This window comes from Sphingobium sp. RSMS (assembly GCF_005406185.4).
Taxonomy (GTDB): Bacteria; Pseudomonadota; Alphaproteobacteria; order Sphingomonadales; family Sphingomonadaceae; genus Sphingobium; species Sphingobium fuliginis.
Genome location: NZ_RPFK02000003.1, coordinates 1 through 56900, shown reverse-complemented (window position 1 = coordinate 56900; position 56900 = coordinate 1). Strand labels below are relative to the sequence as shown.

Sequence of the window (56900 nt, the reverse complement as noted above, 5' to 3'; positions counted from 1 at the left end):
TGCGGTAAATCAGCACGAGGTCGGGCTTTATGTGGCAATCGCGATGGTCGCGCCAGTCGCCGGTCAGCGCATGGTCGCGGTGGCGCGGTTCAAGCGGCTCGTCGGATGCCAGCGCCTCGATGATCGGGATCAGGTCAGCGTCCAGCGTCTTGGCGTGCTGCCCCTTCTTCTCCCGCTTGTAGTCGCGCTTGAACCGCCCGAAGCGTTCAATCGTCCGCATTGAGGTCGGCCATCAGGTCGACCACCGTGGCGAACCGCTTGCCCTTTCCCTCGCGCGCTTCCTTCATGGCCTCGATCGTCTCGGCATTGGGCACCAGCGGTTCAAACGGCAAGGCCTTGTCGCGGGCAACGCGGGTCAGCATCAGGCGCACGGCATCGGAGACGGTCAGCCCCATAGCAGCCAGCACGGTCGCGGCTTCCTCCTTCACCGCTCCGTCGATCCGGGTCTGCACAAGAGCGTTTGCGGCCATGTCGATTTCCTTTCTGCATGACGATGTAATGCAAGCGAACGCAAAGTGCAATCAGGCAAAGCCCCGGCTATCGACATGGCGACCGGGCTTCGCGTTTTTCACCTTCAATGCTGTGAGTGCCATCGGTTCGGGGCCCTGATCGGGAATGTTGGGGCCGTTCTCACACTTTCGGTGGGCAAACGGTCCCACAATCGTTCCACATTTTGGGCCAAATTCAGGCAAATCAGGGAGACGACCGCGAACAACTTACAAGACAAATCGTTGCTTTTTCAGTGTAGGTAGGGGTAGGGACGCCATCAGCTCGCTTGACACAAGGTTCTACACTCGACAGCGGGGTCCTCTACCACCGGGCAATTCTGCAGGATGCTGCAAACCGCGCGATATCAATGGCGGGCGAAAATTCGCTGACCGGCGCTGCCGAAGGCCACCACCGTATAGGGTTGGCGGGCAGCGCCTGCCACTTCCATGCCCTCCGAACCGATCGGCATCCCCGCAACCGCAATGCCTTTGACGCCCGCAGGACGGGTCGCCAGCAAGCGCTTGACGTCGGATATCGGGACATGGCCCTCGATCATATAGCCATCGACGATCGCGCTGTGGCAAGATGCCAGCGTCCGGGGCATGCCGGCCTTGCGCTGAAGCTCGCTGCGCGACGCATCGTCACGCATGACGACCTTGCGTCCCAGCTTCGCGCGCACGGCCTGCGCCCACTTCTCGCAACATCCACATCCCGGATCCCGGTGGACGACGATATCACTGGCCGCAAGCGCTACGCCGGGCATGGCGAGGAACAGCAAGGCGACGAATAGGCGGGTCTTCATGAAATGACTCCCGGAAGAACGATAAGCATGGGGCAGAGGCCCCTTCTTTTCTATACGCATCAATGCGCCCCTCCCCTCATCACGCAGATGATTTTACGATGGCGGGCGGCCTCCAGGCTAGCGGCAGGGACACAAGCAGCGCTAGCGATAGACCACCAATCCCCCACAGAACGAGCGGCTGCGCCCCGGGAGCGACGATGGCTATCGCCAGCGGCGCGAGCGCCTGCCCGATGCTGGCGGCGGAATGCTGGAAACCGAGCTTCACGCCTGAAGGGGCCCCGCCGCCGCTGATCCAGAAGCTGGTGACCAATCGAAGGGTTGCCGAGCTCCAGCCGGCAGCAACGATGATCCCACTGAGCTCGGCCATACTCGCGGCGACAGGAAACATGAAAAGTGCCACAGCCAGCAGGCCCAGCGTCAATCCGGCAAGCCGCCTCGGCACAGTGACCAGCCAATCCAGCTTTGCATGGAAGATCTGTGCCGCCAGCATGCCCAATCCGCAGAGACTGAGCATCCAGGCGATCTCTTCGCGGCTCAGCGAAATGGCGCTCCGCGTCACCAGGAGATTGACATGCATCGCCGCCAGCCCGCCGCCCGCGACGATCGTGATAAAAAGCAGGATCAACGTCGCGCCGAGCGTAGGCGCGGGCAGGTCTCCGCCATCGATGCAAGGTGCACACCAGCGCGGCAGACGCACGGCGCAAAGCGCCGCCCCGACGGCACCGATGCCGAGAGCGAGGATCATGAGGGGAGCGCGGGGCAGGATCGCGGCCGAGACCTCCGCCACCAGCGGACCGGCGAGATCGCCCAGAAACACGAAGGCGGTCAGCCAGGTGAAGCGGCGCGCCTGGTCCGCGCGCCCGCTTGCGGCAAAGCTCGCGCAGAGCAAGCCCAACGGTATGATGGCGGCCGACGCCATCCCCGCCACCAGACGCAATGCATAAAGCTCAGGCAACCCGACGAGGCCGATCGGCGCGGTCACCAGCGCGAGGATGACCAGCGCTGCGCGCAACATCGCCCGATAGTCGACCCGGTCCGCGATCCAGCCCCAGAGCGGCGCCGCCAGCAAGGCTGCCAGGGGATGGACCGCGGTCAGGCTCGCGACGTGAAAATCATGAGCGCTTGACGATAGCGCGCCACGAGCCGGGTCGACCAGTGCCGGAAGGAAGGCGAGAATGGCCGTCTGTCCCGCCGACGCCGCAGCCGCCGCGAGTAACAAGACGAAAAAGGAGGCCGGCCAGCGACCGTTGGCTTGCGATCCAGCCTTGTCACGCGGCGCGTTCGCGGTCGATCCCTCGAGTGGCCATCCGCGGATCACCACCAGGCGCGCAAGCCGATCACCAGCCTGTGTTCGGAAGGCCCTTCCCTGCGCAGGCGACGGAAATCGGCCGTGCCGTCAAATGCGCGCTCCCAGACGAAGCCGATATAGGGCGCGAACTTGCGCGACACCTCGTAGCGCAACCGTCCGCTCAGCTCGACATTGCTGAAGCCGCTGCCGAGCTGCCGATCGCTCGACCGCTTCGAATAGATATTGGTTTCCACCTGCGGCGTAAGGATCAACCGATTGGTGAACAGGACCTCATAGGAGGCCTTGGCGCGCGCCGCGAGACGCCCATCGGTCCCTACATAGCCGGTGAGCTGGACGTCGAACCAATAAGGCGCCAGTCCCTCGACGCCGGCGGCCAGCCATGTCGTCGCGCCCTTGCCGAGATCCTGCCTGACCCCGAGCAGCGTGCCCCAGAACGGGTTCTTGCTGTGCCACCACAGCGCCTCGACGCTGCTCTCCGGATCGAGACGTTGGTCGCGGGAGTTCTTGAGGCCCTGGCTGCGCAGCCAGAGCTTGTCATTGTCCTGACCCTTGGTGACGAGCACGGTCCAACCCACGCCCTGACCCTCGTTGCCGCTGGCGAATTCGAGCTCATCGACAAGTATCTTGGGGATCGAGAGCTTGTCGGCCATCTCATAGCCCGGCAGCGTCGAGTTGCGATAGCCGTCGGCATAATCGTCCGAGTTGCGCGCGTCCGGCGGGGCCTTGCCACCCTGCATCGAGCCCATGTCCATCGTGGCGCCGTTACCGGACGCCTTCGTGTCGGTCATATCCATGCCCGGCATGTCCATGCCCGCATGGTCCTGAGAGCCTTGCGCGGAAGGGGTGTGCTGAGCGGGAGTGGCCGTTTGGGCAGGGGTGGCGGCGGGCGACGGGGGCGAGGCATCCTGCGCGAGGGCGGGAGCCGTGATCGCCGGCGCCAGGAAGAGGGCAGCGCCAAGAGCGATGCCGCGCGAGGGGAAAATCCGGATCATGCGACCACCACCTCCCGGAACATGCCGGCCGCCATGTGATAGAGCAGATGGCAGTGGAAGGCCCATCGGCCCATGGCGTCGGCGGTGACGCGGAAGCTCACCCGCTGGGCGGGCTGGACCACGACCGTATGCTTGCGGACCTGGAAGGCGCCGTCCGGGCCTTCGACATCGCTCCACATGCCGTGCAGATGCATCGGATGCGCCATCATCGTGTCGTTGACGAAGGTGACGCGCAGCCGCTCGTTTGGCTTGAAATGAAGCGGCCTGGAATCGTTGAGCTTGATGCCGTCGAGCGACCAGATGAACCGTTCCATATTGCCCGTCAGATGCAGCTCGATGTCGCGCTCGGGCTCGCGCGGGTCGGGATCGCCGCCCGGCGTGCGCAGATCGGCCAGCGTCAGCACGCGCCAGCCGCGCCCGCGCAGCCCGGCGCCGGGATCGTCGAGATTGGTGCGCGGATAGTCGACGCGCATGTCGGTATTGGCGCCATATTCGGTGCGGGCGTGCCGTGCCCTGGCCGGCATCTCGGTCATGCCGTGCCCGGCATGCGCGTCGCCTCCCATTGCGCCCATCGTCGCCATCGCGCCCATCATGTCGACCGGCTCGAGCCAGGTCCGGGCATCGAGCGGCGGCACGGCTGCCGCCATGCCCGGGGCCGGTGCGATCGTGCCACGCGCATAGCCGCTCCGATCGATCGCCTGCGCGAAGATGGTGCGGGCGCCGCCCTCGGGCATGGTGAACTCGACGTCGTAGGTCTCGCCCGGGCCGATCCGGAATTCCTCGACCGTGACCGGCTCGACCGGCTGCCCGTCGGTCGATACGACCGTCAGCTCGACCCCGGGGATCCGCACGTCGAAGAACGTCGCCGTCCCCGCGCCGACGAAGCGCAGGCGCACGCGCTCGCCGGGCGCGGCGATACCGGTCCAGTTGCCGGCGGGCGGCGCGCCGTTCATCAGATAGGTGTAGGTCGCGGCAGAGACATCGCTGTAGTCGGTCGGGTTCATCCGCGAGCTGTTCCACATCCGCCGCCGCTCGAGCGCCTTGCCCAAGCCCATGGTGCCGACATCCTTGAGGAAATCGCCGGCGGTCGGCTGCGCAAAATTATAGTAGCTGCTCTGCTTCTTGAGATTGAGGAAGATCTGCAGCGGCGGCTCGTCCGACCAGTCGCTGAGCACGATGCAATAGTCGCGATCGGGCGCCCGCGCCGCCGGCGCCTGTTTCGGCTCCACGATGATCGCTCCATAGAGTCCCGTCTGCTCGGCGAGCGTGTGAGCGTGATACCAGTAGGTTCCGCTCTGGCGGACCTCGAAGCGATAGGTGAAGGTCTCGCCCGGCGCGATGCCGGCAAAGCTGATGCCGGGCACGCCGTCCATCTCCGCCGGCACGATGATGCCGTGCCAATGGATGCTCGACATCTCCTTGAGGCCGTTGCGCACACGGAGCGTGACCGTGTCGCCTTCGCGCAGGCGCAGGACCGGCGCGGGCACGCTGCCGTTCACGGCGGTCGCGATACGGCGTTTGCCGGTGAAGTTGACTGGCAGCTCGGCGATCTCGAGGTCGAACTCGGTCCCGCTAAGCTCGGCGGGCGAGACTGGGGCGGATCGCGCGAGAAGCGCCGGGGCGAAGCCGGCAACCGCGCCGCCGATCGCCAGCCCCTGGACGAAACGGCGCCGTGCGATCGGCCGGATATGTAAGGGAGACATGAACTGTACTTTCGCGAAGTCGGGTTCAGGCGAGGTCGAGGACGATCCGGCCCTCGATGTCGCCATGGTGCATGCGGGAGAAGACGTCGTTGATGTTCTCCAGCTTGTCTGCATGGACCGTGGCCTTGACCTTGCCGTCGCCGGCGAACGCCAGTGCCTCGAGCAGATCGAGCCGCGTGCCGACGATCGAGCCTCGCACGGTAATGCCGTTCAGCACGGTGTCGAAGATCGACAGCGGGAAGTCGCCCGGCGGCAGACCATTGAGCGCGACCGTGCCGCCGCGCCGGACCATGCCGAGCGCCTGCTGGAACGCCTTGGGCGAAACGGCGGTGACGAGCGCTCCGTGCGCGCCGCCTATCGCCTTCTTGAGCGCTGCCGAAGGGTCCTCGCTGTGCGCGTTGACCGTCAGTGTGGCGCCAAGGCGTGTAGCGAGGTCGAGCTTGCTATCGTCGATGTCGACCGCGGCCACATTGAGACCCATGGCACGGGCATATTGCACCGCCATGTGGCCGAGCCCGCCGATCCCTGAGACGACCACCCACTCGCCGGGTCGGGCCTCGGTGGCCTTCAATCCCTTGTAGACGGTGACGCCCGCGCAGAGGATCGGCGCAATGTCGAGGAAGTCGACATTGTCGGGAAGGTGACCAACATAGTTGGGATCGGCGAGGACATATTCGGCAAAGCTGCCATTGACCGAATAGCCGGTGTTCTGCTGTTCGTGGCAAAGCGTCTCCCAGCCACCCAGGCAATGCACGCAATGCCCGCAGGCGGTGTAGAGCCAGGGCACACCGACCCGGTCGCCTTCCTTCACATGGGTGACGCCCGCACCGACGGCGGCGACATGCCCGACGCCTTCATGGCCAGGAATGAAGGGCGGGTTGGGTTTGACCGGCCAGTCCCCTTCTGCCGCGTGCAGGTCGGTATGGCACACGCCGGTTGCCGCAATCTTGACCAGGATCTGCCCGGGGCCGACCGTCGGGATCGGCGCGTCCTCGATGACCAGGGGCTTGCCGAATTCGCGGACGACCGCCGCCTTCATGGTTTTCGCCATGTCCGTTTCTCCTTTTGAGCGAGGGGTCAGAACAGGCCGAGCGCGTGCTCGTCATAGGAGACGAGCAGGTTCTTGGTCTGCTGATAATGGTCGAGCATCATCCGGTGATTTTCACGCCCGAAGCCCGACGCCTTGTATCCGCCGAAGGCGGCATGGGCGGGGTACTGGTGATAGCAGTTGGTCCAGACCCGCCCGGCCTCGATCGCGCGGCCGAGCCGGTAGGCGGTGTTGCCGCTCCGGGTCCAGACGCCCGCGCCAAGACCGTAGGCGGTGTCGTTGGCAAGTGCGATCGCCTCCTCGACCGTCTTGAAGGTGGTGACCGCCAGGACGGGACCGAAGATCTCCTCCTGGAAGATGCGCATGTGGTTCTGACCCACGAACACGGTCGGCTGTACGAAATAGCCCTGGTCGAGCGCACCGCCCGGCAGCGCCCTGGCGCCACCGACCAGACACTGCGCGCCCTCGGCCTTGCCGATATCGATATAGCCCAGGATCTTGTGGAGCTGGTCCTCCGACGCCTGCGCGCCGACCTGGACCGACGGGTCGAGCGGATCGCCCTGGCGGATCGCGGCGACGCGCGCCACGGCGCGCTCGATGAAGCGGTCGAAGATCGACTCATGGATCAGGGCGCGCGACGGGCAGGTACAGACCTCGCCCTTGTTGAAGGCGAACAAAGTAAAGCCTTCGAGCGCCTTGTCGAAGAAGGCATCGTCCTCGTCGAGCACGTCCGCCATGAAGATGTTGGGCGACTTGCCGCCAAGCTCCATCGTCTGGGGGATCAGATGGTCCGCCGCGGCGTGCATGATCTGCTTGCCGGTGACGGTCTCGCCGGTGAACGAGACCTTGGCGATGCGCGGATTGGCGGCGATCGCCTGGCCGACGGTCCGTCCCGGGCCGGTGACGACATTGAGCACGCCGGGCGGCAGGATGTCGGCGGTGAGCTCGGCGAACATCAGCAAGGTGAGCGGCGTCTGGGATGCGGGCTTGATGACGGTGCAGTTGCCCGCCGCCAGCGCCGGGGCGATCTTCCACGCCGCCATCAGCAGCGGGAAGTTCCACGGGATGATCTGGCCGACGACGCCGAGCGGCTCGCGGAAATGATAGGCGATGGTGTCGGCATCGATCGTCGAGATGCCGCCTTCCTCCGCCCGGATGCAGCCGGCGAAGTAGCGGAAATGGTCGATTGCAAGCGGCACGTCGGCAGCGCGGGTCTCGCGGATCGGCTTGCCATTGTCGATCGTCTCGGCAAGCGCCAGCAGCTCCAGATTATCCTCGAGCCGGTCGGCGACGCGATTGAGAATCCTGGCGCGCTCGGCGGGCGCGATCCTTGCCCATTGATCCTTGGCGGCGTGCGCCGCATCGAGCGCGCGCTCGACATCTTCCGGCGTCGACAGCGCGAACTCGGCGATCTGGGCGCCATTGATCGGGCTCTTGTCGGCGAAATACTCGCCGCTCGCAGGAGCGCTCCAGCGGCCTCCGATGAAATTATCATAGCGGTGTCGGAAGGAGGCCGCCGCGTTAATGGTCCCGATCGCCTTCTCGAACATAACCTGACTCCATCTCTATCGATGGCCTGACGGAGTAGTCTCTTTGCCCGGGCGGCCTATAAGTAAGTTCCGCAGAAGGTAGTCTGGTATCGGTGTCGCGGGCTTTAAGGGTCGGACACGCCAACGGAGCCGATGAATATTCATCGACTCCTGAACCTATTCGCGCACGCCTGATCGGAATTATGCCGAGACAGGCGTTACTCGGCCGAGTCTTCTTTTGGCGAGGGCGGCGCTTGGCATTCCAATTCTGGCGTTACGCCCGGGCGCGCTTTAGGCTCACCCAATCGCCTTTCTGAAACGTCCCGTCCCTCACGCGGAAATGAGCGTAATGGTCGTCGAAAATCTGGTCGACTTCGACATGACCGACAAGGCGGCGGTGGCGCGGCGTTGCGTGATAGACTTCGAGTATCTGCCCGATGTGCGCGCCATCGGCCTTGCCCAGGCAGGCCACTGTGCCGCCCGCATCCATACGGACGATCTTGCCGCGCATGAACAAGCTATGGCCGATACCCTGTGCGAGGAGCGGCGTGCTGCCAAAGAGCAGAAAGCCAATAGCAGCACCGACGCCAAGATGATTTCGCATCGCTGTTTCCTCTGTCACGTCAGACGCTCGGACCCGGTTTTGAAGGCCGGGAGCACGGGCGACGCTGGGCATCGTCAAAGAACTGGCCCGCCGCGGGGGCGGCGGCGGGCCCTCAGCCCCGGGGGGTGTTTTATCGGGGCTGGAAACTTCACATGTCGCTCATCGGCTTGTCGGCCATGGGCTTGGCGGTCTTCTTCTTCGCCGCCGGCTTGGCCTTCTTCATCGGCATCTTGCAGCAGCCACTCTTCGCCTTACCGGCCATGCCCGAGCCGTTCGATGCAGGCGAGCCGCCGGACATGCCGGCCATCCCCGACATGCCCTGTTGATCCTGCTGGGCCGGTTGCCCCTGCTGCTTCTGCGCGCCGGCCTGATGATCCTTCATCATCTGATCGTGCATCTGCTGCCCGCCATGATCCATGCCCTGCTGGTGGGCATGGGCCGGCGCAGCCTGCGCGGGCGCGGGCGTCGACTGGGCGAGAGCGGTGCCGGCGGCGAAGGTTAGCGTCGCGAAGAGGCTGACGGGCGCCGCGAGAAATGTCGTCTGTCGCATTGAGGGTCTCCGAGTGTTCTTCCTGTTGCCCGATCGACGTTCCGATCCCGGCAATTCCGAAGCTTCAATGCTGCTAGCGAGACGCTGTCTGTATACGTAAGTTACGAATCGAAATCCGATCGGCCGTGTGCCTGCTGGAGCAGGCGCGTAAAATGATGATCCGGGATCGATCAAAAATGTGACCCGGCCTGGTTTTCTCGTCCTGAGACCGGCCAGAAAAGCGATTGGCCCGCCGTGGGAACGGCGGACCAAGGCTTCGGTTGAAAGCGGCCATGATCTTGTCCGTCAACCTTGTCGTCTGATGGAATGATGGCAGGGTCAGCAACCACCGTCCGACCTGTGTGACATGCCGGAGGCGCCGTCCTGGTCCTGCGAATCCCGCATCGCCATTCGATGGCCCTGCATCATCTGGCCGTGCATCTGCTCCTTACCGTGAGCCATGCCCTGCATGTGGGCAGGATCGGGCTGGGCAGGCGCCGGCCTGGCCTTGAGGGTCTCCTCAAGATCGGGCATGCCCGGCGGCATCCCGTCCGCCAGCACCGGTCCGGCACTGACGGCGAGGAAGCCGAGAGCTGCGAGCGAAGCGATCATTGCCGTCTTCTTGCGCAAGTATCCATTCCTTCAAGTCTGGGTTTCCCGTTCGATCGAGCATATGCCCGGTCGATTGTCGCCCCTTCCGGAGCTTGCCCGTGAAATGGTGTCACCTTCCGCCTTGCTGTATACGTAATGTGCGAAGTCCGTCTCTGAGATGGCCATAAATTATCGCACTGGCATCGTTGTTGTGCCGATGTGTAACTATGGTTCGGACTCGAGAGCAGGACAGGTCGGCAACAGTGACTAATCCATGGCGGCCAGCAGACGCTCGAGAGGAATAGTGGCAAAAGTGGTGAAGCTGTCAGCAATGGCATAAGGCAGTACCAGCACCCGATTATGTACCATCGCGCCGCAGCTGTAGGCTACGTTTGGCACATAACCTTCGCGCTCATCCATGTCCGACCGCAAAAGCGGTAGCTTCGTCCGCGCCAGCAGCTTCGAGGGATCGTCACGGTCCAGCAGGCACGCCCCGATGCAATAGTTCCGAACGGCGCCGACTCCATGAGTTACGACCAGCCAGCCTTCGTCGATCTCGATCGGCGATCCGCAATTACCGATCTGGACAAACTCCCAAGGCCAGCGAGGTTCGATGGCTTTCGCTCCGCCACTCCAGTCGTGAATGTCCGCGGACGTCAGGAACCAGATATTTTCGTTATCCTCGCGCCCAAGCATGGCAAAGTGCCCGGCAATGCGTCGGGGGAAAAGCGCCATGCCCTTGCTACCGGTGGCATCCCCACGCAGCGGTCTGAGTTCGAATGTCCGGAAGTCCGGCGTGGACAACAACTCCTGCCGGACGGACTGGCCGCTAAATGCCGTATATGTACCGAAATAGGTGGCTCGGCCATCGTCGTCCAGGAAGCGGACCAAGCGAAGGTCTTCGATGCCACCACGCTGGCTGGGGGTTGTCGGAAAGATCACGATCTCCGAGAGATCGTGGCTGCCATCGCACTTGATCCGAATGCCCGCGTCCGGCCCGTCCTCGCCGGAGATGTTTTCAGTCTCCAGCACGAGCGGCATGGGGCTCGGAGGATTGATTGCTATGGTTCCGTCCGCGGCGCAAAACCCGGTGCGAAAGGTGACGGAGGAGATATGCCCCTCGCCCACGCCTCGCAGGGAAAGAATGAATCGGAGAGAGTTTTCAGGTACAGCAGACTGATCAGGATGCAGGACGATGCTCGGATTGAAAAGCGCTGCTGCCTCATAGGAATATTCGTTGCAAAAATGGGCACCGATCAAGAGCGCCTGTTCATGGGTGACCTCGCAATCACAGACGATGATGCCATCAACCTCGTGGAACCGCCGCAAAAACAGGGACGGAACCTCACGATGCCTTCCCGAGAAATCATCAAGAATGCGTTGCAACTCATCGTGGAGCGATGCTGGGTCGAGCGCCAGGACGCGGTCGGCGATGCGCTGCGCACGTGGCTGATCCGGTACCGCATATTTATAGGTTTCCGTCGACGGCATATAGGGTCTGATCACTACCCTTGCTGGATTGGGGCGGAGCAATTCGGGTAGCCGGTTGACAAATTCGGCGGTTGACACTGACTTCTCCAATACAGATCGACCGTGGAGCGTTCACGCAATCGTAAAGATGGTGCTCGGCATTACCCGACTATCGGGTGGCGGCACGGAAGGCTCCGGCGATGGCGGGTGCGATGATTTCCGCCGTTGCCGGATACTCGGACTTTGTGCCACGTGCCATGATCGCTGTCCTGGCGTAGTTGTCGGACACACAAGCTGTGACCGGGGGCTCTGGCCTGAACGTGACTATGTGGGGCACGTGCGAAGCGCGCCGCTCAGCTCGACATGTCCGCCATCGTTCGGCAGCTCGCCGCGCATTTCTTGCAGGTGGCCGAGCAACGCGCGATCCGCTGGTCCGCGCTATGGCGTCCGCATTCCTCGGCGCAGCGCTCGCAAGCGTCGGCGCAGGCGCGGCAGACGATGCGGTGCAGGGCAGATTCCCGCAGCATCGAGTTGGCAGTCGCCTGGCACAGTTCCGCACAGTCGTTCAGCATGGCGATCAGCGACGCCGTAGCTGACGCGCCGCCTTGCTTCGTCAGCCAAGCGGCGGTTTCCAGGCACATGCGGTGCGAAGCCACGCAATCGTCGATGCAGTCCGTCATCGACATCGCCATCCCTTCCATTCGATGCTGCTGCGCCGCCGCCGGCACAGCCAGCGTTCCGGCGGCGGCAAGGCCGGCGCCGGCCATCAGCAATTCGCGTCTCTCGATCATCATGCACCTCCCATCTGCTATCCCTTGAGCGCTGTGCCGCATCCGGCGGCCTCAGCCGTCGCAGGCGACCCATCCGACGCCGCACGCGCCTTCTCCCGCGCCATCCGGGTTTCCTCCCAGGGCCAGTGGCCGTTGATCTCGACCCCGAGCGAGATGCTCAGGAAGGTCCGCACCAGCACCAGCCCGGCCAGAACGATGAGATCGTCGAGCGTTGGGTTGATCACCAGCGACTTGACGATGTCGCCGGCGACCAGAAATTCCAGGCCGAGCAGGATGCTGCGGCCGAGCGCCGAGCGGAACGCGCTATAGGCCTCGGTTCGGTCGCCCGCCCTCGCCCGCCGCGCAAACAGAAAGGTTGCGAGCCCCGCGCCGACCAGGATGGTCAGCGTGCCCGCCAGTTCCAGGCCGATCACCGCGAGCCGGAAGAAGGCGCTCAGCCAGTCGGCCTCAATGGTGATCATACCAGCCTCGCTTGCGGATATTGTTGAAGCTGTCGGTGGCGTGACAGGCATAGCATTGGTCGACGCGCGCCTTCGATCCGGCTGCGCGCTGCGAGACCATGCTGAAATGCTCCATGAAGTGACTCGGCGGCGCCTTGTGGCACTCGGCGCACTGCGTCGAATTGACCGATGGATGGCGGTAATTGGCGATCTTCCAGCTGTCGGTCTTGTGGCAGCTCGCGCAGTCGGTGCCGAACAGGCCCTGGTGCGGATCGCGGAACGCATGGCAGCTCGCGCAATTGAGCGCGGTCTCGGGGGTCAGGCTTCGAGTGTTTGTCGACATGCCCGCCAAAGGCTGCCGCCACTTCGCCATGTCGAGCAACGCGGCGTGATCCATGCGGATGATGCCGCGCTCTCCCTCATGTTCGACGTGGCAGGAGGTGCACTGCGTCGCTTTCGCGTGGAACTGCGTCGACTGCTTCGTCCCGAAATCGGTGCCCGCATGGCAGGTGAGACAGGTCCGGGTTTCGACGCCCTTGCCCGGCGTGTGGCAGGCCGTGCATTGGCCGGCAAAGGACTGGTGCGCGCTCGAGAGCGGGCCGGGCGAGACGAGCTGCGCCACCAGGCCGGCATCCCTCGGCGCGTCCGATCGCATCCGGATCGCGACCGCGGCGACCATCACCAGCAGGGCTGCGATGAAGACGGCGTAGGAAAGACGCTGCCAGCTCATAGCCAGCGCAGCCCGTAATAGATCGCCGCGCCGACGTGGAGCGCGAGCAGCGCGAAGATGAGACAGCCCAGCAGGATGTGCAGGAACCGCCACCGCGCGAACAGGGTGTTGGTTGCCTCTTCGGCACGGATCGCGAATTCGGTATCGGCCAGCGCTGCGGCGATCCCCGCCTTGTCCTGGGGGCGCTGGCCCGCGGACGCATCCCCGGCGACGAACAGATAGCGCTTCCAGCCCGACAGCGGCGGGGCTGCGGTATCGGCCTGCGTCGGCGCCGCCGGCTCCTCGAGGAAGGCGGCGCGAAGCGAGGCCAGTTCTGACCTGCGTCCGCGCAGCGCCCGACCAAGCTGGGCAAGCAGGTAGCGGCCGATGAAGCCGGTGATGACCGTCATCAGCAGGAGGACGGTCAGAAGCAGGCCGACCGGGCTTTCGAGCTTGTGCGCGGCGTGGACCAGACCCAGGATCGGCGCCAGCACGCCGGCATAGATGTGGATGGCGAGCAGGGTTGGCTTGCTGACGACCCGGGAGAGCGCCTTGTCGACCCAGGCGATGTGCTTGGCCGCGACATAAGGAAGCGTCAGCAGCATCAGCACGAGCGCTGCGATCCCGATGATCCCGCCGGCCAGGCTACCCGGAAAGCGGGGCGACACATGCACGAGATAGCCGAACGGGAACAGCAGCAGGAACGCGACCAGCAGGCCCACGGCAATGTCGCTGCGTTCGCGCATCAGGCTTCGACCACGAGCGGCGTGCCCGTCCCCTTCGCCTGGCACGCGAGCACATAGCCTTGCGCCTTGTCGGCGGGCGCAAGGCCGGATTCGACCTCCATCGTCACTTCGCCCTGCAGCAGCTTGACCACGCAGGCGCCGCATGTGCCCGCACGGCATGCATAGGGGATCTCGACGCCCGCGCCCTCGGCCGCCTCCAGCACGGTCTCGTCCGCGGGCAAGGCCGCCGACACCCCCGACACGGAGAAGGTCACCGTGCTCGGCGCCACCTCGGCGCTCGGGGCCGGCTTATCCGCTGGCGGGGGCGCGGGCTTGACCTCGAGATCCTCGTGGTCGGCCGGCAGCGAGGCCGGACCGAACGCCTCGGTGTGCAGCTGCGCTTCGGGGACGCCGAGTTCCGCCAGCACGCCGCGCATCGCGCCCATCATCGCCGGCGGGCCGCACATATGGATGCGCCGGCTCGCGATCTCCGGCACCGCGGCCAGGATCATCTCGCGCGTGATCGGCCCTTCGGGGCCCATCCAGACGGTGCCGGGCGCGCGCTGCATCGCGGCGACGACATGGAGGTTGGGAAAACGGCGTTCGAGCCGTTCGAGCTCGTCGCGGAACACGAATTCCTCGGTCGACCGTGCGCCGTAGAAGAAGAAGATATCACCCTTCCACGCGGTGTCGGTGAGATAGCGCAGCACCGACATCATCGGGGTGATGCCGACCCCGCCCGCGATCAGCACGATGCTCTGGGCATCCGTTCCCGTGAAGGTGAAGGCGCCGAACGGTCCGCTGACCTTCAGCAGATCGTCGGCGACGACCTTGTCGTGCAGGTATCGCGAGACCACGCCCTGCTCCTCGCGCTTGACCGTCAGTTCGACATAGGCCCGCTGGGTCGGCGAAGAGGCGATCGTGTAGGAACGGCGCGCGGTCTTGCCCGCTTCGGGCTCTACCTCGACCTGCAGGAACTGGCCCGGCAGGAAGTCGAACGGCAGCCGGTCGGCGGTCGGGTCCGCGAGCCGGAAGGTCAGCACGCTCGGCGTCTCTCGCACGATCTGGACCACGCGCAGCTGCCCCGCCCAGCTTTTGGGCTTGCGCAGCGACGCCCCAGCGGGTGCGGCCGCATTGCTCGGCGCGAGCCCGGCGCTGTCGGCAACGGGTGCAGGCGCGGGCGCAACCCTGGTAGCGGGAGGGGCAGCCTTCGGCTCCGGCTTTGCTGGAACCTTGGCGGTGGCGACACCGCCGGCGATCGCCCCGATCCGCCGCAGGCGGAAGATCTGCAGCGCGATAAGCGTGGCGCTCACCAGCCCCAGGAACAGCATGAGAAGGAGGTGCGAGGGCGAGATGCCGAACCAGTGATCGGCATGGCCGGGCGCGGCCTGGTCGATGTCGAGCTGATCGCGCAGCCAGGCAAGCCCGACCTCCCGGGGCGGCTGCAAGCCTCCGATCGCGCCCTGCGCGGCGGTACCGGAGCGGAACAGGTCGGTCCCTTCGCGCATCCGGCGCGCCGCATCGAGCCGGGCCGAGACCGTTGTCGCACGCGCGCCGTCGGCCGAGGCGGCGTTGACCATCGACAGGCCCGTGCTTACCCGTTCCCCGGCCTGCGCAGCGACCCGCTGCCGGGCCGCTTCGTCGAGCGCGGGAAAGGCGAGCAACTGCGAAAAAAATGCGGTGCGGCGGGAATCGTGCCCATGTTCATTCTCGCCTTCGCCGTTGATCATGCGCTCCATCATAGAGTTCATCATCGAGGCCATATCGGAGGTGCCGACCTCGGGCTTTGCGGACATTGCGCCATCGGCCATCCCCGCACCGCCCGAAGTATCCCCATGATGTGCCGAATGGTCTTCGCCCTCCTGAGCGTGCACGCTCGCAGAGGGAAGGCTGAAAGCGAGCAACAACCCCAGACCCGAAAGGCGAAGGCTGGTCCAAACGCACATGTCGACCCCCTTCGCGCCCTTACATGTCCTTCATCGGCATCGCCGAATCCGCAGGCGCAGGCTCGGTCTTCGGAGCGCTGCTGTTCATGCCTCCCTGGCGCATCGCATCATGGTCCATGGCCTGCTGGTGATGCCGCTCCATCTCCTGTTCATTGGCCATGGCGTCCGAATGATCCATGCCGGCGGGATTTACGCTATCAGCGCCAGCCGCGGGTGCGGCGCTGTTGGCCGCAGCCGGCACCGTCTGATCGGTCTTGCGCTCACAGCCCGAAAGCGCCGCCATCGAGAGCAGGCTAACGCTGATTAGCGACAGTATGACTTTTCGATTTCCGACCATTGCTTCTTCCTTTCGTACTGGAGGAATCTCCGGGTGGGCCCGAGCCACCCGGAGCAGGAATCATTGTGCTTGGCGAAGAATCTTGCGGCACTGATCGTGCGACAGGTTCATGGGATTACGACCCTGCTGTTTCATCTCGCCATGGTCATGACGTGTCTGGAGACCCATATCGCCCTCCATGGCCCTACAGCTTTCGACCTGTGCGGAGGTAGGCGGCGTCGTCGCACAGGCGCCCAGAAGCAATGCTGGAACAATCCCAGCCACTATATGCATTCGTGTCATGATAAATCCCCTTTTAATAATGGTGTTTGTTCTTCCTGCGAGGCTTGCTCTTATATCTTTCGGTGATCAGATCTCCGCCTTTCCGTGAGGAACGTGAGAATAGGGCAATCGGAAACAGGAACTTCGCCCGGGCACTCATCGGCAAGCAATCGAAGCATGTCGCGAATATCGGACAGGCGCTTGAGCCGGACTTCGGCGTCCGTGATCTTGGCGAGCGTGATATCGAGCACGGCCTGCGCATGCGCGGTGTCCGATGCCCTGAGCGCCAGCAGCTGCCGGGCCTGATCGAGGGTGAAGCCAAGCTCCTGCGCCGAGCGGATGAAGTTGACGCGCTCGAGGTCCGTCGCGTCGTAGAGCCTGTAGCCCGCTGCCGTGCGCGCGGGCTCGCGCAGCAGGCCCATCCGCTCATAATAGCGGATCGTATCGCGGCCCACGCCTGCGGCCGCGGCCAGTTCGCCGATCTTGAAATTGCCCATGTCATCCGCTCGATCATGCCGGTTGGACCATGGTCCAGGGTCAAGCGGTTTCGCTTTGACCCCGAACGGTCTCCTCGTCGCCGGCGGCCCGCTGCCCCGACGCGTCGCATCAGGGCAGCCCGTGCCGCCGGGCCACCGGCTTGTCAGTTCTTGCGAAGCTCGACGATGTCGTGCTTGGCAGGCGTGCCGTCGGCGACGGACACGTGCGCGAAGTGATCGTCAAAGATATGGTCGATTGTCACATGGCCGACGAGCTGGCGGTGATAGGTCGGCGCCACGCCCTTGGACGGACCCGGATGGGTCACGACGCGATAGACCTCGAGCTTCTGGCCGACCTCGGCGCCATCGGCCTTGCCGATGCAGACGACCGTGCCGTTGCTGCCCGTGTCGACGATCGAGCCGCGCATGAACAGGCTGTGCCCGATGCCCTGGGCCATAGCGGGGACGGCAGCAAGCATCGAAATGCCGGCAAGCGCGACCATGAGAGTTTTTCTGACCATATTCACCTCCTTGGATGGTAAGCCACCGCCCGGACTTTGCCGAGGGGAAGAGCGTCTCTTCAGGCTTGGGACTACGGTCCCGGGTCCAGCCTCGATATACGTAGAGGCCGCAGCCGATCTTCTTCCCCGGGCCGGATCTTTATTGACGCGGAGTTGACGGAATCAGCCGTCAGCACTTCAAAATCCGCGCGGCGCGAGACTTTGGTTGGCTGCGCCCGCGAAACCCGCTAGATATCGAGGCCCGTGAAACGCCTGCTCGCCCTCCTGCTCGTCATCGGAGCGCTGTCCGGTCTCTTCGGAGCCCAGATGGCGGCCGCGCACAGCGTGCCGCAGGCGGCAGGCGCGCCGCTGGCCAAGGGCATGGATGCGGACTGCATGGCGATGATGGCCAAGCAGCAGCCTGCGCCCAGCGAAAAGCCCTGCAAGGGCCTGACGCTCGATTGCATCGCCGCGATGGGGTGCGTGATCCCGCTGGTCGCAGCGGACCTGGCAGGCGGCGTTGCGCCTGCGCGTCTCTACGACGCGCCCAGCTTCTGGACGACCGACACGATATTGACCGGCAAGGCGGTTGCGCCCGAGCCGGATCCTCCCACCAGCCTTGCCTGATTGAACGAGCACGGGCTGCGCGCATCGATCGATGCGTGCGCGCCCGGTTTCCTTCTTTTCAGTCAAAGGTTTTCGTGATGATCAAACTGCTTCCGGCCGCCCTTGTGGCGGCCCTCAGTCTCGCCGCGCCTGCGCTTGCAACCGACGCGAGCCGCACGCCGCAAGGCCATTGGGAATGGCGGTCGGCGCCGCAATATGGTCCGCGGGCGACTGGCCCTGCGCGTGTCCGCATATGGGTGCCCGACAGCCGGGACATGGCCAGCTGCGATTGCGCGATGATGCAGGCAAGCGCCGCCGACTGCATGCGCGGCGCAGTCAGGTCGGACAAGGGCTAAACCCGCTCCGGAGCGGCGCGTCACATCTTGGCGCGCCGCCTCTGTCATGAGGGGATGATATCCATGATCATGATGCCGAGGCGCGCTGTGCGACGCCTGTTGCTCTCTATCGGTGCGACGCTTGCGAGCGCCTGGGCCGTGCCGGTGTCGGCCGGCCCGCTCACCTACGAGCAGGCAGTGAGGCTCGCTGCCGCCAACGCGCCAAGCCTCAAGGCGCGCGCGGCGGCGACAGCCGGCGCCCGCTCTTCGGCGGTCGCGGCCGATCGCCTGCCCGATCCGACGCTCGACCTGGGCCTGCAGAACTTCCCGGTGAGCGGCCCCAATGCCGGCAGCTTCACGCGCGACGATTTCACCATGGCGACGATCGGGTTCAGCCAGACCTTCCCCAATCTCGCCAAGCGCCATGCACGCGCCGCGCGCGCCGCGGCCGATATCGGTATCGCCGAGGCGGGCGAGCTGGTCGAAGGCCGCAACGTGCGGCTCGAGACCGCCCTCGCCTGGGTCGATCTCTATTATGGAGAACGCCGGCTCCGGCAGCTCGACCTGCTCGATGCCAGCCTCGACGACCTGCAGAAGACCGTGACCGCACGCCTGGCGTCGGGCAGCGCGCGCCCGAGCCAGGCGCTCGAGCCCGACCAGCTCCGCGCCGCCATCGCCGATCGCCGCGCCGAGATGGCTGCGGTGGTGGCGCAGGCGCGGGCCCGGCTCGCGCGCTATACCGGCGACCCCGACCCGCAGGCGACGGGCGACCCGCCGATGCTCGATGTCGATCCGATCCGGCTGCGGGCCGGGATCGATGCGCTTCCCGCCCTGCGCGCGCAGGACGCGCGGATCGCAGTCGCCGAAGCGGACGTGCGTCTCGCGCGCGCCGACAAGCGCCCCGACTGGAAGGTCGGCGTCACCTATGGCCGGCGCGATCCCATGTACGGCGACATGGCCTCGGTCGGCGTGTCGATCGACCTGCCGCTGTTCGCCGGCAAGCGCCAGAACCCCAGGATCGCTGCAAGCGAGAGCCTTGCGCAAGGGGGTCGGTTCGACCGCGAGGCGATCCGCCGCGAGCTGGTGGCGCAGCTCGACGCCGATCTCGCAGACCATGCCATGCATCTCTCCCGGTTGCGCAATGCCCGCGAGACGCTGGTGCCACTCGCCAGGCACCGCGCCGAGCTCGACCGCGACAGCTATGGCGCCGGCAAGCTCGACCTTGGCGCCGCGCTGCTCACGACGCTCGGGCTCGCGGAGGCCGAGGTCGAGGCGCTCAACCGCGAAGCCGACGTCGCGCGCGACGCGGTCCGCATCACTATCACCTATGGGGAGGAGCGGCCATGACGCTCGATAAATCCGCGCTGCGCTGGGGCGCATCGATCCTGGCTGTCGCGCTGCTGGCCGGCGGCACAGGCTATTGGGCTGGCCATCGCCAGGCACCGCAATCGGAGGCGACCACGCCCGCCGGGGCAGGCAAAGTCCTTTACTGGTACGATCCGATGTTCCCCAACCAGAAGTTCGACAAGCCCGGCAAGTCGCCCTTCATGGATATGCAGCTCGTGCCGCGATACGCGGACGGAGGAAGCGCCGGCGCGGCCCCCACGGTCGCCGTCGATCCCGCCGCGCGGCAGAGCCTGGGATTGCGGGTCGTCGCGGCGAAGATGGGCAGCCTTGCCTCGGCCCTCGAGGTCACCGGCACGATCGACTTCAACCAGCGCGACGTCGCCGTCATCCAGGCGCGTTCGGGCGGGTTCGTGAGCCGCGTCTATGCGCGAGCGCCCGGGGACGTGGTCCGCGCCGGCGCGCCGATCGCGGACCTGCTCCTGCCCGAATGGGGCGGCGCGCAGACCGAATATCTGAGCGTCAGGCGGCTCGGCAAGCCCGATCTCACCGCGGCCGCGCGCCAGCGGCTGCGGCTGATGGGCATGTCCGACGGCCTCATCGCCAGCGTCGAGCGGAGCGGTCGGCCGAACGGCGTGGTGACCATCACGACGCCGATCTCGGGCACGATCCAGACGCTCGACGCCCGTGCCGGCGTGACGCTCGCCATGGGCCAGACGCTCGCCCAGGTAAGCGGGCTCGGCACCGTCTGGCTCAATGCCGCGGTGCCCGAAGCGCGCGCGGGCGATGTCCGGGTCGGCCAGAATGCCAGCGCCACGCTGGCGAGCTTCCCCGGCGAGCGCTTCGCCGGCCGGGTGATCGCGATCCTGCCGACGACGCAGGCCGACAGCCGCACGCTCACCGTGCGGATCGAGCTGCCCAACCGGGACGGGCGGTTACGGCCGGGCATGTTCGCCAGCGTCGTGCTTGGCGGCGATGCCAAGCCGGCGCTGCTGGTGCCGAGCGAGGCGGTGATCCGCACGGGCAAGCGCACGCTCGTCATGCTCGCCGCAGGCGACGGGCGCTATCATCCCGCCGAGGTCCGCATCGGCCGCGAGGCGGGCGGTGAAACCGAGATCCTTGCCGGCCTGTCGCCCGGCGAGAAAGTCGTCGCCTCGGGGCAGTTCCTGATCGACTCCGAGGCGAGCCTGTCGGGAATCGAGGCGCGGCCGATCGGCGGCGGTGCGGCATCGGCGACCATCGCCGCGCCGAGGTCGAAAGCCACGCTGTACGAGACGACGGGCAAGATCGAGCGGCTCACGGCCAATGCGGTGACGCTCAGCCACGAACCGGTCCCCGCGCTCGACTGGCCCGCGATGACGATGACCTTCGCGCTCGCCGATCCGGGCATCGCGCGCGGCTTCAAGGCGGGCGACCGGGTTCGGTTCGGGTTCGACCGGCCCCCGGCGGGACCGACGCTGCGGCGTATGGCGAAGGTGGCGGGCCGATGATCGCCCATCTCATCCGCTGGTCGGTCAAGAACCGCTTCTTCGTTCTGATCGGCATGCTGGCGCTGGTCGGCGCGGGCCTCTGGGCGGTACGATCCACCCCGATCGACGCCCTCCCCGATCTGTCCGACGTGCAGGTCGTCATTCGTACCAGCTACCCGGGTCAGGCGCCGCAGATCGTCGAAAACCAGGTCACCTATCCGCTCACCACCACCATGCTGTCGGTGCCAGGCGCCAAGACGGTGCGCGGCTATTCCTTCTTCGGCGACAGCTTCGTCTATGTGATCTTCGAGGACGGCACCGATCTCTATTGGGCGCGCAGCCGCGTGCTCGAATATCTGAACCAGGTGCAGGGGCGCCTGCCGGCGAGCGCGCGCAGCGCGCTCGGGCCCGACGCGACCGGGGTTGGCTGGGTCTATGAATATGCGCTGGTCGACCGCACCGGCCGGCATGACCTGTCGCAGCTGCGCGGTCTGCAGGACTGGTTCCTGCGCTATGAGCTCAAGACCGTGACCGGCGTCGCCGAGGTCGCCAGCATCGGCGGCATGGTCAAGCAGTATCAGATACTGCTCGATCCGGTGAAGCTCGCGGCCTACGGGGTGACCCACGCCCAGGCGGTCGAGGCGATCCGGCAGGCCAATCAAGAAGCGGGCGGGTCGGTGCTCGAGCTGGCCGAAGCCGAATATATGGTGCGCGCCTCAGGCTATCTGAAGACGCTCGACGATTTCCGCGCGATCCCGCTGAAGACGGCGGCCGGCGGCGTGCCGATCCGCCTCGGCGACGTCGCCACGATCCAGATCGGCCCCGAGATGCGGCGCGGCATCGCCGAGCTGAACGGTGAAGGCGAGGTCGCAGGCGGGGTCGTGATCCTGCGCTCGGGCAAGAATGCGCGGGAGACGATCGCGGCGGTCAAGGACAAGCTCGCGGACCTCAAGAGGAGCCTGCCGCCGGGCGTCGAGGTGGTGACGGTCTATGACCGCTCGCAGCTGATCGACCGTGCTGTCGAGAACCTCACCCACAAGCTGGTCGAGGAGTTCGTCGTCGTGGCCCTGGTCTGTGCGCTCTTCCTCTGGCATGTCCGCTCGGCGCTCGTCGCGATCCTCACCCTTCCCTTGGGCGTGCTCGCCGCCTTCGTCGTGATGCGCTACCAGGGCGTCAACGCCAACATCATGTCGCTCGGCGGCATCGCCATCGCGATCGGTGCCATGGTCGATGCGGCCGTGGTCATGATCGAGAACGCCCACAAGAAGATCGAGCGCTGGGAGCAGGACCATCCGGGCACGCATCTCGACGGCGAGACGCGCTGGATCCTCGTCACCGAGGCGGCGGCCGAGGTCGGGCCGGCGCTGTTCTTCAGCCTGCTGATCATCACGCTGTCGTTCATCCCGGTGTTTACACTGGAGGCGCAGGAGGGCCGGCTGTTCGCGCCGCTCGCCTTCACCAAGACCTATGCGATGGCCGCCGCCGCGATCCTGTCGGTGACATTGGTGCCGATCCTGATGGGCTGGCTGATCCGGGGGCGGATCCCGCCTGAGCAGGCCAATCCGGTCAATCGCTGGCTGACCGATCTCTACCGGCCTGCGATCGACTGGACGATGAAGCGGCCCAAGACCGTGCTGCTGATCGCGGCTTTGGTGTTCGCGACCACGGCCTGGCCGCTCAGCCGGCTCGGCGGCGAATTCATGCCCAACCTCGACGAGGGCGACCTGCTCTACATGCCCTCGGCCCTGCCCGGTCTCTCGGCCGCCAAGGCGAGCGAACTGCTCCAGCAGACCGACCGGCTGATCAGGACGGTGCCCGAGGTCGAAAGCGTGTTCGGCAAGGCGGGGCGTGCCGAGACCGCGACCGACCCCGCCCCGCTCGAGATGTTCGAGACGACGATCCAGTTCAAGCCCCGCGACCAGTGGCGACCAGGCATGACGCCCGAGAAGCTGATCGACGAGCTCGATCGCCGGGTGAGGCTTCCGGGGCTCGCCAATATCTGGGTGCCGCCGATCCGCAACCGCATCGACATGCTCGCGACGGGCATCAAGAGCCCGATCGGGGTCAAGGTGTCGGGCAGTGATCTCGCCGAGCTCGACCGCATCGCCCATGATGTCGAGACCGTGGCCAGGACCGTGCCGGGCGTCAGCTCGGCGCTCGCCGAGCGGCTGACCGGCGGACGCTATGTCGATGTCGACATCGACCGCGCCGCCGCTGCGCGGTTCGGACTCAACATCGCCGACGTGCAGGCCATCGTCTCGGGCGCGATCGGCGGCGAGACGATCGGCGAGACGGTCGAGGGCCTCGCCCGCTATCCGATCAGCGTGCGCTATCCGCGCGAATTGCGCGACAGCCTCGACGGGCTGCGGGGGCTACCGATCCTGACGCCCGCGGGCCAGCAGATCACCCTCGGCACGGTCGCCAATGTCACGATCGCCGAAGGGCCGCCGATGCTCAAGACCGAGAATGCCCGGCCCTCGACCTGGGTCTATGTCGATGTGCGCGGGCGCGATCTCGCCTCGGTGGTTGGCGATCTGCAACGCGCGGTGGCGAGACAGGTTCGGCTCTCGCCGGGGGTCAGCATCGCCTATTCGGGCCAGTTCGAATATCTCGAGCGCGCGGTCGACCGCTTGAAGCTGGTCGTGCCCGCGACGCTGCTGATCATCTTCGTGCTGCTGTACCTCATCTTCGGCCGCTTCGACGAGGCGGCATTGATCATGGGCACGCTGCCGTTCGCGCTGACCGGCGGCATCTGGACGCTCTATCTGCTCGGGTTCAACCAGTCAGTCGCGACCGGGGTCGGGTTCATCGCGCTAGCCGGCGTCTCCGCCGAGTTCGGGGTGGTGATGCTGATCTATCTCAAGAATGCGCTGGCCGAGCGCACGGCTAATCCGGACGCCGCCGAGGTGAAGGCCGCGGTGCGCGAAGGCGCGCTGCTGCGCGTCCGGCCCAAGGCGATGACGGTCGCGGTGATCCTCGCCGGCCTGCTGCCGATCCTGCTGGGATCGGGCGCGGGCTCGGAGGTGATGAGCCGGATCGCGGCGCCGATGATCGGCGGCATGCTGAGCGCGCCGCTGCTGTCGATGTTCGTCCTGCCCGCCGCCTATCTGCTGCTGCGCCGGCCGAAGACCGACCCCATCCATCAACCCGCTTCATCATGAAGGAGACGATTATGAGACATGCACGACTGACCCTCGCCCTCGGCCTTGCCGTCCTGACCGCCGCGTGCGGCAAGAAGGGCGAGACCCCGGTTACAACCGAAACCAACCAGGCGGCGCCTGCCGCGACCATGAGCGGCGACATGGGCAACATGTCGATGGCGCCCGACGCGAACGCCGCAATCAAGGCCAAGGGCCATGGCACCGTCACCGCGATCGACAAGACGGCGGGCACGATCACGCTCAACCACGGCCCGATCCCCGAAGCCAAGTGGCCGGCGATGACGATGGCGTTCAAGGCGGCGCCCGCGATCACCGATGCGGTCAAGGTCGGCGACAAGGTCGATTTCGACCTCTCGCTCAAGGGCAGCGATGGCGAGGTCACCGCGATCACAAAGCAATGATCCGCTAAGTTCGACCAAAAGAAGCTGGTTGCGTCGCCGCTCCGGGGCGGCGACGCCCCTGCCGGCCGTCTGCCTGGCCGTGCGCCCGGTCTACGGATGCGATCGGCAACGCCCAACGCCAGCCGCGTTTCCCTGCGCGATCACAGGCAGTTTGAGCAAGCTTCGCGGATCGCACATTGAACGTGCAAGCCGCCCTTGCCCGCGATAGCCTGAGCGGCAAGGAGCCAGTTCAGGATGACCGAGCCAGTATGACCTTGTTACCCACGACACATCATGATCTCTTGAGCGAGCTTGTCCGTCGTTGGCGAGACGATCCGGGCGCCACCTATCGCTCCTGGTTTCTTTGGGACGAACGCCTGAAAAACTTCCGCTCCATCCGTCGGGGGCTGCAGCAGGTGGTCGTGGAAATCGAAAGTGGGCGGTTCGGCGTCGCCTATCGCGGCTCGTCACTGGAAACGGTTGTCCACTCGATCGCCGAACAGCGGCAGATCTTCAAGGGCGCCGACCATGCCTGGCTGTGGAAGCCCAAGCTGCGCATTCCCGACATTTACGAAAGCCCGGACAATCAGCGGGCGTTCGGTCGCCTGCTCGACAATTGCTCGTGCTGCGACACCGCCGAGGAGATCATCAGCCACATCCGCAGCATAGATGCGCTCAAGATCAAGGGGCTGGGTCCGGCGGCGGCCAACCTGCTCTATTTCCTTCACCCGACGCTGGTGCCGCCCTTCAATACCGCGATCGTCAAGGGCTACAACGCCGTCACCGGCGCCAAGGTGAAGCTTGGCTCATGGGATCATTTTCTCGCCATGCGCGCCGGCATCCTCGACCTCAACGACCGTTACCGCGAGTTGCTCTCCAACGATCTCGGCGCGATCGGCGGACTGTTGTTCGACATTGGCTCGGGCCGCTATCCCGCGCCACCGCTGGAGGATGACGCAACGGCGGCCGACGACTGGCTCGGCAGATTGGAACATGCCAGAGCGGAGGCAAGCCGGCTCGACAAGACAGCCGCCGCGCAGGGCGAAACCGATCGCACGCACGCCGAAATCCAGGCCTGGCTGCGCGACCTCGGCCATGCCCTCGGTTACGATGTGTGGATCGCCGCCAATGACCGCGGTCGACTTCACGCTGGCTGCCCGCTTGGACAGGGATGCCTCGAGCGCCTTCCAGACGCCATTGCGACCTCTCCCGGAGCGGACTCGATCCGCCTCATCGACGTGTTGTGGCTGGCGAAGGGTGGCGACGGCGTCGCCGCCGCGTTCGAGGTTGAACATTCGACCTCGATCTACTCGGGGATCGTGCGCATGCTCGATCTGGCGCTGTCGGGGAGCGATCTGCACGCTGCCGCCGGGCTATTCCTGGTCGCACCGAATGCGCGCGAGCAGGACGTTCGCGCGCAACTCCGTCGCCCGGCTTTCAGCCGTATTGCCGATCTCGACTTCGCCTATCTGCCCTATGGCGAGCTGGAGAGAAACAGGGACGCGATCGCTCGTTTTGGAACGGGATTGAAGGCCATCAAGGCGATCTCAAGCCCCCTTCCCTGAAAGGGGGCGTTTGCGGGAGGGGGCGGAATCCTACGCCAAGCTCGCCCAGATAGCCGGCGCGAGATCTTACTTGTTGCTGCCTTCTACGGTCGCGCCAGAAAGGCGACGGCTCAGTTCTATCCGGCGATGGCTACGCATTTTGAAGGTGTCTGGCCCAACGCGCCGATACTCAATGAAGCCGAGAGAACGCCAAAATCGCTCTGCCGCTTCATTCGCTTCCAGCACGGCCAACCGAATCTCTGTGGCACCTCTCGCAGCGGCCCAGCTTTCGACCGTCGAGTAAATTGAGCGTCCGACGCCACGACCACGCTGTGCGGCATCTACGATCATGAAGCCGAGATACCATGTGCCATCACGCGGATAATCGCGGAGGATGGCCGCGATTGCATATAGGCCGCCAGGCCCCTTCCATCCCAGGACAGCTTGATTGTGGGCGCTCTTTTCGGGCGGCACATCGGAGAAAAGCTCGCGAGCATCGTCCAGCGTGGGCGCGGCCCCGTCCTGCAACAGGAAATAGTCGCTGCAACGGTTGTACAGGTCTGCAACGTCTGCGGCGTCCGCTTGGGTAAGTTTGATCGGGGCTCCCGTCATCATCATCGCGTTTTGGCAGCAAGCACGCGCTGACCGTAATCCCGGAGTTCCCCGTTGGGACCGACATAGCGGTAGAGAGTGACGCGCTCGATCCCGAGTTCCTTGCAGAGGTCGGAAACGGACGTGTCGCGTTGGGCCATAGCAGCCTGAGCGAGCCGCACCTGGGCCTTGGAGAGGGCGAACTTGCGGCCACCCTTGCGTCCCCGCGCGCGGGCAGCGGCCAGGCCAGCCATGGTGCGCTCGCGGATCATATCCCGCTCAAACTCCGCCAGTGTGGCAAAAATGCCGAACACCATCCGGCCCGATGGCGTCGTGGTGTCGATCTGCGCGCCCTTGCCGGTGAGCACCCGCAGACCGATACCGCGATCCGACAGATTCTGCACCGTGCTGACCAGGTGGGTGAGCGTTCGGCCGAGCCGGTCGAGCTTCCAAACGATGAGGACATCGCCGTCGCGCAACGATTTCAGGCAGGCGGCAAGACCGGGGCGATCATCACGGCTACCGGATGCACGATCATCATAGATATTGCCTGGCTCGACACCGGCAGCGCGAAGGGCATCGTGCTGCAGGTCGAGCGACTGCGAGCCGTCGGCTTTGGACACGCGGGCGTAGCCGATCAGCATGGATCACAAACGAAGGTTTGAGGCGGTGACGAACATGAGCACATAAGATTGGGCTATTGTGTATCTTAACCAGCATCTCAATCAAGCTATCTCAAACCGTAGCTCGGAAAGAATAAGGAGCATGTATGCCGCGTCGCGTGACCCTGACCGATCGACAGCGCGAGGCGCTGCTTCACTTGCCGGTCGATCAAGGTGAGCTGCTGCGGCACTATACCCTCAGCGATGAGGATCTCGGGCATATCCGCCAGCGCCGGCGCGCCCACAATCGTTTTGGCTTCGCGCTGCAACTGTGCGTCCTGCGCTACCCGGGCCGGGTGCTCGCTCCTGGCGAGTTGATCCCGGCGCAGGTATCGGATTTCATCGCGGCCCAGCTCGGCCTGACCAGCGACGATCTACTCCTCTATGCCGCGCGCGAGGAGACCCGGCACGAGCATCTGGCGGACCTTCGCCGAATCTACGGCTATCGCTCCTTTTCGGGGCGGGGCGCACGGGATTTGCGCGAATGGATCGCTCGGGAAGCCGAGGCGGCGACATCGAATGAGGATCTTGCCCGTCGCTTCGTTGCGGAGTGTCGCCGCACCCGCACGATCCTTCCCGGCTCCTCGACGATCGAGCGCCTTTGCGCCGATGCGCTGGTTGAGGCCGAGCGCCGGATCGAGGATCTTATCGCCCATCGCATCACGCCAACCCTGAGCGAGAATTTGGCTCACCTGTTGGAGGATACGGTGGATGGTCGCGTCACGCGCTTCGTATGGCTGCGACAGTTCGAGGTTGGCGCAAATTCAGCAGCCGCTAACCGGCTGATGGATCGACTGGAATATCTTCAAAGGTTCGATCTTCCGGCGGATTTGCTGGACGGCGTGCCGGCGCATCGTGTGACCCGGCTTCGCCGGCAGGGCGAGCGCTATTACGCCGACGGCATGCGTGATCTGCCCGAAGACAGGCGGCTTGCGATCCTCGCTGTCTGCACCCTGGAATGGCGGTCATCGCTGGCCGATGTCATCGTGGAGACCCACGATCGCATCGTAGGCCGTCTCTATCGGGCCTCCGAACGCCTTTGCAACACCAGGATCGCCGACGAAAAGGCGGCCGTTCGGGACACGCTGAAGTCCTTTGCCGAAATCGGTGGTGCTTTGCTTGGAGCGCAGGACGATGGCACGGCCCTGGACGGGATAATCGCCACCGGGCCTGGCTGGGAACGGTTCAGAACCCTTGTCGCCACGGCCTCCGCGCTGACCAACGTGCTCGCGGCCGACCCGCTCAGCCGTGTGCTGGACGGCTATCACCGTTTCCGCCTCTACGCGCCCAGGATGCTGCGCCTGCTCGACATGCAGGCGGCGCCGATCGCCACGCCTCTTCTGGCGGCCGTTGCGATGCTGCGTAACGGGATCAAGGTCGATCCGCCGGTGGATTTTCTACGTCCCAACTCGAAATGGCATCGTCATCTTCGCGCTGAGCCCAGCGGCGACCACCGGCTTTGGGAAATCGCGGTGCTGTTCCACATCCGCGACGCCTTCCGGTCCGGTGACATATGGTTGGCGGGATCGCGCCGCTATGGCGACCTCAAGCAGCTTCTGGTCCCGCCACAGGCGATAGAGCAGACCGCGCGGCTCGCCGTGCCGCTGCGACCCGGCGAATGGCTGGCCGAGCGCAGGGCTCGACTGGATACACGGCTGAAGGAGTTTGGCCGCGCGGCGCGAACCGGCACGATCCCAGGCGGCATCATCGAGAACGGCAAGCTGCACATCGACAAGCTGAGGGCCGACACGCCCGAAGGGGCCGAGGATCTCGTGCTCGATCTCTATCAACAGCTCCCGCCCGCGAGGATCACCGATCTGTTGCTGGAAGTCGATGAGCGAACCGGATTTTCCGAGGCGTTCACGCATCTGCGCACCGGCGCGCCCTGCAGCGACCGGATCGGCCTGATGAACGTGTTGCTGGCGGAAGGCGTCAATCTCGGTTTGCGCAAGATGGCGGCGGCGACCAACACGCACAGCTTCTGGGAATTGCTGCGGATCGCGCGCTGGCATGTCGAAGGCAGCGCCTATGATCGGGCGCTCGCCATGATCGTGGAGGCCCACGCCGCCCTGCCCATGGCCGCCTTCTGGGGACAAGGGCAATCGGCATCCAGCGACGGGCAGTTCTTCCTTGCTAACGAGCAGGGCGAGGCGATGAATCTGATCAACGCGAAATATGGCAACGTCCCGGGCCTCAAGGGATACAGCCATGTGTCCGATCAATATGCGCCGTTCGCAACCCAGGTGATCCCGGCAACGGTCAGCGAGGCTCCCTATATCCTGGACGGGCTGCTCATGAATGACGCGGGCCGCCGCGTTCGCCAGCATTTTGCCGACACGGGCGGCTTCACCGATCATGTGTTCGCCGCCTGCGCCTTGCTCGGCTACAGGTTCGCCCCCCGTATCCGCGATCTCCCTCAGAAAAGACTCTATGCCTTCGCGCCCAACGCGACGCCGGCCAATGTGCGAGCGCTGGTCGGAGGTAAGATCAATGAACCGCTCATCGAGCGCAACTGGCCCGACATCCTGCGCATCATGGCGACGATCGCAGCGGGGATCGTCGCCCCCAGCCAGATTCTTCGCAAGCTCGCCTCTTACCCGCGCCAGAATGAGCTGGCCCTCGCATTGCGAGAGGTGGGCCGCATCGAGCGAACCCTGTTCATGATCGACTGGATTCTTGATGCCGGCCTCCAGCGCCAGGCTCAGATCGGCCTCAACAAGGGTGAGGCCCACCACGCCCTAAAGCGCGCCATCAGCTTCCACCGCCGAGGTGAAATCCGGGATCGATCCGGCGAAGGCCAGCACTATCGCATCGCCGGAATGAACCTGCTCGCCGCCATCATCATATTCTGGAACACCATGAAGCTCGGCGAGGTCGTCAATACCCGGGCCGCCAGCGGTACCCATATCGCGCCTGATCTACTCGCCCACGTCTCGCCGTTGGGATGGGAACACATCAATCTAACCGGGGAATATCGCTGGCCCAAATCCTTAGCGTAGGATTCCGCCCCCTCCCGCAAACGCCCCCTACGATTGAGAAGCGCGGCGGAATCTCTTAGATTGATCGCTGGAGGCTTTGTTCGCGGAGACGCGCACATTGCCTTCTTTTCGTTTTAGGAAGCGCTGCCCTAAGCGACAGAAGCCAGAGCTTTGACAATGCGGCATTCCGCGATGGAGCCGACCATGTATCTTGATCCTATCGGTGCAGACACGCGATGATGGCGGTCACGACGGCGGTGGTTTCCGCGACGTCGCGCACCCTCACTGTGTCGAGGCCGATTTCAGCAGCGGGATAGTCATTCCCACCGGGGAATATCGCATCCCCAATGAACAGCATCCCGTCGAGCGGGACACCGCTCTCGGCACTCAGGCGCTTCAGGCCATAGCCCTTGTCGATCCCTGCTCTGGTCACGTCGATCGATGTCGTGCCACCGAGATTGATCGAGAGCTCCGGCAGCTTCGCGCGCAACGTGGCCTGCAACGCGGTCCTCTTCTTTCGGTCAGGATCCCACGCTTCCTTTTCCTTCAGCGGCGCTGCCTGCCCCAGGCCCGAAAAGGTGATCTGGCTGCCCCGGTCCTCGATCCGTTCGCCCCAGATACGTTCGTCGGCGAGACCGGCATCGGTCAGCGCCTGATCGAAGGCCGTGCGGATCTTCGCCTTCTCCGCGTCGTCGAACAGTTCGGCATAGACCGCGCGCCAAGCGCCATTGATGAACCGATAGAGTTTCGTGCCTGTGGTCGGCATCAACCAGAGACGGTCGAGCGCGACGCCGGCAGGAAGGCGCGAGGCGATCTGCTTTTCGAACTGCGGCCAGTCCCCGCCCGAGATCACCGCCACATCCGTGATGGCGAGCAATCGGGCGAGGATTGCGGCCATATCCTCCGATAACGGCCGCTTGCTCTCGGCAAGCGTGCCGTCGAGGTCGAAGGCGATCAGCCACTTCATGCCGCCTTCCCTGCCGGATCGCGGTAGGCGAGCAGCCTGAGCGCATTGATGACGACGAGCAGCGTCGATCCCTCATGAACCGCCACCGCTGGCCCAATGCCGAGGCCGAGGATGGTAGCAGGCACCAGGAAGGCGACGACACCCAGGCTGACGAAGACGTTCTGCCGGATGATTCCACGGGTATGGCGGCTAAGACCGACTGCGAATGGCAGGTGCGCCAGATCGTCGGCCATCAGCGCCACGTCGGCTGTCTCCAGCGCAACGTCCGACCCCGCCGCGCCCATCGCGATGCCGACCGTGGCGCTTGCCATCGCCGGCGCATCGTTCACGCCGTCGCCCACCATCGCGACCTTGTCTTCGCCGGCGAGCTTCTTGATCGCGGCAACCTTGTCTTCGGGCATGAGGTCGCCCCACGCTTCGTCGATCCCGACTTCGTCGGCGATCGCTTCGGCGACTTTCTGGTGATCGCCGGAGATCATTATCATCCGCGACACGCCCATCTCGTGCAGCCGACGCAACGCGGTCTTGGCAGCTTCGCGAGGCGTGTCCATCAGGCCGATCGCGCCCAGGTCGCGGTCCCCCTTGCGGACCACCATTGTCGTGCGGCCGTTCTCGCGCAGCTTCGCGATTGCGTCCTGCGCGCCCTGCCCCAGCGCCGGAATGCCCTCACTTCCGAACATCTCGGCCTTGCCGATCCACACCGTCTCGCCATCCACGCTCGCGGTGACGCCCCGACCGGTCAGGCTCTTGAGGTCGCCGGCAGTCGGCACGGCACGATCGTTCAGACGTTCGCGGCCGTCCTTGACGATCGCTTGGGCCAGGGGATGGTCGCTCAACGCTTCGACGGCGACAGCCAGCGCCAGCAACTCGCCTTCATCGGCGCCATCGACGGGCACGACATCAGTGATGCGCGGACGACCTTCGGTCAGCGTGCCCGTCTTGTCGAAAGCGATCGCTTTGAGCGACCCGAGGTTTTCGAGCGGTGCACCGCCCTTCACGAGCACGCCGCCCCGCGCTGCACGGGCAACGCCCGACAGGACCGCGCTCGGCGTTGCGATCGCGAGCGCGCACGGGCTTGCCGCCACCAGCACCGCCATCGCGCGATAGAAGCTGTCGCGGAACGGCTCGTCGACGACCACCCATGCGAACAGCAGGAGCACTGACAGGACCAGGACGGCGGGCACGAAGATCCGTTCGAACCGGTCGGTGAAGCGCTGCGTCGGCGACTTCTGCGTCTCCGCTTCGCTCACCATCTTCACGACCTTGGCAAGCGCGCTTTCATTGGAACGGCGTGTCACCTCGATCTCGATCGCGCCGCCGCCGTTGATCGTACCAGCAAAAACCCGGCTTTCCGCGTCGACTGCATCGGGCTTGGCGCGTGCCGCTGCGGCATCTGCGACCGGCACCTTGTCGACCGGGATGCTTTCACCCGTGACCGGGGCCTGGTTGATCGCGCTGGTGCCCTTGATGACGAAGCCGTCGGCAGGCAGGCGCTCGTTCGGGCGGACGATGGCAATGTCCCCGACGACCATCTGCTCGACCGGGATTTCGCTGGTCTGCCCGCCGCGTCGCACGGTCGCGGTTTCGGGCGCGAGCTTCGCCAGCGCCTCGATCGCCTTCTTGGCGCGGCCCATTGCATAATGCTCAAGCGCATGGCCGAGGCTGAACAGGAACAGCAGCAGCGCACCTTCGGCCCATGCGCCCAGCGCAGCGGCGCCGGCCGCAGCGACCAACATCAGCGTGTCGATCTCGAACTTCTTCATCCGGAGGTTGTCGATCGCCTCGCGCAGCGTGAAGAATCCGCCGAAGAAATAGGCTGCGATATAGCAGGCGGTCGGCAGCCATTCGGGCGCGCCAGCGACCAGCCTCTCGATCGCGTAGCCGATCCCCAGCAGCGCGCCACAGGCGAGCGCGAAGATCAGCTCGGTATTGGGGCCGAGAAATTCGGCGTGGCTATGGTCGTGGCCATCGCCGGGGCCGTGCTTCTCTTCGCCCGCGCCGTGGCCCCCGGGGCCGTGGTCGTGGCCGGCATGTTCATCGGCAGCGACCCGCTTGCCCACCCTCACCTTCAGCTTGCGAAGCGCAGCGCGCACCTCCTCTTCGGTGGTTTCGCGGCGATCATATTCGACCCGGACAGACCCGCTGGTGCTGGCGCTTGCCTGGACCACGCCGGGCAAGGCGCACAGCGCATCGCTGACCGTGCGCGCCCGACGTTCGTGGTTGATCCCCGTCACCTGCCAGATCGCATGGCCGTAGCGCTCGGTGATTTCGGCACCTGCGGCGCGCACCATTTCGCGCAACCGTGGCAGCGGCAGCTTGGCGGCATCGAAATGGATGCACAGCGCCGCTGGCGTGTTGCCGTCGAGACAGATCACATGCGCCCGCTCGACACCTTCGCGCTTTGACAGGGTTGATACGAGACGGTCCAGGCAGGCATCGGCCGCGTCAGGAAGGTCCGGCAACAACACTGGAATGTCGAGTTCGAGCTTGTCGTTCATGACGACCTCCTTTCGCTTTTCTTGGTTTCGGCGCGCGCGTCGCGCAGGATTTCGACACCGCCCTTGATGGCGATGATGGCGGTGGCGAAGCCGACCAGCAGGTCCGGCCAATTGGTACCCAACCACAGCACCAGCACGCCGGCGATCAGGATGCCGCCGTTGGAAATGAAGTCGTTGAAGCTGAAGGTGGTTGCGGCCCGGAGATTGACGTCCGGATCCTTGAGGCGCTGGAGCAGCCGCAGGCAGAGGTAATTCACGACGCCGGCGATCGCGGACATGACCATCATGGTAGGTCCGATGGGCTCGCTGCCCTGCACGTAGCGCCGTCCGACATCGATCAAGATGCCGCCCGCGAAGATCAGCAGCATGACGCCCGAAGCGACCGCGGCGCGTGTCTTCCATGTCTGGCCCCGGGTGAGCGCCACAAGGCTCAGCGCATACACAGCCGTATCGGACAGGTTGTCGACGCCGTTGGCGATCAGCGCGCTCGAGTCCGCGAAGAAGCCGGAAACGAAGAAGCCCGCAGCGATCGCCGCGTTCAGCAGCAGGACGATCCACAGTGTGCGGCGCTCCTGCCCGCCATTGTTGTCGTTGCCCGGGATCATCCCATCATCTCCTCAAGTGTCAGCAGGGCCAGGAAGCCGACGAAAAACATCGAGCTGATGAGCGGGGTGTCGGGTTTCTCGTGCGCCTCGACCAGCAACTCCTCCGTGACGAGGTAGAGCAGCGCCATCAGCCCGAAGCTGAGGAAGCCGGCGATCATCACCGGCGACAGCGCGGCGACCGGCACGGCAGCGAGCGCGCCGATCGGCAGCAGCAGGGCCAATGCCGAGACGATCACGATGATGCGCAAGCGCGAGCGATAGGTTTCCGCCAGCTCGTCGGTCAGCGTCAGTCCCAGAAATAACACTTCCAGAGTGAGCGCGATCGTCAGCAGGAGACCTGCCTTCTCGCCCGCCACGAAAGCGAGGCCGAGCACCAGGCCGTCGACCAGAATGTCGATGCCGATCGCGGCGAGTAGCGCCATCGGCCCCTTGAAGCGGGCCTCAAGAGCCTTGAGCCCCAGCATGGTCGCGACGCCCGCCGCCCCGCCGATCAACGTCGCGCTGGGCGATGCCTCATGCTTGACCTGCGGCAGGATTTCGGTCGCTGCCGCCGCGAACACGACGCCGGCAGCGAGATGCTGTAGGCCCGCCACGAGGCCAGGTTTCAACTTGGTGCGGCTCGCGACAATCGCGCCGAGCACGACCGCCAGCACAGGCGCAAGCGTATAGAGCAGTGCCTGCATTTCCTAGGACTCCTCCGGGGTTCGGTGGCAGACGCGGATCTTCCCGCGTCGCGTGAACGCGATCGATCCGCCCGCCACGACAGCCCGCGAATGGTCGCCGCGAAACTCGTCACCGGTTCGCTGCGCGCGCAGGATCTCGGTCCTGCCCTTCGGCAGCCAGGTGACGGCCATTTTCAAGCCTTCATCGATGAAGTCGACATCGGCGCGTGTGCCGTCGTCGCAGTACATGATGCGCTGCGCGATTAGTTTCGACGTCAGATGCTTTTCATGCGCCGGCTCGGTAGGCTGGGTCGGCGCTGGATTACACGCCCCTATAACCGCCCCGGAGACGAGAACGACGCCGAGGCGCGCGATCGCCAGACCGGCCCGATTCAGGCCGCACAAGGTTGTCACATTTGAAATCGACGTGTCAGACATCGGTCTCTTCCGACGAAGCGCCCTGTGGCGTTCGAAGGCAGGGCAGTTCATCGCGTGCCTTCCTGCTCGCAGATCCGGGTACGGCCATCGCCTTCCACGATGGTGAGCTGCGACCCCTTGAAGGTCGCGGTGGCTGTTTCGCCGACATATTGCAGGCCCTGCGCTGGCGCGGTCAGCATCATCGGCGGTCCCCCGTTGGAGCGCCGCAAATCGATCTGCAGGCCGTTGTCCTTGTAATCGACGAACAGCGGTTCCCCGTCGGAACAGCGATATCTATGCCGCCCCATTTCCCCGGTCGTCACGGCGCTGTCGGACGAATGGATCTGCTGCTCCGTTGGCGGGGCTGGCGGCTTTCTTTCCGAGCACGCCGCGAGCCCGACAACGAGGATGACGGCGGGCAGCACCCGCTTACAGTGCATCATCATCGCGCCTTCCTCCTGTAGCGGAAGGGGACGCGCTGACGATTGATAGCCCGGGCAGGCTGACCTACCCGCCAGCGGAGATAGGTTGCGAGGCGATCGTCAGATTCGACCATCAGGGATCGCAGGCGGCGCAACATCATCGCCGCGAACGGCAGGGAGAGCGCCCCGCGCAGCGTGCAGCTATGCGTTAGCCTGGTGCCGCCATCGTCCCCCGCCAGCTCGTACCGCTCTTCGAGCGTGAACAGATAGGGGATGCCGCAGGACCAAGCGAAGGCGTGCGGTTTATCGAATCGATCAATCCGTGCTGGCGTCCGAATTGGCCGGGTGATGCCCTGGATCGCAAAGGTGCATTCTGTGTCGCCGAGCCGGGACGGATCATCGAGAAATACGAGCGGACTCCACGCCCGGCGATGATCCGGATCGGTGAGTGCCGACCAGATGCGCAGTGGCCCGCCGTGAAGCATCGAGCTGGTTATGGTGCGAGGCATATCCCCATCTCCCAGAGATGGGCGGGGCGATCGCGGATCGCCCCGCCCATCCATCAGGCCAAGTTGTTCACGAAGGTCTGACCGTGGTCGTCCCCTTCATGCTCCTCATTGTAGTGCTCGGGTTTCTCGATCACTTTCTGCCCGAACCGGGCATAGAGTGTCGGCAGCACGAACAGCGTAAGAAGCGTCGCCGAGATCAGACCGCCGATGACGACCGTCGCCAAAGGCTTTTGAACCTCTGCGCCGGCGCCTTCGCCCAGCGCCATCGGCACGAAGCCGAGGCTGGCGACTAGCGCGGTCATGATGACGGGTCGCAGACGCTGCATCGCGCCAACATGCGCGGCTTCCTCGCGGCTCATCCCTGATCGGATCAGATCTTGGATCGAGCTGACCATGACGAGGCCGTTGAGGACCGCGATGCCCGAGAGGGCGATGAAGCCCACTGCCGCCGAGATCGAGAAGTCCATGCCCCGCAGGAACAGCAACAGGACGCCGCCCACCAGCGCGAAAGGCACGCCGGTGAACACGATCGCGGCGTCGCGGACCGATCCCAACGCCCCGTAGAGGAGCAGCAGGATCAAGATGAAGCAAGCCGGAATGACCAGCTTCAGCCGTTCGCTTGCCGATTGGAGGTTCTCGAACTGGCCGCCCCATTCGAGATAGGTGCCGGCAGGCAGCCGGAGTTGGCTGCCGATCGCCGCCTGCGCATCCGCCACGACGGATCCGACGTCGCGGCCACGCACGTTGGCTTGCACCACCACGCGCCGCTTGCCGTTCTCGCGGCTGATCTGGTTCGGACCATCGACCACCTTGATCTCGGCGACGCTGGACAGCGGTACATAGCCGCCGCCTGCCACCGGCACCTGCACCTGTTGGAGCAGGCCGATGTCGGCACGCTGCGCCTCCGACAGGCGGATCACCACGGGGAAGCGACGGTCGCCCTCGAAGATCTGGCCCGATGTTCGCCCGCCGATCGTCGCAGTCACGGTGTCCTGCACATCCTGAGCCGTAACGCCCAACCGCGCCATCGCGTCGCGGTTGACGCGAATGTCGAGCATGGGAAGACCGGTCGTCTGCTCCACCTTCACGTCCGCTGCGCCTTGCGTTCTGCGCAGCACCGCCGCGATTTGCTCGGCCGTCCGGTTCATCTGGTTGAAGTCGTCCCCGAACACCTTCACCGCGATGTCGCCGCGCACGCCGGCGATCAGCTCGTTGAAGCGCATCTGGATGGGCTGGGTGATCTCGTAGGCATTTCCCGGAATCTTCGCGAGATTACCCTCGATCCGGCTGACCAGCTCCTCCTTGGGAAGCTCAGGATCCGGCCAATCCTTGCGCGGCTTCAGGATGACGAACATGTCGGTCGCGTTCGGCGGCATCGGGTCGGCCGCCAGCTCGGCGGTGCCCGTCTTGGAATAGACGAATTGCACCTCCGGCTGCTTCGACATCATCCGCTCGATCGGCACCTGCATCGCCTGGCTCTGCTGGACCGACGTTGCCGGAATGCGGAGCGACTGGATCAGCAAATCGCCTTCGTCGAGCTGCGGCAGGAACACCGAGCCGAGCGTAGTGAAAGCAAGCGCCGCCACCACAAGGCTTCCCACACCCGCACCGATCGTCAGCGTCGGGCGCTTCATGGCCCGGTCGAGACCGGGTTCGTAGCGCTTCTTCAGCCACGTGATGATGCGGCCGTCCTTCTCCTCGACCTTCTTCGACAGCCAGATCGCAATCATCGCCGGCACGAAGGTGAGAGAGAGGATGAAGGCGAAGGCGAGCGCGATGATGACGGTCAGCGCCATCGGTCCGAACGTTTTACCCTCCACGCCGGTCAGCGTGAGCAGCGGTACGTAGACGAGGATGATGATTGCCTGCCCGTACACAGAGGGACGGATCATCTCACGCGCAGCGGCTGCCACGGTCGCGAGCCGTTCCTTGACGCTGAGCAATCGGCCTTCATGATGCTGTTGCTCGGCAAGCCGGCGCAGCGCGTTTTCGACAATGATGACGGCGCCGTCGACGATCAGACCGAAGTCCAAAGCCCCAAGGCTCATCAGATTGGCCGAGACCCCAGCGCGCAGCATACCAAAGCCTGTCAGCATCATGGTGATCGGGATGACCAACGCCGCGATCAGGGCCGCACGGAAGTTGCCGAGCAGCAGGAAGAGCACGACGATGACCAGCACCGCGCCTTCGGACAGGTTTTTCGCGACCGTCTTGATCGTCGAATTGACCAGCTCGGTGCGGTTCAGCACCGGCTGAATTACGACGTCAGGAGGCAGCGAAGCGTTGATCGTCTTCAGTTTCTCAGCGACCGCGGTCGACACGATGCGGCTGTTCTCGCCGATCCGCATGATCGCCGTGCCGACGACGACTTCGGTACCGTTCTCCGATGCCGAACCCATGCGGATCGCCTGACCCGTCTTCACAGTCGCAACTTGTTCGACCGTGATCGGCACGCCGTTACGTGTCGCGATCACGGTCCTGGCCAACTCGCTGGCATTGCGAACGAGCGCATCCGAGCGAACAGCCAGACCTTCGCCATTGCGATTGACGAAGCCACCGCCGACGCTGGTGTTATTGCGCTCCAGCGCATTTCCCAGGTCCGTCAGCGTGATGCCGAGCGAGGCCAGCTTCTGCACGTCGGGCACGACGAGGAACTGCTTGGCGTAACCGCCAATCGAGTCGACACCGGCGAGGCCCGGTGTGGTCTTCAGAAGCGGCGTCACGATCCAGTCCTGCGCGGTGCGCAGGTAGGTCGCCTTGTCCTCTTCGGTCGTCAGTCGCTCGCCCTCTGGCGTGATGTAGCTGCCATCGGGCTGTTGGCCCGGTTCACCGGGCTTGTGCTTGTCGTCCTCGCGATGATCGAGACGAACGGTGTACATGTACACCTCGCCCAGGCCTGTCGCGATCGGACCCATTTCAGGGTTCACGCCGTCGGGCAGATTCTCTTGCACGCCCCGCAGACGCTCGCCCACCTGCTGGCGGGCGAAATAGATGTCCGTCGCGTCCGAAAAGACCGCCGTGATCTGCGCGAAGCCGTTGCGGCTCAACGAGCGCGTATATTCCAGGCCGGGGGTGCCGGCGAGCGCGGTTTCGATTGGAAACGACACCTGCTTCTCGACCAGCTCGGGCGAGAGGGCAGGCGCGCGGACGTTGATCTGGACCTGATTGTTGGTGATGTCCGGCACCGCGTCGATCGGTAGCCGGTAGAGGGAAAAGGCGCCGATGGCGGCGACGATGACGGTGAGGAGCAGGACTAGCCAGCGCTTCTCGACCGCCCAGGTTACGATACGGGCGATCATGGCTTAATCCTCGTGGCTCGCTTCGCCCTTGCCGATCTCGGCCTTGAGCGTGAAACTTCCGGTGGTGGCGATCTGTTCGTTGCCGGTCAGGCCCGACCGGACGATCACCGTGTCGCCCGACGCATCGCCGAGCTGGACCGGGGTCGCCTTGAAGCCGGTGGGCGTGCGCACGAACACGACCGACTTGCCCTCGAAACTCTGGACCGCCGTCGTCGGCACGCGGACCGCCCCGCTCCCGCCGCTGCCCGTGAGCTGCACGGCTGCCGTCACAGGCTCGCCGACCCGCCATTCGCCACCGCGATTGTCGAGGGTGGCGAGCGCAGGCACGAGCCGCGTCTGCGGATCAAGCGCCGGCGACACGAAGGTCACGCGGGCGGTCGCCTGACGGCCTGCCGCCTTCACCAGCACCGTATTGCCGGGACGCACCCGGCCCGCATCCTCGGGCTTGAGATTAAGCGCGATCGACACCTGGCTCAGGTTGGCGATGCGATAGAGTTCGGCATCCGCCGCGACCGTTTGTCCCAGCGTCACGGGGCGCGCAATGATCTGGCCCGAGATCGGCGCGGCAATGCCGAGCCGGTTGAGCCCGCCGCCGCCGACACCCGCCGCCGAAACCATGCTCTGCGCCTGCGTCAGGGCGATCCGCGCCTCCGTCGCCGCTGTGCGGGCGGCGATCAGATCCTGTTCAGGGGAGACTCTCTGCGCGAACAGCCGCTGTTCGCGCGCGAGGTTCGAATTAGCGAGCTGAAGCCGCGCCCGCGCCGCCTCGACCTCGCCCTTGATCTGCGCCGCCTCGCGGCTTTCGATGACCGCAATGGTCTGGCCGCGTCCGACCGATTGGCCGAGGTTACGGGTGAGCGCGACCACGCGTCCCGCAATTGCGGCCGAGACGACCTGCGTTCCCTGTGGGTCGCCCTCGATGATCGCGGGCAGCTCGATCGTCCCGGCCCCGCCGATGATCGGCCGTCCGACCTGGACGCCCGCTGTGGCGATCTGGTCGGCACCCAATGTGACGACGCCTTCACCGGCATGACCGCCTTCAGCACCGCCCTTTTCCGTGCCCGCTGCCGTCTCATTGGCAGCTGCGCCTTCGGCAGTTGCCTCGTTTCCGCCATCCTTGCCGCCGCAGGCAGCCAAGAGCAGGGCGAGCGACGCCGCGCCCGCGAGATAAAAGCTCTTCATCACTGATTCCCCCCATTGGGCGCACGAGCGGTCAGTCGCTCCACTTGCGCGCGGGCATTCTGGTAATTGGCAAGCGCGTCGATCGCGGCGACCCGCGTTTCGGCGAGCGTGCGTTCAGCATCGAGCAATTCGAGCTGGCCGAACTTGCCCTCGCGATAGCCGATCCGCGCGATGCGGGCGGCCTCCTGTGCAGCCGCCAGCGCCGGCCCCGACGCCGCACGAGCCGTCGTTGCGGCATTGGCCGCCTGCGCCTGCGCGTCCGTGATCGCCTGTTCGATGTCGAGCGCGGTCACGCGGCGCTGCGCATCCGCCTGGGTCCGCTGCGCGGTCGCCTGCGCAATCGCGGCGCGACCATTGTTGAACACCGGGATCGGGATCGACACGCTGAACACCGCCGCCATGTCGTTGGTCGCTTCCAGGCGGCGGATCGACGGCCCGACGTTCAGGTCAGGCACGCGATTGGCGCGCGCGAGCCGCACGCCGGCTTCGGCAATGGAGAAATCCGCGTTGGCTGCCGCCAGCGCGAGTGTGCCGGTCGTGTTGACCGGTGCCAACGGCCCATAGACGTTCACATCGGGAAGGCGATCGAGCAGCGTGTCATCGAGCAGGCCGTCGATCGGCCGTCCGATCCGACGCGCCAGATTGGCGCGGGCCGCCTCGGCCAAGCGAAGCTGCCGCTCCACATTGGCGTCGGCATTGATACGCGCGACATCCGCGCGCTGTTGCTCGAGTGGCGATGCCCGCCCTGCCTGCACGCGAACGCTCGCGGCCCGCAGCGCATCGCTGGCGATCCGGGCCTGATCGCGGGCTGTCATTACCCGGCGATCGGCCGCGACCGCTTCGACATAGAGCTGCGTTACCTGAAGCCGGACATCCGCCGCGATGATCGCGGCCTGGATCTCGGCCCGGGACAATTGCGCATTGGCGACCGCGACGCGGGCGCCGCGCTTGCCGCCTAGCTCGATCGGGATCGCAAAGCCGACCGTGGTTTCCGCGCTGCGGACCCCCCGATACGGCCCGGAGCCGATGACATTCTCGACTTGGCCTTGAACCACCGGATTGGGCCGCAAGCCGGCGACTGTGCGACCTGCACGGGCCGCGTCGATTCCAGCTGTCGCCGCTTCCGCAGCAGGGGCCGAACCGCCCGCTGCACTGACCGCTTGGTCAAGCGTGTAGACCGGCGCATCCTGCGCAACAGGCGCGGACGGTCCGACCTGCGCCTGCGCCATCGTGGCGCAAGACGCTGCGGCCAGCATGGCCGCGAGGATACGATTCATGAAAATAGGACTCCTGACGATGATCGACAGGGGCGCGCCAACGCACGCCCAAATCGGACGTCAGGCTTGGGGGGGCCTCAAATGGACCATGCCGGTGCGGCCGTCGAGCGACGCAGAGGCGGAGATTGTCGGCTTGGGCACTGTGAGGACGGGGGTATATTCCATCGTCGTGCGCGCAGGCGCGCCGACGTCGTGTCCGTGACAATAATTGTGATGATGCGGGACATTCTTGTCCGAGTCCGATGGCACCTGATCGATGTCACCGGCGGTATGGACCGTGAACTCAACGCCCGCGATGCTTCCCCCCGCCAGATCGGCGGCATGGGCCATGCCGGAGAAGCTGGTCAGGACCAGCATCAGGCATGTCAGGAAAGGCAAAAAGGCTCGCACTAGCTTGCCTCTATCACGGAAGGGTTTTCATGTCATTGCACTAATTCGAACCAAGGGTCACTGAGCCGGAACCCGAGCGGGATCGGTCGCGCCCGTTCCAGGCGAACCCGACCGCAATGGCGACCGCCATCAGGAGTTGCGCCAGCACCGATTGCCAAGTGGGAAACACGCCGAGCATCGACAGCCGTGGCACGTCCGCGAGCGGTGCGATGTTGATAAGGCCGGCTTCCTGGAGCGCGGCGACGCCTTTACCCGCCAGCACGACGGTCAGGACCGCCATGAGCCAGGAGCTATAGCGGAAGAACTGCGCGATCGGCAGCTTGCGACTGTAGCGAAGCATGGCCCAAGCGATCAGGCTGAGCAGTCCAATCGCCGACCCGGCCCCCGCGAGAAGCATCCCGTTGTCACCTTGCGCCGAAAGCGCGGCATAGAACAGGATCGTCTCGAAGACCTCGCGATAAACTACGACGAACGCCAGCCCGAACAGGAACCAGCCCGACCCGCCCGAGAGCGCCCGCGACATCTTCTCGCGAATATAGCGCTGCCACTGATCGGCCTGCGCCTTGCCGTGCATCCAAATCCCGACCGAGAGCAGCACGACCGCGGCGAACAGCGAGCCAAACCCTTCCGTCAGCTCCCGGCTCGCACCGCTGATCCCGATCGCATAGGTGGCGACCGCCCAGGTGATCCCGCCCGCGATGATCGCGCTGACCCAGCCGCCATGCACGTACCGCAGCGCCTCGCCGCGCTCGGCTTTACGCAGGAACGCGATCATGGCGACAACGATGAGCAGGGCTTCGAGCCCTTCACGCAGCAGGATCGTGAACGCGCCCAGGAACGTGGACGCTTCGGTGGCGGCATCAGGCGCGAGCGCCGCTTCCGCATCGTCGAAAAGGCCGCCCAGTACTGCGACCTTCTCCGCGAGATCATCGGGCGACGCGCCCCGGTCGATCGAGGCGCGGAACTCCCCCATCGCGCCCTCGATTCGACCCATCAGCGTCGCGTCGCGCGCGGTGAGTGTTGGCTCGATCGGCTCGAACCCATCGAGATAGGCCGACAGCGCCAGCTCTTTCGCCATGCGCGCATCGCCGCGCCGCGCAGCCGCCACGCTTTCGGCGAGTTTGGCGCGGGCGACCGCGAGCGAGCCGGGAGCCTGTTGTATCACCTGTTCGGGATGACGACGCAGGAACGCGAGCACTGGGTCAGCCTTGGCGTCGCCGATCGCCGCGCCGAGCGCGGCCGGGGTGAGCGCGACCAGGGTTTTCAGGTCCGGAATGCGCCGGCGAAGGGTCGGGTCGGATTTCCAAAGCCGCTCGCCTTCGCGCGCCTGCGCATCCGTGAAGGCGAAGCTCCCGGCTCGGAATGCTAACGCCCAGCGCTGATCGTTGGGCAGATCGGCGAAGCTCTGCATCGCGGTCCCGTCGATGCCTTGCGTCACCACCTGATAGAGCGCGAACACGCTGCGCTGGCGCGCGCGCTCGGCATCGGTGAAAGCAATCGGGGGCGTAGCGAGCTTGGCGGCGTCAGGGCCACGGCCGTTGCCCGTCATCCCGTGGCAGGACGCGCAGGATTGTCGGAACAGTGCATCGCTGGAGACGAGGTTCGGAGCCTTATCGGGCGCGAGCGGCACCGGGTAGGCGCGCAACAGATCGGCCGCGAGCCCGTGCGCCAATGTTGCCACCTGTTCAGTCGGTCCCTTTTCCGCGATCACCGCCTGGAGGTTGGCAGCCCGCTGGATGAGGGCTTGACGCTCCGGCTTCGCCGGCAGGCCCTGAAGCCGTGTCGAGACCGACGCGGCGAACTCCGTCATCTCGGCATATTCCGACGTGCTCTTGATCCGACCGTTGGCGACCGCGCCGCCATAATCGACGGCCATATAGTCGAGCAGCCGCCATGCGGTTTGCACGTCGCCGGGTTCGGCGATTGCCGCAGCAGGGATCAGCAGCGCCGCGAGCGCGGAGAGCAGCCGCAACGAGAGCATTGCCCGGATCAACGCGAGCAGACGCACTACCGCTCTCCCAATTCGCGCCGAGCGCCAGTGACGATTTCATAAGCGGAGTGGAGGAACAGGAGGGCGATGAGGCCGGCGACGGCGAGGTCCGGCCAGGCGCTTCCTGTCCACGCCACCAGACCGGCCGCGGCGATCACCGCCACGTTGGCGAGCGCGTCGTTGCGGCTGAACAGCCAGATCGCGCGAACATTGGCGTCCCCTTCCCGGAAACGCGCAAGCACCAAGGCGGACACGACATTGATCGCGAGCGCGACAACGCCGATTGTGCCCATCAGTTCGGCATCGGGCGCGGTTGCGTTCAGGGCGCGCCAAATCGCGAAACCGATTACGCCCACGCCAAGCGCACCGAGAAACAACCCCTGCGTCAGCGCGACCTTTGCCCTCGCCCGTGCGGACCAGGCAAGCGCGAGAAGACCGATAAGGCTGATCGACCCGTCCCCGAGAAAATCGAGGGAATCCGCTTTCAGCGCTTGGCTATCGGCGATGAACCCGCCGAACAGCTCGGCGACTCCGAAGCCGAGGTTGAGCACCACGACGGTCAGCAGCGCACGGCGATAGGCCGGATCGGTTTGCGCGCGCGCGGGCTCCCCGTGGCACCCGCAGCTTTCGGTAGAAGCATTCATGCGGCCTTCCTTACCACCTCCAGTCGCTGTAGAAGCAAGCGAAATGTGCGACACGTTCGCATAAGCAAGGATGGCATGATGAAGCCGGTGATGATTGGGCAGCTCGCCAGCGAGACCTCGACGAAGGTGACGACGATCCGCTTTTATGAGTCGATCGGGTTGCTCCGATCCGCCCCTCGCACGGCGTCGGGTCGCAGAACCTACGATGCCAGTGACATTGAGCGTTTGCACTTCATCCGCAACGGTCGCCGGCTTGGCTTCTCCGTCGACGAGATCCGTTCGTTGATGGGGCTGGCGCAGAACCCGGACCAGGATTGTGGTGCCGCCTCAGCTATCGCTGCTCAGCACCTCAAGGATGTGGAGGAGAGACTGGCGCAACTCGCGGTGTTGCGGGATGAGTTGGCAATGCTCAGCCAGAGCTGCACCAAGGCGCGCATGGCCGATTGTCGGATCATGAAGGCGATCGGCAAAGGCCACCCTCAAGCCGATCAATAATAATCGGCCAGCCTGAGCTCGCGCACATCACCCGAGGCCATCGTCAGCTTTACGAGGGTGCCAGCAGGCCGGGAGCGCACTTGCCAGAGCTCCCCACGCGTATAGTTCGCATCGATCGAATGGCCGTTCACCGCCACGATCCGGTCGCCGACCGCCCAGCCAGCCTTTTCCGCGGGACTGTTCGCCGCCACATGAACAACGGTGAGCGCCGTTGGTGAGGCTGCGAGGCCAAGGCCGCTACGGTCCTTCAGCATCGGCAGGCGACGACGAGGACCGAGTGGCCGGAGCCACACGAATCCGGCGGTCACGTCGAACACCACGTCGAATTGAGCGATCAGCGGTAGGCCGACATTGCCAACCGTGCTGGTGGAGAGCCAAGCTCTCATCCCGAGTGTGGGGACGTTCGAGACGCCAAGCCCTTCGATGTTGATGTTCTGGATCGTGAAAGCATCGTTGATACGCACACCATCGACGCCGCCGATCGCCGCGGTCGAGACGAGCTTCCCGTTCAACAGCCCTTGATCGCGGGCATAGGCCGACGAGAGCATCAGCGCGGCCGAGCTGCCAAGATCGATCATCAAGGGCACGGGAGGCAAACCCGAGACGGAAGCTCGAATGAACAGCTCCTGCTTGGCACCGCGCCCGAGCGCGACAGCGCGCCAGTCGGGACCGGCGAGAAACGTGCCTGACTTGACGACCGCCATACGCCTTTTCGCGAAATCGAGCGCGATGCAGCTACCCGTGAACATATCGGCACCGAGGAGGATATCGATCGGTCGTCCGAAGGCCGCCGACACTGAACTCAGATCACCAACGACGGCAAAGGGTAAGCGACGGGTTTCGCGGGCGAGCTGTACGTCGATGTCGCGGACCAGCAGCACCGGGGCCTTGGCGCTCAGCCCGCTAATCATGCGCCGCTCACCATCGTTCAAGCCGAGCTTCGCCGCGAGCGCCGTGCTCATGATCGACGCGCCGCTGCCACTGTCGAGCACCGCCCGCACCGGCACTCCGCGCACTTGTGCCGAAACAAGGAGGGTATCACCCGTGCCGACTTCCAGCGGCTCCCATTCGAGGTGAGCCGCACCGAAGTTCCACGAGCCCGCAGACCGGGAAGTCTGTCGCGCGAGCGTTGGAGAACCGAGCACCAAGCCGGTTCCACAGGCCACCAGCCGCGCCACTAATGAGCGTCGAGACATACCGATTGCTTCAACACGGGCCGTCAAAAAGCCACCTCCAGCCCCCCGTCCGCAGGAGAGCAAATTGCGGTTACATGCTCCAGCCACTGGAGGAGCAAGTGCTTTTGGTGCGCCCGAAAATCCTCAGAAGCGCTTGGAGAACTTTAGATGAAGGATGGTGCAGACCGCTTAGATGCCTTCCCGATAACGAACGGTTCCGGGGGACGCTGGGCCGATCGGGACCGCGAACGGTGTAAACGCTCGCGCTAAGTGGCGGCATTCTGATCGCGCTATTTGTCGGCGAGCGTCGCTACGCGGCTACCGGCTTGGTCTCGGCCGATCGCACATAGGCGTAGAGTTTTGGCTTGGAGATGCCGAGCATCGAGCAAATCTTGGCGATCGGCATCGTGTTCTCGTGGTAGAGCCTGACGGGCAGGTCGCGCTTGTCCTTGCCGAGTGCGGCCGGCCGGCCACCCTTCTTGCCGCGAGCGCGGGCTGCGGTGAGACCGGCCTGGGTCCGCTCGCGGATCAGGTTGCGCTCGAACTCCGCCAATGCCCCGAACAGGTGGAAGGTAAGCTTGCCCGACGTGGTGGTCGTGTCGATCGCCTCGTGCAGGCTCAGCAGCCCGACCTTTTCCTCGTCGAGGTAGGTCAGCCATCCGATCAGATCACGGAGCGAGCGGCCGAGCCTGTCGAGGCGCCAGACCACCAGTGTGTCGCCGGCGCGAAGCAGCTCCTTCACCTTTTCCAATCCAGGGCGAGCGGCAGTCGCCCCGGAGGCCTTGTCGGTGATGACCTTCTCGCAGCCGGCAGCCTTCAGCGCATCACGCTGGAGGTCCAGGTTCTGCTCGGCGGTCGATACGCGGGCGTAACCGATTTTCATGCGTAGGGCCGGTGGCGCCCCGATCGGGCGCGGTTTGGGAAGAAAGTCGTCATCGGCAGGTCTATGTTGCCCTAGTTTTCTTTACCGGGTAGATTTACGTCGAACAGGCCGGTTTGGCAACGCGAGCGGACTCGCATGGCGATGGGCAGGCAAATCTCCGTTTTCCTTACCTGCGACACGGACCGTCGGCGGTGACGCATCCGGCGCTTGTCCCGCCGCTGGCGATCGAGCGCTACCGCGTCCTTGAACCGCACCTCGCCGATGGCATCCCGCTCGCGGACCTCGCCCGCACCGGCACGCTGAGCGAGCGGACGTTGCAGCGCTGGCTCGGGCGCTACCGTGCCGAAGGACTTGCCGGTCTCGCGCGTCTGCCGCGCAACGATCGGGGCAGGCTGCACCTGCCGGAACATCTGGTCGAACTGACCCGCACTCTCGCCACCAAGCGCCCGCGACCCCCGGTCGCCGCCATTCACCGAAAGGTGCAGGAACTCGCCATCGCGCATGGACACCGAACCCCCAGCTATGCGGCCGTCGCGCGTGTCGTCAGGGCGATACCGGCAAGCCAGATCGCCGCAGCCTCCGATCCGGCCGTCTACCGCGACCAGCACGAGCTAGTGCATCGGCGCGAAGCCGCGACCTCGAACGAGATGTGGCAGGCCGATCATACCGTTCTCGACATTCTCGTGCTCGATGATGCCGGAACCCCGGTGCGTCCTTGGCTGACCGTCATCGTTGACGATCACAGCCGAGCCATCGCCGGTTACTTCCTCAGCCTCGATGCCCCCAGTGCCCTCAACACGGCGCTCGCCTTGCGGCAGGCGATCTGGCGCAAGCCCAATCCCGAATGGATCGTCAGCGGCATTCCCGAACAGCTTTACGTCGACAACGGCTCGGATTTCATCTCCGAGCATATCGAGCAGGCGTGCATCGCCCTCAAAATCCGCCTCATCCATTCGCTGCCGGGGCGTCCTCGCGGGCGCGGCAAGATCGAGCGGCTGTTCCGCACCATCAACGACATGTTCCTGCCCGACCTGCCCGGCCACCTGATCGCGGGCAAGCCGCTGTCGGCGCCAGTGCTCACGCTCGACGAGCTGCGCGCCCGCTTCGAGGCGTTCGTGTGCGGCGTCTATCATCGTCGCCCGCATGGCAGCACCGGCGAACCGCCGATCACGCGCTGGCAGAAGGGCGGGTTCCTGCCCGCAATGCCCGACAGCCTTGAACAGCTCGACATGCTGCTCGTGCACGTGCCCAAGCCCCGTAAAGTGCTGCGCGACGGCATCCGTCTGATGGGCAGGCGCTATGTCGAACCCACGCTCGCGGCCTTCGTCGGCGAGCAGGTCGAGGCGGTCTATGACCCCCGCGACCTGACCGAGATCCACGTCTACCACCAGGGCCGGTTCGTCTGCCGTGCGCTCAGCTCCGAGCACGCTGGGCACCCGTCGTTGCGCGCGATCCAGCGCGCCCGGCGCGGCGCGAAGGAGCGCGACAAGCAGGTGCCTGCCCCCACGGAGACCTTCGATGGCGACCAAGAGGATACGGCTTCCCGGCCCACCACCTACCGAGGGCTCCGGCTCTACGCCGCTGACGATTGAGTTCCTGGTCGAGCAGCCGTTCCTGGCGACCCGCGAACATGCCCGGTTCGTCGAGTTTGCCGAAGCCTGCGCGCACTACCGCTATATCGGCGTGTGTCATGGCCGGCCGGGCGTCGGAAAGACGCGATCGGCGCGCGAGTTTTCCAGCTTCCCCGACCTGGGGGAATATGCCGCGCTCCGTCCCATTGCCGCGCTCCTTGGCGAAAAGGTCGCTCGCTGCCGCGCCGTCTTCTACACCGTGTCGGTCAGCAACACGCCCAAGACGATCGACGCGGTGTTGGGCCTCAACCTCATTAAGCTGGGCTATGCCCGGCTGACGGTCGCGGGCGGCTCGCAGGACGAAATCACCCATGACGCCGCCCGCATCGCCTGCCCCCTCGTCATCGTCGACGAGGCCGACCGCCTGACCATAAAGTCGCTCGAACATCTCCGCGACATGGCCGATCGCCACGGCTTCGGGCTGATCCTGATGGGTATGCCGGGCTTGGAGAAGCGCCTCGCCCGCTATGCCCAGCTCTACTCGCGGATCGGCTTCGTCCACGAGTTCAAACCGCTTACCGAGACCGAAATGCGGCTGCTGCTCGCGACCCACGCCGGCGATTTCGGGATCAGCTTCGACCCGGCCCAACTCGACGCGATCGAAGCGCAGGCAGCCGTGATCCGCATCACGCGCGGCAACTTCCGGCTCATGGAGCGCCTGTTCGCGCAGATGCGGCGGATCATGACCCTCAACCGCGTCGAGGAGGTCACCGCTGACATCGTTCAGGCCGCGCGCGATTGCCTCGTCATCGGACCCGGCAACTGACAAATAGCGCGATCAGAACGCCGCCATTTAGCGCGAGCGTTTACACAGGATAAGATCCATACCGTTTCCGGAACCACTTTCTTGTTTCCTCTTCGAAATTGGACTGTGCTGATGAGTTTGAGCGATGGTGGCTTCGCTCATACACTACGCGCTACCAGGCCCCTGCCCGTTTCTTAGGCTTAACGTTGTAGCTCAAGACCCCGGGGGCTCAGCCTCCCTTCTCCGGTTCTTGCCGCTGCGCAAATCCCTCGATCTACCTGCCGCCGTCGTGTGGTCGCACGGCATCATCCAAAGACCTATTTAGGCCGTCATGACTAGCCAATCTTCGCCATAAGGCGCCCCGCCGCCCCCTGCTCTGCCGCGAGATTGCGATTATAAGCGAGCGGCATCCGCGGCGACTTCCACCGCAGCGCGTCCATGATGCCGGCCAAATCCTCCCCGCTGGCGAACAGGTCCTGATTGAGCCCGATCCGCGTCGAGTGCGCACTGATCCCCTTCAGCAACCGCGCCAGATCGTCCGCCGTCAAATCGGGCAGCGCGCCACGGTCGAACGCGCGGCCGATGATCGACCGAAAGATTGGTCCGATCGAGCCCGGGTGCAGCGCCACGGTGCCGATGTCATATTCGACGCGCGCCTTCACCGCCGGCTTGGACAGCGTCTTGCGCAGATCCCACGTCTCCCGGCCCGAGATGCTGTCGATCGGCCGACCGCGCACGGCTGCCCGCGCCTTGTAGCGCCGCACCTGCACCCGCCGGAACAGCGGCCCTGTCGTGATCCCCGCCGCTTCGGTCCACGCCGCGATCGCCGCGACGGTGCGCGGGCTGAGGTAGGCGGTCGCCCCCTCCCCGTCTTGATCGCCCTTATGACGCAGAATCTGCAGCAGCCGCGCTTCGGGATCGATCGCCTCCTCAATATGCTCAATGGCGACCGCCACCAGTTCGGAGGCGCGCAGCCCGGTGTCATAAGCGGCCGATAGCAGCGCCCGATCACGCAGCCCCGGCAGATCCTCGCCACAACTCTCGAGCAGCGCGCGGATGTTGAGCCCCCGCGCCTTGTCGCGCTCGACGTCGCGCACCGGGCCCTTGAACCGCAGCGGCCGCGCCTGCTTCTGCGCAGCCCCCTTCTCGCGGCGCACCGTCTGGAGCCGCAGCTTCACCAGCGGCGCCGGCGTCGGATCCTTGAGCTCGAGCAGCTGGTGGATCTTGGCGATCGACGCCTTGTAGCGGGATAGCGAGGCCGGCCGGCTCCCCTTCCCGGCCCGCGCGTCGAGATAATCGGCCACGGTCTCGGGCGTGGCCGGCAGCGCGATCCGGTTGTTGCGCCTACACCACGCATCGAACGCCTCGACGTCGGACTTGAGCGCACGGATGCTATGGGGCGATGAAGCGGCCTGATAGGCGGCGATCAGGCCCTCGTTGACGGTGATGCGCTCGCCGGCGCGCATCTGCACGATCGTCCACGCAAGGTCGGCCGGCGCCCTGACGGCCGGCAGGACAGCCTCAGGCGGCGCTACGGGGATTTCTGGCCCTTCCCGGGCGGTTTCGGTGCTCACGACGCGCCTCGCTCCTCAGCCGCGCTTGTAGCCCACCTTATAAAGAACGGTCAAATCTGCTTATGTGATAACTGCAATTATCACATGTTCATTTACGGACCCTCCGAGCAGTTGTGCAGTGTTTTGGCATTCACTACACATTCGGCATGGAGCGCTTCCATCCCCTTGCCGCCGACACCGACGCTCCGCCCGAGGCGCTTGGCCAGGCGCAGGCGGAATGCGCGCTCGCGCTCGGCCGCCTCGACGGGCTCCTCACCGGCCTCACCGATACCGAAAAGCGGCTGTTCTGCGTAGGGCTGCTGCGCGAGGTGCTCCTCTCGGCCTTGGCGCAGGCGGGATTTGCTGACGCCGAACACCGGTTCAACGCCTGGTTCGCCGGGCTCGATCGCGGCCCCCAAGAGACGCCCCTCACCGCCTGCTCCGCCTATGCCGTGGTCCGCGCCCTGCTGGGCGAACTCAGCCATCATCCGTGGGAACCGCTTGCCGACGCCGCGCAGACCATCGCTCTGGCCGCTCGCTTCGGGGCCGACCGCCCGATGCAAGCCGAAGATGCGCTGGCGGAGGAGGCGATCGGCAGAGCGATCACGCTGGTGAAACAGGCCGGCGCGGATGACGAGATTCCCCTGCCCTTCGCGGGTCTGGCGCGCCTTCACGCGCTGCTGCACGCCGATCCGCTGTTCGCGCCGCTGGAGCGCGCGGTGCAAATCCGTTCGCTTGGGAACCGCGCGGTGGCGATCGAGCAGGCCGCCCCGCGCACACCGCTCTGGGCGGTCGATGCCTCGCTGGGGCGGCTGCTGGCCGCGTGCGGCGCGTGGCAGCTTGCCCTCCCCTGCCCCGGCGCGGTGACCGCCGAAACGCTTCAGCCGCAGCTCTGGCCTGGCGAACGCGCCATTGTCTCAGCGCGAACTCTCCACGCCAGCGCTACCCGGCTTGCAGAGCTGGTCGCGAAAGCGCGACGGCGCGCGGCGCTGATGCGCGAGCAGCTGGGGCACCTGCGCTCGAGCGCGCGGGCACCGCAGGTGTGGATCCTGCTCGCTGGTTTTGCGCCGCTCGGGCTCGATCAGATGACCTCGGCGTTCGGGATCAGCCGGCGCGGCACCTATGCGATCGGCGACGCGCTAGTCACAGCGGGCCTCGCGCGGCGCGCGAGCATCAAGGGCAAGGTTCTGCTGGTCGCCGAAGCGCCGCGAAGGGATCGGTTGTCGGCACCCCTGGACCACGCTCTCGCGCTCCCCCATCCGGCGCTCACCGAGTTCGACGCGGCGATGGGCGAGATCGACCGGCTGCTCGCCGGCAGTTCTGGCCATCCCTGACGCGGCCTCGCGCGCATTAGGCGTGTATGAAAACTGATCTCCTCTTGACGTTATGTACAGATATCATACATAGACAGAGAAAGAAGGAGATGGCCAATGGCCACAGCTGCCCATTCCGGCGTCCCCGCCAAAGCGCCTAGCCGCAAGGACCTGAGCGGTCCGGCGCTGCGCACCTTTTTCCGCATTGCCGACGCCTGGGGCCTTAAGGAAGCCGAGCAGATGAAGCTTCTCGGGCTCGACAGCCGCTCGACCTTCCAGACCTGGAAGCGCGGCGCCGTCGCGGCGATTCCCAAGGATGCGCTGGAGCGCATCTCCTATGTCATGGGGATCTACAAGGGGCTGAAGATGCTCCTGCCCCGTACCGCCAACGAATGGGTACGCAAACCCAATGAGGCGCCGCTGTTCGCCGGACGCCCGGCGATCGAGCGGATGGCCTCGGGCAATGTCGCCGATCTCTACGTGGTGCGCCAATATATCGACGCGCAGCGCGGCTGATGGATGCTATTGCGACGACGCAAGTGCGGTGGCAACCGTGCTATCGGATCGTCGCAAGCCGGTTCCCGCCCATATCGCTGTTTGAAGACGTCGCGGATCCGGCCGATTTAGAAGCGGTCTATGCGATCGAGGCGATGACCAACGACCGGCTTCGCGACGAGGTCGGGGACCTTGCGCTCGTCCCATCGGAGGACCGCGTATCGGGACCCGGGACATCGGCAATCATGGCAGCGTTCACCCACCTCAATCCAGATGGCAGCCGATTCTGTGACGGCAGTTTCGGGTTGTTCTATGCTTCCAACACCATCGAGACTGCGGTTGCCGAGACGAGCCATCACCGAACCCGCTTCATGGCGTACACCCACGAACCGGCGCAGGAACTCGACATGCGCGTCTACGCGGTCGACTTGGACGCCATGCTCCACGATATTCGCGGCCTGCGCGATGAACGCCCTGCCCTCTACGCCCCGGACAGTTATGCCGCCGGCCAGGCGCTTGGCCGACACCTGCGTGAGCAAGGTTCGGATGGCATCGTATACCAAAGCGTGCGCGACACCGACGGCGAGTGCGCCGCGGTGTTCCGCCCTCGCCTACTCGCAAACTGCCGACAGGAGCGGCACCTGTGCTACGTTTGGGATGGCCGGGCGATTGTCACCGTCTACGAGAAGAAGACATTCACCTAAAGGTCCTGCGGACAAGCTAGCCTTTCGGCATCGAGTGACGCCTGTCAGGAATAGACCCCGGCAGCCATACGATCGAGATCTTCCATGACGATATCGATATCGCCATTCGCAACCAATTCCGCAGCCGTTTTCCCAACTCCAGAAAGGGGTTGATGCTTGAACCAGATAACCGCCTTGCCTTCTTCGCCTGCGAGCTCTGCCGCTCGCGTTATAACTCGGGCTATTTCCTCCAGTTTAATCTGCACGGTCGGGGCGGAGGGATACAGAGTCATGGCCTTACGATCCAGGCGAGCAACGCGAGCCAAATGCGCCATGGAGAAGCGCAGGCGCTCCGCCAGACGACGGGGCGCGATGATCTCATTCTCGCGAATGTCATCCTGGAAGGCTGCAGTCATTGGGCAGTCCATATTCAACATGTGAAGACAAAACTCTCACATCTCAGAACCGCTGAAGATTGTCCTAGCTCCAATGCTGATCGAGCAGGGCTTTCAACGCGGCCTCCGCTTCAGCCCGCGTACCACCGGCATGCGGAAGCAGGGTGAGCTTGAGACCCTTACGATCCACCGCCTCCACTTTCAGCAATGGTTTCCCCCCTTCGGACACGATCGTTTCTGGCTTTCCTGACTTCTTGGGGGATCCTGACCTCTTGGGGGGATCGGCGGCCAGAGCGAGAGCGCGTATGATATCGGGAACCGGCATCGGTGCTGCGCGGTCGGACTGCACCTGAGCGAGACGCCCCGCCTCGGCGAACACACGCTGCCGCCGGTCCTCCGGTTTCAAGAGAGGCTTGATCGCGGTGACATGCTTGATCCTGAGATCCTGTGGGATGGCAAAGGCCGCCATCAGTTCTGCCGGCAGTCGGGCAAGGTCGAGATAGCGGCTGAGCCAGCTTTCCGTGACGTTGATCCGCTCGGCCATGACCTTCTGGCGCCCTTCATAATAGGCGTCGAGCGCGCGCAAATAATCGCGCGCGCGCTCCAGATCGGTAAGGTCGTCGCGCGCCCGGTTTTCCAGGTCCGCAAGCCGGAAAGCCTCTTCGTCGGTAAGGCTGCGGATATCGACGAGAAAGCGGAAATCCGGATAGTTGTGGGCGCGCAGCCAACTGATCGTCCAATGCCGGCGCGCGCCGCAAATCACCTCGAAATCGAAGGCAGGGTCGTCCTTCACACGGCGGACGATGGCGGGCATTTCCTGTTTGCCCTGCGCCTTGATGCTCTCGATGAGATCGGCGCACCGCTCCTCGTTAAGCAGCGCATATTCGCGGTTATGGCCGACCCACATCCGGCAGCGTGCAGGATCAACGAGTTCATGGGTGCGTGAGACGACACTGCCCGTCGCCAATTCGGCAAGCCGGCTTTCTCGACCCGCCAGGACGCTCGCACCGATGCCGGGGCGCCGGGCCGCTGGAGCTTGCGCCCCCGGGTCGATTCCGGCGACCAGATCAGCCGCGAAGTTGGCGTTTTTCTTGCTCATCATCCACCCCTTCTACCCGGAATTGCACCGGTGCAATTTTGCTCGCATCAGGCGAGGCCCTCCTTGCGCAAGCGCGCCAGATGGCTGGGCCACATCGACCGGATGTCGACCTCGATTTCACTGTTCACGCCGTCGAGATAGGCGAGGCAGCGGTTGCGCACCGCCGAACTGGTGACAGGTCCGTCAAGCTCATAGACCGTCATCAGCCGCGCCGTCGCATTGTCGATTTCCGCCGAATCCTTGAGCGGTGTGCGCACGATCGCGTGGCCGAAAAGGGTCCGCATCAGGTTCAGCAATTCCTTCTGCATCGACTTGTTCTCGTCGACCTTGGAGGCCACGAAGCGCAGAAACTGCAGCGACGGGGCCAAGCCGCGATCAGCCAGAGTCTCGATGGTCTCGTCGAGCATGGCGAGGAAGGCTGCAGTCGACGAGAAGTCCATTACCGTCGGCGGCACCGGCACGACCAGCGCATTGGCCGCACGCAGCACCGAAAGCGAGATCGCACCGAGCGCCGGCGGCGGGTCGAGAACAACGACATCAAACCGATCGGCTATGCTCGCAATGCCTTGTGCCATGCGATCGATCAGGTTCCCCTGCCCGCGCGCCATACGCGCCGCGATTTCATATTCCGACTGGAACAACCGGAGATTGGCCGGGACAAGCTCGAGGCCGTCGAAGTGAGTCTTGCGCAGGGCGTAATCGAGCGCCTCCATGTCGTCATGCCGCAAGAACGGATAGAGCGTGTCCTCCTCGGTTAGGTCGAGGTCGGGAACATAGCCGAACAGGGTCGTTGCCGACGCCTGGCTGTCGCAATCAATGAGGGCCACCCGGTAGCCCTTGATCGCGAGATATTGGGCCAGATGCACCGACAGGGTCGATTTCCCGACCCCGCCCTTGAAGTTCTGCACCGCGATGACGCAGCAGGGGTCGGTGGCAGCCCGCCAGGGCCGGGTGCCGAACAATCCCCGCATGTCGTTGAGCTGCGCCAGGGTATAACCGACGCGCCGATTATTTTCGGTTCGCGGAGGCGGCGGCAAGCGGCCGTCCTTCTCGGCCTCGCGAATGGCCGCCGCGGTCCGGCCGACCAGTTCGGCCGCTTTACCGATCGGGAAGGTGGGCTCGCGCCGTTCGTCCGCCCGGGCGCTACGCGCAGAGTCGCGGAGCCGCTCGAGAACAGAGCTGGTCCGTTGTGCAAGCGTTGAGACGGACAGCAGATCCTGCGTGCCCTCAATATCGAGTGATGCAGCCAA

The 56900-nt window shown here is 65.1% G+C and carries 55 protein-coding genes (1 of these 55 running past the window's edge); 14 read left to right on the top strand and 41 right to left on the bottom strand.

Annotated elements, in window-relative coordinates:
• The 20 genes from EGM87_RS23565 to EGM87_RS23470 form a co-directional block, all read right to left on the bottom strand.
• Window positions 1-220, bottom strand: the 5' portion of a protein-coding gene (locus EGM87_RS23565; RefSeq protein WP_004212690.1) for a type II toxin-antitoxin system YafQ family toxin. 62 nt of this gene lie to the left of the window's left edge; only the first 220 of its 282 coding nucleotides appear in the window; the start codon lies at window positions 218-220; its stop codon lies beyond the left edge, outside the window.
• Window positions 207-470, bottom strand: coding sequence for a type II toxin-antitoxin system RelB/DinJ family antitoxin (locus EGM87_RS23560; protein ID WP_004212689.1), 264 nt, complete (start codon window positions 468-470; stop codon window positions 207-209). The genes EGM87_RS23565 and EGM87_RS23560 overlap by 14 nt, the downstream gene beginning before the upstream one ends.
• Before the next feature lie 383 nt (window positions 471-853).
• On the bottom strand, window positions 854-1291 hold the full coding sequence (locus EGM87_RS23555) for a DUF411 domain-containing protein (RefSeq protein WP_007683347.1): 438 nt from the start codon (window positions 1289-1291) through the stop codon (window positions 854-856).
• A gap of 79 nt (window positions 1292-1370) precedes the next feature.
• Window positions 1371-2612 carry an MFS transporter gene (locus EGM87_RS23550; RefSeq protein WP_007683345.1) on the bottom strand — a complete coding sequence of 414 codons (1242 nt, stop codon included), beginning with the start codon at window positions 2610-2612 and terminating at the stop codon, window positions 1371-1373.
• Window positions 2606-3592 (bottom strand): copper resistance protein B, encoded by a 987-nt coding sequence (locus tag EGM87_RS23545; protein WP_004212678.1) that lies wholly within the window; start codon window positions 3590-3592, stop codon window positions 2606-2608. Before EGM87_RS23545 ends, EGM87_RS23550 begins: the two co-directional genes overlap by 7 nt.
• Window positions 3589-5295: a copper resistance system multicopper oxidase gene (locus EGM87_RS23540; RefSeq protein WP_062343367.1), complete on the bottom strand. Its 1707-nt coding sequence runs from the start codon at window positions 5293-5295 to the stop codon at window positions 3589-3591. The genes EGM87_RS23545 and EGM87_RS23540 overlap by 4 nt, the downstream gene beginning before the upstream one ends.
• Window positions 5296-5320: 25 nt before the next feature.
• A complete protein-coding gene (adhP, locus tag EGM87_RS23535) occupies window positions 5321-6346 on the bottom strand; it encodes an alcohol dehydrogenase AdhP (protein WP_007683342.1) in 1026 nt (341 codons plus the stop codon).
• Window positions 6347-6372: 26 nt separating this feature from the next.
• Window positions 6373-7893: an aldehyde dehydrogenase family protein gene (locus EGM87_RS23530; protein ID WP_025549141.1), complete on the bottom strand. Its 1521-nt coding sequence runs from the start codon at window positions 7891-7893 to the stop codon at window positions 6373-6375.
• A 253-nt stretch (window positions 7894-8146) separates the two neighbouring features.
• On the bottom strand, window positions 8147-8476 hold the full coding sequence (locus tag EGM87_RS23525) for a hypothetical protein (RefSeq protein ID WP_025549143.1): 330 nt from the start codon (window positions 8474-8476) through the stop codon (window positions 8147-8149).
• Between the two features lie 148 nt (window positions 8477-8624).
• On the bottom strand, window positions 8625-9026 hold the full coding sequence (locus tag EGM87_RS23520; RefSeq protein ID WP_015449265.1) for a hypothetical protein: 402 nt from the start codon (window positions 9024-9026) through the stop codon (window positions 8625-8627).
• A gap of 318 nt (window positions 9027-9344) precedes the next feature.
• Window positions 9345-9635, bottom strand: coding sequence for a hypothetical protein (locus EGM87_RS23515; RefSeq protein ID WP_007406388.1), 291 nt, complete (start codon window positions 9633-9635; stop codon window positions 9345-9347).
• Window positions 9636-9863: 228 nt separating this feature from the next.
• The gene (locus EGM87_RS23510; RefSeq protein ID WP_016743863.1) at window positions 9864-11087 is read right to left on the bottom strand and encodes a glycoside hydrolase family 130 protein; all 1224 of its coding nucleotides are present in this window, start codon (window positions 11085-11087) and stop codon (window positions 9864-9866) included.
• Between the two features lie 332 nt (window positions 11088-11419).
• Window positions 11420-11860: a four-helix bundle copper-binding protein gene (locus EGM87_RS23505; protein WP_015449267.1), complete on the bottom strand. Its 441-nt coding sequence runs from the start codon at window positions 11858-11860 to the stop codon at window positions 11420-11422.
• Window positions 11861-11874: 14 nt separating this feature from the next.
• On the bottom strand, window positions 11875-12318 hold the full coding sequence (locus EGM87_RS23500) for a DUF1622 domain-containing protein (RefSeq protein ID WP_007406411.1): 444 nt from the start codon (window positions 12316-12318) through the stop codon (window positions 11875-11877).
• A complete protein-coding gene (locus EGM87_RS23495) occupies window positions 12305-13027 on the bottom strand; it encodes a hypothetical protein (protein WP_007406380.1) in 723 nt (240 codons plus the stop codon). Before EGM87_RS23495 ends, EGM87_RS23500 begins: the two co-directional genes overlap by 14 nt.
• The gene (locus EGM87_RS23490) at window positions 13024-13752 is read right to left on the bottom strand and encodes a hypothetical protein (protein WP_007406424.1); all 729 of its coding nucleotides are present in this window, start codon (window positions 13750-13752) and stop codon (window positions 13024-13026) included. Before EGM87_RS23490 ends, EGM87_RS23495 begins: the two co-directional genes overlap by 4 nt.
• A complete protein-coding gene (locus tag EGM87_RS23485; protein WP_137710515.1) occupies window positions 13752-15677 on the bottom strand; it encodes a 2Fe-2S iron-sulfur cluster-binding protein in 1926 nt (641 codons plus the stop codon). Before EGM87_RS23485 ends, EGM87_RS23490 begins: the two co-directional genes overlap by 1 nt.
• Before the next feature lie 19 nt (window positions 15678-15696).
• Window positions 15697-16014: a hypothetical protein gene (locus tag EGM87_RS23480; protein WP_021243090.1), complete on the bottom strand. Its 318-nt coding sequence runs from the start codon at window positions 16012-16014 to the stop codon at window positions 15697-15699.
• A 332-nt stretch (window positions 16015-16346) separates the two neighbouring features.
• A complete protein-coding gene (locus EGM87_RS23475) occupies window positions 16347-16772 on the bottom strand; it encodes a heavy metal-responsive transcriptional regulator (protein ID WP_021243089.1) in 426 nt (141 codons plus the stop codon).
• Between the two features lie 143 nt (window positions 16773-16915).
• Window positions 16916-17272, bottom strand: coding sequence for a hypothetical protein (locus tag EGM87_RS23470; protein ID WP_025549152.1), 357 nt, complete (start codon window positions 17270-17272; stop codon window positions 16916-16918).
• A 243-nt stretch (window positions 17273-17515) separates the two neighbouring features.
• Between EGM87_RS23470 and EGM87_RS23465 the strand changes: the two genes are divergently transcribed.
• The 7 genes from EGM87_RS23465 to EGM87_RS23435 all read left to right on the top strand — a co-directional run bounded on the left by EGM87_RS23465 (window position 17516) and on the right by EGM87_RS23435 (window position 26111).
• On the top strand, window positions 17516-17878 hold the full coding sequence (locus EGM87_RS23465) for a hypothetical protein (RefSeq protein WP_007406428.1): 363 nt from the start codon (window positions 17516-17518) through the stop codon (window positions 17876-17878).
• Between the two features lie 77 nt (window positions 17879-17955).
• Window positions 17956-18213 carry a hypothetical protein gene (locus EGM87_RS23460; RefSeq protein ID WP_007683334.1) on the top strand — a complete coding sequence of 86 codons (258 nt, stop codon included), beginning with the start codon at window positions 17956-17958 and terminating at the stop codon, window positions 18211-18213.
• Between the two features lie 63 nt (window positions 18214-18276).
• Complete coding sequence (locus EGM87_RS23455) at window positions 18277-19539, top strand: TolC family protein (protein ID WP_013039107.1); 1263 nt, start codon at window positions 18277-18279, stop codon at window positions 19537-19539.
• Complete coding sequence (locus tag EGM87_RS23450) at window positions 19536-21026, top strand: efflux RND transporter periplasmic adaptor subunit (protein ID WP_021243085.1); 1491 nt, start codon at window positions 19536-19538, stop codon at window positions 21024-21026. Before EGM87_RS23455 ends, EGM87_RS23450 begins: the two co-directional genes overlap by 4 nt.
• A complete protein-coding gene (locus tag EGM87_RS23445) occupies window positions 21023-24166 on the top strand; it encodes an efflux RND transporter permease subunit (RefSeq protein WP_025549154.1) in 3144 nt (1047 codons plus the stop codon). Before EGM87_RS23450 ends, EGM87_RS23445 begins: the two co-directional genes overlap by 4 nt.
• An 11-nt stretch (window positions 24167-24177) precedes the next feature.
• Window positions 24178-24567, top strand: coding sequence for a copper-binding protein (locus EGM87_RS23440; protein WP_021245555.1), 390 nt, complete (start codon window positions 24178-24180; stop codon window positions 24565-24567).
• Between the two features lie 248 nt (window positions 24568-24815).
• Window positions 24816-26111 carry a type II restriction enzyme NmeDI-related protein gene (locus tag EGM87_RS23435; protein WP_021247421.1) on the top strand — a complete coding sequence of 432 codons (1296 nt, stop codon included), beginning with the start codon at window positions 24816-24818 and terminating at the stop codon, window positions 26109-26111.
• Window positions 26112-26177: 66 nt separating this feature from the next.
• Here EGM87_RS23435 and EGM87_RS23430 read toward each other — a convergent pair whose 3' ends face one another.
• Together EGM87_RS23430 and EGM87_RS23425 are read right to left on the bottom strand one after the other, a co-directional pair.
• On the bottom strand, window positions 26178-26708 hold the full coding sequence (locus EGM87_RS23430; RefSeq protein WP_007686150.1) for a GNAT family N-acetyltransferase: 531 nt from the start codon (window positions 26706-26708) through the stop codon (window positions 26178-26180).
• Window positions 26705-27325: a recombinase family protein gene (locus EGM87_RS23425; protein WP_008832583.1), complete on the bottom strand. Its 621-nt coding sequence runs from the start codon at window positions 27323-27325 to the stop codon at window positions 26705-26707. Before EGM87_RS23425 ends, EGM87_RS23430 begins: the two co-directional genes overlap by 4 nt.
• A gap of 125 nt (window positions 27326-27450) precedes the next feature.
• On the opposite strand from EGM87_RS23425, the gene EGM87_RS23420 reads away from it, so the two are divergent.
• Window positions 27451-30342 (top strand): Tn3 family transposase, encoded by a 2892-nt coding sequence (locus tag EGM87_RS23420; RefSeq protein WP_137710516.1) that lies wholly within the window; start codon window positions 27451-27453, stop codon window positions 30340-30342.
• A gap of 196 nt (window positions 30343-30538) precedes the next feature.
• Here EGM87_RS23420 and EGM87_RS23415 read toward each other — a convergent pair whose 3' ends face one another.
• The 13 genes from EGM87_RS23415 to EGM87_RS23355 form a co-directional block, all read right to left on the bottom strand.
• Window positions 30539-31288: an HAD-IIB family hydrolase gene (locus EGM87_RS23415; RefSeq protein ID WP_004212890.1), complete on the bottom strand. Its 750-nt coding sequence runs from the start codon at window positions 31286-31288 to the stop codon at window positions 30539-30541.
• The gene (locus tag EGM87_RS23410) at window positions 31285-33786 is read right to left on the bottom strand and encodes a heavy metal translocating P-type ATPase (protein WP_004212886.1); all 2502 of its coding nucleotides are present in this window, start codon (window positions 33784-33786) and stop codon (window positions 31285-31287) included. Before EGM87_RS23410 ends, EGM87_RS23415 begins: the two co-directional genes overlap by 4 nt.
• A complete protein-coding gene (locus EGM87_RS23405) occupies window positions 33783-34391 on the bottom strand; it encodes a cation efflux transmembrane domain-containing protein (protein WP_004212885.1) in 609 nt (202 codons plus the stop codon). Before EGM87_RS23405 ends, EGM87_RS23410 begins: the two co-directional genes overlap by 4 nt.
• The gene (locus tag EGM87_RS23400; RefSeq protein WP_004212882.1) at window positions 34388-35074 is read right to left on the bottom strand and encodes a ZIP family metal transporter; all 687 of its coding nucleotides are present in this window, start codon (window positions 35072-35074) and stop codon (window positions 34388-34390) included. The genes EGM87_RS23405 and EGM87_RS23400 overlap by 4 nt, the downstream gene beginning before the upstream one ends.
• A 3-nt stretch (window positions 35075-35077) precedes the next feature.
• Window positions 35078-35491 (bottom strand): hypothetical protein, encoded by a 414-nt coding sequence (locus EGM87_RS23395; RefSeq protein WP_017183574.1) that lies wholly within the window; start codon window positions 35489-35491, stop codon window positions 35078-35080.
• 47 nt (window positions 35492-35538) lie between these two features.
• The gene (locus EGM87_RS23390) at window positions 35539-35916 is read right to left on the bottom strand and encodes a hypothetical protein (RefSeq protein ID WP_021238674.1); all 378 of its coding nucleotides are present in this window, start codon (window positions 35914-35916) and stop codon (window positions 35539-35541) included.
• The gene (locus EGM87_RS23385; RefSeq protein WP_004212879.1) at window positions 35913-36401 is read right to left on the bottom strand and encodes an SRPBCC domain-containing protein; all 489 of its coding nucleotides are present in this window, start codon (window positions 36399-36401) and stop codon (window positions 35913-35915) included. Before EGM87_RS23385 ends, EGM87_RS23390 begins: the two co-directional genes overlap by 4 nt.
• Window positions 36402-36454: 53 nt before the next feature.
• The gene (locus tag EGM87_RS23380; RefSeq protein WP_004212878.1) at window positions 36455-39700 is read right to left on the bottom strand and encodes an efflux RND transporter permease subunit; all 3246 of its coding nucleotides are present in this window, start codon (window positions 39698-39700) and stop codon (window positions 36455-36457) included.
• Between the two features lie 3 nt (window positions 39701-39703).
• Window positions 39704-40882 carry an efflux RND transporter periplasmic adaptor subunit gene (locus EGM87_RS23375; protein ID WP_004212877.1) on the bottom strand — a complete coding sequence of 393 codons (1179 nt, stop codon included), beginning with the start codon at window positions 40880-40882 and terminating at the stop codon, window positions 39704-39706.
• On the bottom strand, window positions 40882-42159 hold the full coding sequence (locus tag EGM87_RS23370; RefSeq protein WP_013039111.1) for a TolC family protein: 1278 nt from the start codon (window positions 42157-42159) through the stop codon (window positions 40882-40884). Before EGM87_RS23370 ends, EGM87_RS23375 begins: the two co-directional genes overlap by 1 nt.
• 60 nt (window positions 42160-42219) lie before the next feature.
• Window positions 42220-42516 carry a hypothetical protein gene (locus EGM87_RS23365; protein WP_007406840.1) on the bottom strand — a complete coding sequence of 99 codons (297 nt, stop codon included), beginning with the start codon at window positions 42514-42516 and terminating at the stop codon, window positions 42220-42222.
• Window positions 42517-42589: 73 nt separating this feature from the next.
• Window positions 42590-44557 carry a cytochrome c/FTR1 family iron permease gene (locus tag EGM87_RS23360; protein ID WP_004212871.1) on the bottom strand — a complete coding sequence of 656 codons (1968 nt, stop codon included), beginning with the start codon at window positions 44555-44557 and terminating at the stop codon, window positions 42590-42592.
• A complete protein-coding gene (locus tag EGM87_RS23355; RefSeq protein WP_004212870.1) occupies window positions 44557-45183 on the bottom strand; it encodes a cation efflux transmembrane domain-containing protein in 627 nt (208 codons plus the stop codon). Before EGM87_RS23355 ends, EGM87_RS23360 begins: the two co-directional genes overlap by 1 nt.
• Window positions 45184-45258: 75 nt before the next feature.
• Between EGM87_RS23355 and EGM87_RS23350 the strand changes: the two genes are divergently transcribed.
• Window positions 45259-45678 carry a MerR family transcriptional regulator gene (locus tag EGM87_RS23350; protein ID WP_007406847.1) on the top strand — a complete coding sequence of 140 codons (420 nt, stop codon included), beginning with the start codon at window positions 45259-45261 and terminating at the stop codon, window positions 45676-45678.
• Here the strand turns inward: EGM87_RS23350 and EGM87_RS23345 are convergent.
• Both EGM87_RS23345 and EGM87_RS23340 read right to left on the bottom strand, forming a co-directional pair.
• Window positions 45672-46874 carry an aspartyl protease family protein gene (locus EGM87_RS23345; protein ID WP_013039112.1) on the bottom strand — a complete coding sequence of 401 codons (1203 nt, stop codon included), beginning with the start codon at window positions 46872-46874 and terminating at the stop codon, window positions 45672-45674. The two genes, EGM87_RS23350 and EGM87_RS23345, sit on opposite strands and share 7 nt — an antisense overlap.
• Before the next feature lie 289 nt (window positions 46875-47163).
• Window positions 47164-47736, bottom strand: coding sequence for a recombinase family protein (locus EGM87_RS23340; protein ID WP_137710498.1), 573 nt, complete (start codon window positions 47734-47736; stop codon window positions 47164-47166).
• Window positions 47737-47927: 191 nt separating this feature from the next.
• Between EGM87_RS23340 and EGM87_RS23335 the strand changes: the two genes are divergently transcribed.
• Window positions 47928-49328, top strand: coding sequence for a TnsB C-terminal domain-containing protein (locus EGM87_RS23335; RefSeq protein WP_004212864.1), 1401 nt, complete (start codon window positions 47928-47930; stop codon window positions 49326-49328).
• Window positions 49255-50133, top strand: a complete 879-nt coding sequence (locus EGM87_RS23330) for an AAA family ATPase (protein WP_009824028.1) — start codon at window positions 49255-49257, stop codon at window positions 50131-50133. The genes EGM87_RS23335 and EGM87_RS23330 overlap by 74 nt, the downstream gene beginning before the upstream one ends.
• Window positions 50134-50447: 314 nt before the next feature.
• Here EGM87_RS23330 and EGM87_RS23325 read toward each other — a convergent pair whose 3' ends face one another.
• Window positions 50448-51686, bottom strand: coding sequence for a site-specific integrase (locus EGM87_RS23325; RefSeq protein WP_013039113.1), 1239 nt, complete (start codon window positions 51684-51686; stop codon window positions 50448-50450).
• 146 nt (window positions 51687-51832) lie between these two features.
• Here EGM87_RS23325 and EGM87_RS23320 point away from each other — a divergent pair, with 146 nt between their 5' ends.
• The 3 genes from EGM87_RS23320 (at window position 51833) to EGM87_RS23310 (ending at window position 54177) form a co-directional block, all read left to right on the top strand.
• Window positions 51833-52999 carry a hypothetical protein gene (locus EGM87_RS23320; protein WP_015449224.1) on the top strand — a complete coding sequence of 389 codons (1167 nt, stop codon included), beginning with the start codon at window positions 51833-51835 and terminating at the stop codon, window positions 52997-52999.
• A gap of 96 nt (window positions 53000-53095) precedes the next feature.
• Entirely contained in the window at window positions 53096-53494 is a 399-nt protein-coding gene (locus tag EGM87_RS23315) for an antitoxin Xre-like helix-turn-helix domain-containing protein (RefSeq protein ID WP_015449223.1), read from the top strand.
• Window positions 53494-54177 carry an RES family NAD+ phosphorylase gene (locus EGM87_RS23310; RefSeq protein ID WP_015449222.1) on the top strand — a complete coding sequence of 228 codons (684 nt, stop codon included), beginning with the start codon at window positions 53494-53496 and terminating at the stop codon, window positions 54175-54177. Before EGM87_RS23315 ends, EGM87_RS23310 begins: the two co-directional genes overlap by 1 nt.
• Before the next feature lie 44 nt (window positions 54178-54221).
• Here the strand turns inward: EGM87_RS23310 and EGM87_RS23305 are convergent, their stop codons facing one another.
• The 3 genes from EGM87_RS23305 to EGM87_RS23295 form a co-directional block, all read right to left on the bottom strand.
• Window positions 54222-54572, bottom strand: a complete 351-nt coding sequence (locus EGM87_RS23305; protein WP_017183653.1) for a hypothetical protein — start codon at window positions 54570-54572, stop codon at window positions 54222-54224.
• 64 nt (window positions 54573-54636) lie between these two features.
• Complete coding sequence (locus EGM87_RS23300; RefSeq protein ID WP_028056255.1) at window positions 54637-55650, bottom strand: ParB/RepB/Spo0J family partition protein; 1014 nt, start codon at window positions 55648-55650, stop codon at window positions 54637-54639.
• 47 nt (window positions 55651-55697) lie between these two features.
• Complete coding sequence (locus EGM87_RS23295) at window positions 55698-56900, bottom strand: AAA family ATPase (protein ID WP_015449219.1); 1203 nt, start codon at window positions 56898-56900, stop codon at window positions 55698-55700.

Coding starts and splice junctions, on each gene's coding strand:
- EGM87_RS23455 (WP_013039107.1), top strand. CDS start 18,277: ATGATCATGATGCCGAGGCGCGCTGTGCGACGCCTGTTGCTCTCTATC.
- EGM87_RS23365 (WP_007406840.1), bottom strand. CDS start 42,516: ATGCTGGTCCTGACCAGCTTCTCCGGCATGGCCCATGCCGCCGATCTG.
- EGM87_RS23520 (WP_015449265.1), bottom strand. CDS start 9,026: ATGCGACAGACGACATTTCTCGCGGCGCCCGTCAGCCTCTTCGCGACG.
- EGM87_RS23305 (WP_017183653.1), bottom strand. CDS start 54,572: ATGACTGCAGCCTTCCAGGATGACATTCGCGAGAATGAGATCATCGCG.
- EGM87_RS23340 (WP_137710498.1), bottom strand. CDS start 47,736: ATGAAAATCGGTTACGCCCGCGTATCGACCGCCGAGCAGAACCTGGAC.
- EGM87_RS23345 (WP_013039112.1), bottom strand. CDS start 46,874: ATGTCTCGACGCTCATTAGTGGCGCGGCTGGTGGCCTGTGGAACCGGC.
- EGM87_RS23300 (WP_028056255.1), bottom strand. CDS start 55,650: ATGAGCAAGAAAAACGCCAACTTCGCGGCTGATCTGGTCGCCGGAATC.
- EGM87_RS23545 (WP_004212678.1), bottom strand. CDS start 3,592: ATGATCCGGATTTTCCCCTCGCGCGGCATCGCTCTTGGCGCTGCCCTC.
- EGM87_RS23470 (WP_025549152.1), bottom strand. CDS start 17,272: ATGGTCAGAAAAACTCTCATGGTCGCGCTTGCCGGCATTTCGATGCTT.
- EGM87_RS23310 (WP_015449222.1), top strand. CDS start 53,494: ATGGATGCTATTGCGACGACGCAAGTGCGGTGGCAACCGTGCTATCGG.
- EGM87_RS23495 (WP_007406380.1), bottom strand. CDS start 13,027: ATGAGCTGGCAGCGTCTTTCCTACGCCGTCTTCATCGCAGCCCTGCTG.
- EGM87_RS23525 (WP_025549143.1), bottom strand. CDS start 8,476: ATGCGAAATCATCTTGGCGTCGGTGCTGCTATTGGCTTTCTGCTCTTT.
- EGM87_RS23385 (WP_004212879.1), bottom strand. CDS start 36,401: ATGCCTCGCACCATAACCAGCTCGATGCTTCACGGCGGGCCACTGCGC.
- EGM87_RS23460 (WP_007683334.1), top strand. CDS start 17,956: ATGATCAAACTGCTTCCGGCCGCCCTTGTGGCGGCCCTCAGTCTCGCC.
- EGM87_RS23485 (WP_137710515.1), bottom strand. CDS start 15,677: ATGTGCGTTTGGACCAGCCTTCGCCTTTCGGGTCTGGGGTTGTTGCTC.
- EGM87_RS23390 (WP_021238674.1), bottom strand. CDS start 35,916: ATGATGATGCACTGTAAGCGGGTGCTGCCCGCCGTCATCCTCGTTGTC.
- EGM87_RS23315 (WP_015449223.1), top strand. CDS start 53,096: ATGGCCACAGCTGCCCATTCCGGCGTCCCCGCCAAAGCGCCTAGCCGC.
- EGM87_RS23380 (WP_004212878.1), bottom strand. CDS start 39,700: ATGATCGCCCGTATCGTAACCTGGGCGGTCGAGAAGCGCTGGCTAGTC.
- EGM87_RS23415 (WP_004212890.1), bottom strand. CDS start 31,288: ATGAAGTGGCTGATCGCCTTCGACCTCGACGGCACGCTTGCCGAGAGC.
- EGM87_RS23355 (WP_004212870.1), bottom strand. CDS start 45,183: ATGAATGCTTCTACCGAAAGCTGCGGGTGCCACGGGGAGCCCGCGCGC.
- EGM87_RS23435 (WP_021247421.1), top strand. CDS start 24,816: ATGACCTTGTTACCCACGACACATCATGATCTCTTGAGCGAGCTTGTC.
- EGM87_RS23555 (WP_007683347.1), bottom strand. CDS start 1,291: ATGAAGACCCGCCTATTCGTCGCCTTGCTGTTCCTCGCCATGCCCGGC.
- EGM87_RS23560 (WP_004212689.1), bottom strand. CDS start 470: ATGGCCGCAAACGCTCTTGTGCAGACCCGGATCGACGGAGCGGTGAAG.
- EGM87_RS23540 (WP_062343367.1), bottom strand. CDS start 5,295: ATGTCTCCCTTACATATCCGGCCGATCGCACGGCGCCGTTTCGTCCAG.
- EGM87_RS23510 (WP_016743863.1), bottom strand. CDS start 11,087: ATGCCGTCGACGGAAACCTATAAATATGCGGTACCGGATCAGCCACGT.
- EGM87_RS23530 (WP_025549141.1), bottom strand. CDS start 7,893: ATGTTCGAGAAGGCGATCGGGACCATTAACGCGGCGGCCTCCTTCCGA.
- EGM87_RS23370 (WP_013039111.1), bottom strand. CDS start 42,159: ATGAATCGTATCCTCGCGGCCATGCTGGCCGCAGCGTCTTGCGCCACG.
- EGM87_RS23375 (WP_004212877.1), bottom strand. CDS start 40,882: ATGAAGAGCTTTTATCTCGCGGGCGCGGCGTCGCTCGCCCTGCTCTTG.
- EGM87_RS23420 (WP_137710516.1), top strand. CDS start 27,451: ATGCCGCGTCGCGTGACCCTGACCGATCGACAGCGCGAGGCGCTGCTT.
- EGM87_RS23500 (WP_007406411.1), bottom strand. CDS start 12,318: ATGATCACCATTGAGGCCGACTGGCTGAGCGCCTTCTTCCGGCTCGCG.
- EGM87_RS23410 (WP_004212886.1), bottom strand. CDS start 33,786: ATGAACGACAAGCTCGAACTCGACATTCCAGTGTTGTTGCCGGACCTT.
- EGM87_RS23505 (WP_015449267.1), bottom strand. CDS start 11,860: ATGATGATCGAGAGACGCGAATTGCTGATGGCCGGCGCCGGCCTTGCC.
- EGM87_RS23320 (WP_015449224.1), top strand. CDS start 51,833: ATGGAGCGCTTCCATCCCCTTGCCGCCGACACCGACGCTCCGCCCGAG.
- EGM87_RS23350 (WP_007406847.1), top strand. CDS start 45,259: ATGATGAAGCCGGTGATGATTGGGCAGCTCGCCAGCGAGACCTCGACG.
- EGM87_RS23400 (WP_004212882.1), bottom strand. CDS start 35,074: ATGCAGGCACTGCTCTATACGCTTGCGCCTGTGCTGGCGGTCGTGCTC.
- adhP (WP_007683342.1), bottom strand. CDS start 6,346: ATGGCGAAAACCATGAAGGCGGCGGTCGTCCGCGAATTCGGCAAGCCC.
- EGM87_RS23430 (WP_007686150.1), bottom strand. CDS start 26,708: ATGATGATGACGGGAGCCCCGATCAAACTTACCCAAGCGGACGCCGCA.
- EGM87_RS23395 (WP_017183574.1), bottom strand. CDS start 35,491: ATGTCTGACACGTCGATTTCAAATGTGACAACCTTGTGCGGCCTGAAT.
- EGM87_RS23330 (WP_009824028.1), top strand. CDS start 49,255: ATGGCGACCAAGAGGATACGGCTTCCCGGCCCACCACCTACCGAGGGC.
- EGM87_RS23425 (WP_008832583.1), bottom strand. CDS start 27,325: ATGCTGATCGGCTACGCCCGCGTGTCCAAAGCCGACGGCTCGCAGTCG.
- EGM87_RS23450 (WP_021243085.1), top strand. CDS start 19,536: ATGACGCTCGATAAATCCGCGCTGCGCTGGGGCGCATCGATCCTGGCT.
- EGM87_RS23440 (WP_021245555.1), top strand. CDS start 24,178: ATGAGACATGCACGACTGACCCTCGCCCTCGGCCTTGCCGTCCTGACC.
- EGM87_RS23475 (WP_021243089.1), bottom strand. CDS start 16,772: ATGGGCAATTTCAAGATCGGCGAACTGGCCGCGGCCGCAGGCGTGGGC.
- EGM87_RS23405 (WP_004212885.1), bottom strand. CDS start 34,391: ATGATCCCGGGCAACGACAACAATGGCGGGCAGGAGCGCCGCACACTG.
- EGM87_RS23445 (WP_025549154.1), top strand. CDS start 21,023: ATGATCGCCCATCTCATCCGCTGGTCGGTCAAGAACCGCTTCTTCGTT.
- EGM87_RS23480 (WP_021243090.1), bottom strand. CDS start 16,014: ATGGTCGGAAATCGAAAAGTCATACTGTCGCTAATCAGCGTTAGCCTG.
- EGM87_RS23490 (WP_007406424.1), bottom strand. CDS start 13,752: ATGCGCGAACGCAGCGACATTGCCGTGGGCCTGCTGGTCGCGTTCCTG.